General features: G+C 59.7%; 45 protein-coding genes and 1 pseudogene. 17 read left to right on the top strand and 29 right to left on the bottom strand.

Annotated elements, in window-relative coordinates; genetic code table 11:
- Nucleotides 1-154: 154 nt before the first annotated feature.
- Nucleotides 155-1,789 (bottom strand): methyl-accepting chemotaxis protein, encoded by a 1,635-nt coding sequence (locus OC445_RS20925; RefSeq protein WP_034127340.1) that lies wholly within the window; start codon nt 1,787-1,789, stop codon nt 155-157.
- 226 nt (nt 1,790-2,015) lie between these two features.
- Here OC445_RS20925 and OC445_RS20920 point away from each other — a divergent pair, with 226 nt between their 5' ends.
- Entirely contained in the window at nt 2,016-2,846 is an 831-nt protein-coding gene (locus OC445_RS20920; protein WP_044273643.1) for an undecaprenyl-diphosphate phosphatase, read from the top strand.
- Nucleotides 2,843-3,226 (top strand): DUF1294 domain-containing protein, encoded by a 384-nt coding sequence (locus tag OC445_RS20915; RefSeq protein WP_198791636.1) that lies wholly within the window; start codon nt 2,843-2,845, stop codon nt 3,224-3,226. Before OC445_RS20920 ends, OC445_RS20915 begins: the two co-directional genes overlap by 4 nt.
- On the opposite strand, the gene OC445_RS20910 is transcribed toward OC445_RS20915, so the two are convergent.
- Entirely contained in the window at nt 3,215-3,571 is a 357-nt protein-coding gene (locus tag OC445_RS20910; protein WP_054895937.1) for an MmcQ/YjbR family DNA-binding protein, read from the bottom strand. The two genes, OC445_RS20915 and OC445_RS20910, sit on opposite strands and share 12 nt — an antisense overlap.
- A complete protein-coding gene (locus OC445_RS20905; protein WP_014718355.1) occupies nt 3,568-4,476 on the bottom strand; it encodes a LysR substrate-binding domain-containing protein in 909 nt (302 codons plus the stop codon). Before OC445_RS20905 ends, OC445_RS20910 begins: the two co-directional genes overlap by 4 nt.
- 125 nt (nt 4,477-4,601) lie before the next feature.
- On the opposite strand from OC445_RS20905, the gene OC445_RS20900 reads away from it, so the two are divergent.
- Both OC445_RS20900 and OC445_RS20895 read left to right on the top strand, forming a co-directional pair.
- Nucleotides 4,602-5,213: an FMN-dependent NADH-azoreductase gene (locus OC445_RS20900; protein ID WP_034127345.1), complete on the top strand. Its 612-nt coding sequence runs from the start codon at nt 4,602-4,604 to the stop codon at nt 5,211-5,213.
- Between the two features lie 191 nt (nt 5,214-5,404).
- Complete coding sequence (locus OC445_RS20895) at nt 5,405-6,442, top strand: alpha/beta hydrolase family protein (RefSeq protein ID WP_198791635.1); 1,038 nt, start codon at nt 5,405-5,407, stop codon at nt 6,440-6,442.
- Here the strand turns inward: OC445_RS20895 and OC445_RS20890 are convergent.
- The 3 genes from OC445_RS20890 to OC445_RS20875 form a co-directional block, all read right to left on the bottom strand.
- Nucleotides 6,436-7,608: an MFS transporter gene (locus OC445_RS20890; RefSeq protein WP_054895935.1), complete on the bottom strand. Its 1,173-nt coding sequence runs from the start codon at nt 7,606-7,608 to the stop codon at nt 6,436-6,438. The genes OC445_RS20895 and OC445_RS20890 overlap by 7 nt on opposite strands.
- Before the next feature lie 220 nt (nt 7,609-7,828).
- Entirely contained in the window at nt 7,829-9,415 is a 1,587-nt protein-coding gene (locus OC445_RS20880; protein ID WP_003191057.1) for an ABC-F family ATPase, read from the bottom strand.
- Between the two features lie 142 nt (nt 9,416-9,557).
- Entirely contained in the window at nt 9,558-10,796 is a 1,239-nt protein-coding gene (locus OC445_RS20875; RefSeq protein WP_034127348.1) for an MFS transporter, read from the bottom strand.
- A gap of 154 nt (nt 10,797-10,950) precedes the next feature.
- Here OC445_RS20875 and OC445_RS20870 point away from each other — a divergent pair, with 154 nt between their 5' ends.
- Nucleotides 10,951-11,763, top strand: a complete 813-nt coding sequence (locus OC445_RS20870; RefSeq protein WP_127882273.1) for a class I SAM-dependent methyltransferase — start codon at nt 10,951-10,953, stop codon at nt 11,761-11,763.
- 318 nt (nt 11,764-12,081) lie between these two features.
- On the opposite strand, the gene OC445_RS20865 is transcribed toward OC445_RS20870, so the two are convergent.
- Complete coding sequence (locus OC445_RS20865) at nt 12,082-12,468, bottom strand: TIGR03067 domain-containing protein (protein WP_198791634.1); 387 nt, start codon at nt 12,466-12,468, stop codon at nt 12,082-12,084.
- A 340-nt stretch (nt 12,469-12,808) separates the two neighbouring features.
- On the opposite strand from OC445_RS20865, the gene OC445_RS20860 reads away from it, so the two are divergent.
- Entirely contained in the window at nt 12,809-14,134 is a 1,326-nt protein-coding gene (locus OC445_RS20860; protein WP_197880394.1) for a Wzz/FepE/Etk N-terminal domain-containing protein, read from the top strand.
- Between the two features lie 263 nt (nt 14,135-14,397).
- Nucleotides 14,398-15,297 carry a lipid A hydroxylase LpxO gene (gene lpxO, locus OC445_RS20855; protein WP_014718362.1) on the top strand — a complete coding sequence of 300 codons (900 nt, stop codon included), beginning with the start codon at nt 14,398-14,400 and terminating at the stop codon, nt 15,295-15,297.
- 18 nt (nt 15,298-15,315) lie between these two features.
- On the opposite strand, the gene ligD is transcribed toward lpxO, so the two are convergent.
- Nucleotides 15,316-17,835 (bottom strand): DNA ligase D, encoded by a 2,520-nt coding sequence (gene ligD, locus OC445_RS20850; protein ID WP_198791633.1) that lies wholly within the window; start codon nt 17,833-17,835, stop codon nt 15,316-15,318.
- A 24-nt stretch (nt 17,836-17,859) separates the two neighbouring features.
- Nucleotides 17,860-18,699 carry a Ku protein gene (locus OC445_RS20845; RefSeq protein ID WP_034127353.1) on the bottom strand — a complete coding sequence of 280 codons (840 nt, stop codon included), beginning with the start codon at nt 18,697-18,699 and terminating at the stop codon, nt 17,860-17,862.
- A 185-nt stretch (nt 18,700-18,884) separates the two neighbouring features.
- Here OC445_RS20845 and OC445_RS20840 point away from each other — a divergent pair, with 185 nt between their 5' ends.
- A complete protein-coding gene (locus tag OC445_RS20840) occupies nt 18,885-19,193 on the top strand; it encodes a hypothetical protein (RefSeq protein ID WP_089041607.1) in 309 nt (102 codons plus the stop codon).
- 12 nt (nt 19,194-19,205) lie between these two features.
- A complete protein-coding gene (locus OC445_RS20835) occupies nt 19,206-20,363 on the top strand; it encodes a PQQ-dependent sugar dehydrogenase (RefSeq protein ID WP_057977286.1) in 1,158 nt (385 codons plus the stop codon).
- A 171-nt stretch (nt 20,364-20,534) separates the two neighbouring features.
- Here OC445_RS20835 and OC445_RS20830 read toward each other — a convergent pair whose 3' ends face one another.
- Complete coding sequence (locus OC445_RS20830; protein WP_198791632.1) at nt 20,535-21,014, bottom strand: DUF1348 family protein; 480 nt, start codon at nt 21,012-21,014, stop codon at nt 20,535-20,537.
- A 54-nt stretch (nt 21,015-21,068) separates the two neighbouring features.
- Nucleotides 21,069-21,632, bottom strand: coding sequence for a TetR/AcrR family transcriptional regulator (locus tag OC445_RS20825; protein WP_054921956.1), 564 nt, complete (start codon nt 21,630-21,632; stop codon nt 21,069-21,071).
- Nucleotides 21,633-21,756: 124 nt separating this feature from the next.
- Between OC445_RS20825 and pssA the strand changes: the two genes are divergently transcribed.
- Both pssA and OC445_RS20815 read left to right on the top strand, forming a co-directional pair.
- Entirely contained in the window at nt 21,757-23,100 is a 1,344-nt protein-coding gene (gene pssA, locus OC445_RS20820) for a CDP-diacylglycerol--serine O-phosphatidyltransferase (RefSeq protein ID WP_072448600.1), read from the top strand.
- 120 nt (nt 23,101-23,220) lie between these two features.
- Nucleotides 23,221-26,652 carry a hypothetical protein gene (locus OC445_RS20815; protein WP_198791631.1) on the top strand — a complete coding sequence of 1,144 codons (3,432 nt, stop codon included), beginning with the start codon at nt 23,221-23,223 and terminating at the stop codon, nt 26,650-26,652.
- 56 nt (nt 26,653-26,708) lie between these two features.
- On the opposite strand, the gene efeO (OC445_RS20810) is transcribed toward OC445_RS20815, so the two are convergent.
- From efeO (OC445_RS20810) to efeU, 4 genes are read right to left on the bottom strand one after another with little or no spacing between them, the layout of a single operon-like run.
- A complete protein-coding gene (efeO, locus tag OC445_RS20810) occupies nt 26,709-27,524 on the bottom strand; it encodes an iron uptake system protein EfeO (protein WP_034127360.1) in 816 nt (271 codons plus the stop codon).
- 25 nt (nt 27,525-27,549) lie between these two features.
- Complete coding sequence (gene efeB / locus OC445_RS20805; protein ID WP_054921953.1) at nt 27,550-28,854, bottom strand: iron uptake transporter deferrochelatase/peroxidase subunit; 1,305 nt, start codon at nt 28,852-28,854, stop codon at nt 27,550-27,552.
- A gap of 14 nt (nt 28,855-28,868) precedes the next feature.
- Entirely contained in the window at nt 28,869-30,071 is a 1,203-nt protein-coding gene (efeO, locus tag OC445_RS20800; RefSeq protein WP_198791630.1) for an iron uptake system protein EfeO, read from the bottom strand.
- A 10-nt stretch (nt 30,072-30,081) separates the two neighbouring features.
- Nucleotides 30,082-30,927: an iron uptake transporter permease EfeU gene (gene efeU / locus OC445_RS20795; protein ID WP_034127362.1), complete on the bottom strand. Its 846-nt coding sequence runs from the start codon at nt 30,925-30,927 to the stop codon at nt 30,082-30,084.
- Between the two features lie 168 nt (nt 30,928-31,095).
- Between efeU and OC445_RS20790 the strand changes: the two genes are divergently transcribed.
- The 3 genes from OC445_RS20790 (at nt 31,096) to OC445_RS20780 (ending at nt 36,514) form a co-directional block, all read left to right on the top strand.
- Entirely contained in the window at nt 31,096-32,109 is a 1,014-nt protein-coding gene (locus tag OC445_RS20790; RefSeq protein ID WP_054895923.1) for an AraC family transcriptional regulator, read from the top strand.
- Nucleotides 32,110-32,412: 303 nt separating this feature from the next.
- Complete coding sequence (locus tag OC445_RS20785) at nt 32,413-35,808, top strand: hypothetical protein (protein WP_262020326.1); 3,396 nt, start codon at nt 32,413-32,415, stop codon at nt 35,806-35,808.
- 322 nt (nt 35,809-36,130) lie between these two features.
- On the top strand, nt 36,131-36,514 hold the full coding sequence (locus tag OC445_RS20780) for a hypothetical protein (protein WP_140915276.1): 384 nt from the start codon (nt 36,131-36,133) through the stop codon (nt 36,512-36,514).
- A gap of 64 nt (nt 36,515-36,578) precedes the next feature.
- On the opposite strand, the gene OC445_RS20775 is transcribed toward OC445_RS20780, so the two are convergent.
- From OC445_RS20775 to OC445_RS20755, 5 genes are all read right to left on the bottom strand, one after another.
- Nucleotides 36,579-37,103, bottom strand: coding sequence for a hypothetical protein (locus tag OC445_RS20775; protein WP_072448590.1), 525 nt, complete (start codon nt 37,101-37,103; stop codon nt 36,579-36,581).
- 218 nt (nt 37,104-37,321) lie between these two features.
- Nucleotides 37,322-38,737: an efflux transporter outer membrane subunit gene (locus tag OC445_RS20770; protein ID WP_034127366.1), complete on the bottom strand. Its 1,416-nt coding sequence runs from the start codon at nt 38,735-38,737 to the stop codon at nt 37,322-37,324.
- Nucleotides 38,734-41,913: an efflux RND transporter permease subunit gene (locus OC445_RS20765; RefSeq protein WP_034127367.1), complete on the bottom strand. Its 3,180-nt coding sequence runs from the start codon at nt 41,911-41,913 to the stop codon at nt 38,734-38,736. The genes OC445_RS20770 and OC445_RS20765 overlap by 4 nt, the downstream gene beginning before the upstream one ends.
- Nucleotides 41,914-41,928: 15 nt before the next feature.
- Nucleotides 41,929-43,170, bottom strand: a complete 1,242-nt coding sequence (gene mexE, locus OC445_RS20760) for a multidrug efflux RND transporter periplasmic adaptor subunit MexE (RefSeq protein WP_038452140.1) — start codon at nt 43,168-43,170, stop codon at nt 41,929-41,931.
- A 217-nt stretch (nt 43,171-43,387) separates the two neighbouring features.
- Nucleotides 43,388-44,284 (bottom strand): LysR substrate-binding domain-containing protein, encoded by an 897-nt coding sequence (locus OC445_RS20755; protein ID WP_054895919.1) that lies wholly within the window; start codon nt 44,282-44,284, stop codon nt 43,388-43,390.
- Between the two features lie 103 nt (nt 44,285-44,387).
- On the opposite strand from OC445_RS20755, the gene OC445_RS20750 reads away from it, so the two are divergent.
- Nucleotides 44,388-45,665 (top strand): DUF2254 domain-containing protein, encoded by a 1,278-nt coding sequence (locus tag OC445_RS20750; protein WP_072448588.1) that lies wholly within the window; start codon nt 44,388-44,390, stop codon nt 45,663-45,665.
- A 99-nt stretch (nt 45,666-45,764) separates the two neighbouring features.
- Here OC445_RS20750 and OC445_RS20745 read toward each other — a convergent pair whose 3' ends face one another.
- The 8 genes from OC445_RS20745 to OC445_RS20710 form a co-directional block, all read right to left on the bottom strand.
- Nucleotides 45,765-46,346: a TetR/AcrR family transcriptional regulator gene (locus OC445_RS20745; protein WP_034127369.1), complete on the bottom strand. Its 582-nt coding sequence runs from the start codon at nt 46,344-46,346 to the stop codon at nt 45,765-45,767.
- Complete coding sequence (locus OC445_RS20740) at nt 46,343-47,983, bottom strand: AMP-binding protein (protein ID WP_057977309.1); 1,641 nt, start codon at nt 47,981-47,983, stop codon at nt 46,343-46,345. Before OC445_RS20740 ends, OC445_RS20745 begins: the two co-directional genes overlap by 4 nt.
- Before the next feature lie 85 nt (nt 47,984-48,068).
- Nucleotides 48,069-49,298 (bottom strand): GTP-binding protein, encoded by a 1,230-nt coding sequence (locus OC445_RS20735; RefSeq protein ID WP_198791627.1) that lies wholly within the window; start codon nt 49,296-49,298, stop codon nt 48,069-48,071.
- Nucleotides 49,295-49,951, bottom strand: a complete 657-nt coding sequence (nthB, locus tag OC445_RS20730) for a nitrile hydratase subunit beta (RefSeq protein ID WP_072448584.1) — start codon at nt 49,949-49,951, stop codon at nt 49,295-49,297. The genes OC445_RS20735 and nthB overlap by 4 nt, the downstream gene beginning before the upstream one ends.
- Nucleotides 49,952-49,992: 41 nt before the next feature.
- Complete coding sequence (gene nthA, locus OC445_RS20725; protein ID WP_054895913.1) at nt 49,993-50,586, bottom strand: nitrile hydratase subunit alpha; 594 nt, start codon at nt 50,584-50,586, stop codon at nt 49,993-49,995.
- A 75-nt stretch (nt 50,587-50,661) separates the two neighbouring features.
- On the bottom strand, nt 50,662-52,176 hold the full coding sequence (locus OC445_RS20720) for an amidase (RefSeq protein WP_034127374.1): 1,515 nt from the start codon (nt 52,174-52,176) through the stop codon (nt 50,662-50,664).
- A gap of 170 nt (nt 52,177-52,346) precedes the next feature.
- Nucleotides 52,347-53,213, bottom strand: a complete 867-nt coding sequence (locus OC445_RS20715; protein WP_198791626.1) for a transporter — start codon at nt 53,211-53,213, stop codon at nt 52,347-52,349.
- 82 nt (nt 53,214-53,295) lie between these two features.
- The gene (locus OC445_RS20710) at nt 53,296-54,354 is read right to left on the bottom strand and encodes a phenylacetaldoxime dehydratase family protein (RefSeq protein ID WP_197880418.1); all 1,059 of its coding nucleotides are present in this window, start codon (nt 54,352-54,354) and stop codon (nt 53,296-53,298) included.
- Between the two features lie 586 nt (nt 54,355-54,940).
- On the opposite strand from OC445_RS20710, the gene OC445_RS20705 reads away from it, so the two are divergent.
- Nucleotides 54,941-55,876: a helix-turn-helix domain-containing protein gene (locus tag OC445_RS20705; RefSeq protein ID WP_003191111.1), complete on the top strand. Its 936-nt coding sequence runs from the start codon at nt 54,941-54,943 to the stop codon at nt 55,874-55,876.
- A 529-nt stretch (nt 55,877-56,405) separates the two neighbouring features.
- Nucleotides 56,406-57,311 (top strand): tetratricopeptide repeat protein, encoded by a 906-nt coding sequence (locus OC445_RS20700; protein ID WP_169918805.1) that lies wholly within the window; start codon nt 56,406-56,408, stop codon nt 57,309-57,311.
- 186 nt (nt 57,312-57,497) lie between these two features.
- Here the strand turns inward: OC445_RS20700 and OC445_RS20695 are convergent.
- A pseudogene (locus OC445_RS20695) lies at nt 57,498-57,671 on the bottom strand (LysR family transcriptional regulator); the annotation flags it as partial.

Raw genomic sequence — 57,671 nt, 5'->3', positions numbered from 1 at the left:
CTCACCGATCCTCAAACACAGCAATGCGTCATTGCCCTTTGTAGGAGCGAGCTTGCTCGCGAAGATCGTCAAGGTTACCGCGTATTGTCTGAATAACCGCGGTGCCTATGGGTTTTTCGCGAGCAAGCTCGCTCCTACAAAAGGCCAATCAGCGCTAGATTCGGAATTGGCGCAGCAACCCATCAAGCTGCTCACTCAAACCACGCAACTGCGCACTCGCCACGCTCGATTGCTCCGCCGCCAGCGCCGTGCTGTGGGACAGCCCGGCCGCTTGGGTGACGTTCTGGTTGATGTCTTCCACCACATGGGCCTGCTGCAGGGTGGCGCTGGCAATCGAGGCGTTCAGACCGTTGAGGTTGTGCAGTGCCTGGCCGATGGCGGTGAGGCTTGCACCGGCCTGGCCGGCTTGCTCGATGGTCAGTTGCGAGGCGCTGTGGCTGTCGCTGATGACCTTGACCGCCGCTTCCGAGTGACCTTGCAGGCGCTCGATCATTACCTGGATCTCGGCGGTGGATTTCTGCGTGCGCTGGGCCAGCAGTCGCACCTCATCGGCAACCACCGCAAACCCACGGCCTTGCTCCCCGGCGCGGGCGGCTTCGATGGCGGCGTTGAGGGCGAGCAGGTTGGTCTGGTCGGCGATGGAGCGGATCACCTCCAGTACCCCGCCGATCTGCGTGCTTTCGCTGGAGAGTGTGCGGATCACCTCCACAGCCTGGCTGATGGTGGTGGAGAGCTGGTCGATCTGCTGCAAGCTGCCGTCGATGTTGACCTGGCCCTGTTGTGCCTGGGCCTGGGCATCGCGCATTTCGCTGGCGGCGTGTTCGGCATTCTTCGCTACGTCCTGCACGCCGTAGGTGACTTCATTGATGGCGGTGGCCACCAGTTCCATCTGCTGCGATTGCTGCTGGCTGCGGTCATGGGCCTGGCTGGCGTTGTGGCCCAGCTCGGTGGACGACTGGCCCAGGGCGTTCGCGCACACCTGCAACTGGCCGACAACCTGGCGCAGCTTGGCGGTGAAGCTATTGAAGTGCTGGGCCAGTGCGGTCAGTTCGTCACGACCGTGGGTGTCGAGGCTGTGGGTCAGGTCGCTTTCGCCGCTGGCGATATTGCCCATGGCATTCACCGCCGCCTGCAACGGCTGCACGATGCTGCGAGCGATCAACACCACCAGCACGGCCATCATCAACGCAATGCCCAGGCCAATGGCCGAGGCTTTCCACACCTGGCCCCTGAATTCAGCCTGTACATCGTCGACGTAGACGCCGGAGCCGATAATCCAGCCCCAGGGTTCGAACAGTTGGATGTACGAGGTTTTCTCTACCGGCGCTTCGGCGCCGGGTTTCGGCCAGCGGTAGTTGACGATGCCGGCGCCCTTGGCCTTGGCCAGGCTCACGAATTCGTTGAACACGGCGAAACCGTCCGGGTCGCGAATTGCCGAGAGGTTCTGACCGTCGAGCTTGGGGTTGGCCGCGTGCATGATCATCACGGGGGTGAGGTCGTTGATCCAGAAGTAATCATCGTGGTCGTAACGCAGGCCGCGCACCGCGCTCAAGGCCTGTTGTTGCGCGGCGTCGCGGGTCAGTACGCCGGTTTTTTCCAGGTTCTGGTAATAGCTGAGTACGCCACTGGCGGTCTGTACCACGTGCTGGGTCTGCTGGCGCTTGGCCTGGTAGAGGTCGCCGTGGATCTGGTTGAGCATCAACAGCCCCAAGGCCAGCAGCATCAACACGGCGACTATCAGGATCAGCCAAAGGCGGCGGCTGATCGACATGCTGCGCAAACTGTTCATCGTCCTGTCACTCCCTGCTCTTTATAATTGTGGTGCTGCTTCGAGATTTCCGGCGTGTCTGATAGGCTTTCGGCCCGGAATCGAAAAACCTGAGTACTGCCTGATTTTTCACGGAATTTTTGCAGACCGGCGTTGAGAATCAACCGCGGGCGCTTGTGTGCGCTCGTCGTCAGTGAACTTAAAAAAGACTATGAGGCATGCCACGCGCATGACCTTTGGAGACAGCATGGATTTTTGGACCGCCATACAGGCATTGATTCTCGGCATCGTCGAGGGGCTTACGGAGTTCTTGCCGATCTCCAGCACTGGCCACCAGATCATCGTCGCCGACCTGATCAATTTTGGCGGCGAGCGTTTCGAAGCCTTCAATATCATCATCCAGCTGGGCGCGATCCTGGCGGTAGTCTGGGAGTTTCGGCGCAAGATCTTTGACGTGGTCATCGGCCTGCCGACCCAGCCCAAGGCCCGGCGCTTTACCGTCAACCTGATCATCGCCGTGTTGCCGGCGGTGGTATTGGGGGTGATTTTTGCCGACCTGATCAAGCACTATCTGTTTAACCCGATCACTGTAGCGACTGCCCTGGTAGTGGGTGGCGTGATCATGTTGTGGGCCGAGCGCCGCCAACATGCAGTGCGGGCTGAAACCGTCGACGACATCACCTGGAAAGACGCCCTCAAGGTCGGCCTGGCCCAGTGTCTGGCGATGATCCCGGGCACTTCGCGCTCCGGTGCAACGATCATCGGCGGCCTGTTGTTCGGCCTGTCGCGCAAGACAGCTACCGAGTTCTCGTTCTTCCTGGCGATGCCGACCATGGTCGGTGCGGCGGTGTACTCGGGCTATAAATACCGTGACCTGTTCCAGCCCGCGGACCTGCCGGTGTTCGCCATTGGCTTTGTCACCTCGTTCATCTTCGCCATGATTGCGGTCAAGGCCCTGCTCAAGTTCATCGCCAGCCACAGCTACGCGGCGTTTGCCTGGTACCGCATTGCGTTCGGCCTGGTGATCCTGGCGACCTGGCAGTTCGGCTGGATCGACTGGACTGCGGTCAAGCCATGACTATCCAGCACCCACGCCTGAAGGCGCTGATCTTTGTACTGCTGTGTGCCGCGCCGCTGCTGGGCTCGGCGTTGCTGTGGTATCGCGGCGAAACGGTGATCCCGTTGATGGCCTACGGCGCGGTCAGCGTGGTTGCGTTCTTCTTGTACTGGAGCGATAAGCGCAAGGCGCAGACCGAAGGCTGGCGCACCCCGGAAAACATCCTGCATGCGGTGGAGTTGGCGGGCGGTTGGCCGGGGGCGTTGATAGCCCAGCAGGTGTTCCGGCACAAGACGCGCAAGGTGTCTTACCAGGTGTTGTTCTGGGTGATTGTGCTGTTGCACCAGGTGTTCTGGCTGGACCAGCTGTTCCTCGACGGCACCTTGCTGTCAATCCTCTAGCCGCAAGCCAATCTGTGTGCGCTTGGGCAGCTTGCTCACCACCAACTGGTGGGAGCGCTGCAACAGGCCACGCAGTTCCTCTGCGCCCAAAGGGTAGGGCGTGTTCATGATGACCCACTGCGCCCTCGCCAGGTAAGGCGCCGGGTGAATGCCCGGGCGGTCGACGTGACCCAGGAACAGTTCTTTGTCGACCTTGAAGGCCAGCGACTCACCGCGCAGGTTCTGCAAGGCGAACATCTTGTTGCCAGCAACCGAGAACACCCGCACGCCACCCCATTTATAGTCTTCCCGTGCGCCTGGCAGGCTCAGGCAGAAACGTGCGACTTGTTCTTCCGTCATGCTCATAACAGCCGATCTCCACAGCCTTTGAAGCCTTCTTCCAGATAGTCGATCCAGGCCCGGATGGCCGGCAGCACGCCGCGCCGGTGCGGGTAGACCGCCTGCAGCCAGCCGCCTGGCAATGACCATTGCGGCAGCAGTTGCACCAGCCGGCCGCTGGCCAGTTCTTCTTCGCAGTACATCATTGGCAGCACCGTAAAGCCCACACCCATCATTGCGCTGGCCTTGCGCACGATAAAGTCTTCGATGCCCAGGCGCGCCTCCATCACTAGCTCGTGCATATTGCCCTGGGGGTCGATGATGCGTTGGTGCACCATTCGGTCCGCCTCGAGTGCGCCAAGGATTGGCAACTGCTTGAGGTCTTCCAGGGTTTCGACCCGCCGCTCACGCATGAAAACGGGGCTGGCCACCAGCACGGTATGCGCCTGGCGCAGGCGTTTGGTGACCAGCAACGGGTCTTCGTCGCCCAGTTCGCGTACGCGCAGCGCTACATCAATGCCTTCGGCCACCAGGTCGACGCGGCGATTCACCAGGGTCATGTCCAACTGCACCAACGGGTGCGCGGCCAAAAAACCGGCTACCAGCTCCGGCAGGATCTGCTGGGCCAGGCCCACCGGGCAACTGACCCGCAAGCGCCCCCGTGGTTCGCTGGACATACTGGCCACGGCCTCGTCGGCCATTTCCGCTTCAAGCAGCATGGCCTGGCAGTGGCGCAGGTAGCGTTCGCCGACGGCGGTGAGCGTCAGTTGCCGGGTGGTGCGTTGCAGCAAGCGTGCACCCAGGCGGTCTTCCAGTTCGGCAATGCGCCGTGAAAGCCTGGATTTGGGAATGCCGAGCAGCCGGCCAGCCGCAGCAAAACCGCCGGCTTCGACGACTTTGGCGAAATAGTAGAGGTCGTTGAGGTCTTGCATGGTGGGCCTATTGTCCTGTCAGTGGGACAAACTATCGCATTTCAGCTGGCTTATCGACCATTGGTTTCATGCGTAGCATCACCACCATCTGATCGCCACTGTCGATCCCACCTCGGAGATCCATCATGAAACTGTTGCACATCGATTCCAGCATCCTCGGCGACAACTCGGCCTCCCGTCAGCTCAGCGCCGGTGTGGTCAAGGCATGGCAAGCCGCGCAGCCGGGTGTGGAAGTGACCTACCGCGACCTCGCCAGCGAAGGCATCAACCATTTCTCCGGCGCTACCTTGGGCGCATTGGGCACTGCTGCGGAACTGCGCGATGCGGCGCAAAAGCACGAGGCTGAACTGAGTGCATCGTCGCTGGCTGAATTCCTCGCCGCCGATGCTGTGGTAGTCGGTGCGCCGATGTACAACTTCACCATCCCAACCCAATTGAAAGCCTGGATCGACCGCATCGCAGTGGCCGGCCAGACCTTCCGTTACTCCGAAGCCGGCCCTGAAGGCCTGTGCGGCAACAAGAAAGTCATTATTGTCTCCACCGCCGGCGGCCTGCATGCCGACCAAGCCTCGGGCGCTGCCCACGAAGGCTACTTGAAACTGCTGTTCGGCTTCCTGGGCATCACCGACATTGAGATCGTGCGCGCTGAAGGCCTGGCCTACGGTGATGAAGTGCGCAGCAAAGCCATGAGCGACGCCAACGTGCGCATCAACGAGCAACTGTTCGCCGCTGCGTAAGGCTTATGTAAATTTGCCCTGTCCTCGGTTTCATTCTGAAACCGAGCGCCTAAACTCTGTACTCTGATCGCCTGAACGCGAGCGGGGTACGGAGTTTTTTCGTTGTGGCCCAGGTTATGCACACATCCCTGCGATACCCTGGACTTTTTATTCGACAGGCCGGTTCTTGTGCAGCAAAGGTGGACGTCCCCATGATGCGTCTTTGTGCTGTTTTGGTACTTTCGCTGTTGGGCAGCCTGGTTTCAGTGCACGCCGCACCGGCACCGCACCCCCATTGGAGTGTGGGGTTTCATCGCATGAGTGTGCTCGACCCGCTGGATTCGCAGCCGATGAAGGCCATCGCGTTTTACCCTTCCACCGATACCGAACGCACCACGCCGCTGGGCGCCTATCAGGTCGCGGCCAGTGAAGATGCCAAGGTTGCTATCGGCCGTTTTCCGATGCTGATGCTGTCCCACGGCAACACCGGCACGCCCCTGGCCCTGCACGACCTGGCTACGTCACTGGTGCGTAAGGGGTTCGTAGTGGTGGCGGTCCTGCATCCCGGCGACAACTATAAGGACCACAGCCGCCTGGGCACCGTGAGTAATCTGTATGGCCGGCCGATCCAGATATCCCAGGCGATCACCGCCACCCTGGCCGATCCGATGCTGTCGCCCTTTGTCGATGTCGATCAGATTGGTGTCATCGGATATTCAGCCGGTGGCGAGACGGCATTGATTCTGGCAGGCGCCAAGCCTGATTTCGAGCGCCTGCGTCGCTACTGCCAGGAACGCCCCGAAGACCGCGACGCGTGCACTACCAAGGGCGAGTTGGTGGTTGATCGCGACGACTTGCAACCCCAGGCTGACCCGCGCATCCATGCGTTGATGCTGATGGCGCCGCTGAGCTTGATGTTTGGCCGCCATACCCTGGCGGACGTGCATGTGCCAGTGCTGCTCTACAGTGGCGATGGCGACCAGTTGGTGGCAGTGGACAAAAACGCCGCCGCCCTGGCGCGCAAACTGCCAGAGCCGCCGGACTTCAAGCTGTTGGCCGGGGCAGGGCACTTTGTATTCATGGCCCCGTGCGACAGTGATCAACTGGCGACAATGCCGGGCATCTGCACCGATGCCGATGGTGTCGACCGTGAAGGGATTCACCGCGATATGGTCTCCGAGGCCGGGCGCTTTTTCAGTCGCACCCTCGGTGAGGCAACGCGTGCCGGCCTGCAGACGGCTGATCAGTAGGCGCGGCGCCTGAGCAGTACGGTCAGGGCGAGCGCGCTGACCGACAGCAACGCGGCGCAGAAGAATATCCAGCCGTAGCCAAGATTCAACGCCACGGCGCCCATCAACGGCCCGGCGATCGCCAGGGCCAGGTCGAAAAATACCGCATACGCACTCAGCCCCGCGCCGCGGCTGCTGTCCGGCACTTGCTTGATAGCTTCCACGCCGAGCGCCGGGTAAACCAGTGACAAACCAAAACCGGTCAACCCTGCGCCGATCAAGGCCACGCTGGTAGACGGTGCCAGCCACAGCAGCGTCAGGCCCAGGGTTTCGATGAGCATGCAGGCGATGGCGGCGGTGAACCCGCCAAACCGGCTGATGGCTGAGATAAACACCAGGCGCGAGAGAATAAAGCACACACCAAATACCGTCAGGCAATACGCCGCACCGGCCCAGCCACGATTCAGGTAATACAGGGTGATAAAGGTCGTCAACGTGCCGTAGCCAATCGAAGCCAGGCACAGGCTGGCGCCGAATGGTGCGATACGCCCGAACACCGCCCAGAACGGCAGCCGCTCGCCACGTACCACCGGCACCGACGGTTTATTGCGGATCAGCACCAGGCCCAACGCCGCCAACACCGTCAGGGCAAGACCGAGGCTGGTGTAGCCGTAATCAGCCACCATCACCACGCCAAGTGGCGCACCAATCGCAATCGCGCCGTAGGAGGCGATGCCATTCCAGGAAATCGAGCGTGCGATGTGCTCGGCGCCCACCGCGCCCATGCACCAACTGATGGTCCCCACGCCAATCAGGCCCTGGGCCACGCCGAGTAACAGGCGACCGGCGATCAGAATACCCAGGCTCAAGCTCGGCAGACTTTCCAGCAGCGTGGCGATAAAGGTCAGTACACCGCTGATCAGAATGCCGGCCAGGCCCAGCACGATCGCGCGTTTGGTACCGACGTTATCCGACATCCGCCCGGCCATCGGACGGCTGAGCAGCGTGGCCAGGTACTGCGAACCGATGGTCACCCCGGCCACCACGGCGCTGAAACCCAGTTGCTCGTGCACATAGCCTGGAATCACCGCTATCGGCAGGCCGATGCAGATAAAGGCAATGAAAGTGTAGAAAACGATGGAAACGATCTGCAGGGTGATCGACAGGGAGGAGGGGGCGGCAGGCATGAGTACTCAATCGCTGGCGGGCGGTAAAGCATCATGGCATATCCCGCATTACTGTAGGAGCGAGCTTGCTCGCGAAGAACGTCAACGATAACGCGGGTTGCCTGATTCTGCGCGGCGTCCTCAGGTTTTTCGCGAGCAAGCTCGCTCCTACAGTAGTAGAGCGTATGCAAAAAAGCCCTGTCACAGGGACAGGGCTTTTGCTTGCAGCTAAGTGCTGTTCTTAGAACACCACACCCTGGCTACGCAGGTAGTCGTCATAGGTGCCGCTGAAGTCGATCACGCCGCTTGGGCTCAACTCGATGATGCGGGTGGCCAGGGACGATACGAACTCACGGTCGTGGCTGACGAAGATCAGCGTGCCCGGGTAGTTCTCCAGCGCCAGGTTCAGCGCCTCGATGGATTCCATGTCCAAGTGGTTGGTCGGTTCGTCCATGATCAGCACGTTGGGCTTTTGCAGGATCAGCTTGCCGAACAGCATGCGACCTTGTTCACCACCGGAGATCACTTTGACCGACTTCTGGATCTCGTCGTTGGAGAACAACATACGGCCCAGGGTGCCGCGAATCATTTGCTCGCCTTGGGTCCACTGGCCCATCCAGTCGAACAGGCTCACGTCGTCTTCGAAGTCGTGGGCGTGGTCCTGGGCGTAGTAGCCCAGTTCGGCGGCGTCGGTCCACTTGATGCTGCCGGCGTCCGGGGTCAGTTCGTTGACCAGGGTGCGCAGCAGGGTGGTCTTGCCGATACCGTTGGGGCCGATGATCGCCACGCGCTCGCCCGCTTCAACCTGGAAGCTGAAGTCCTTGAACAACGGCTTGCCGTCGAAACCTTTGGCCATTTTTTCGACCATGACCGCCTGGCGGTGCAGCTTTTTGTTCTGCTCGAAACGGATGAACGGGCTCACACGGCTCGACGGCTTGACTTCGGCCAGCTGGATCTTGTCGATCGCCTTGGCACGGGAGGTCGCCTGCTTGGCTTTCGAGGCGTTGGCCGAGAAGCGGCTGACGAAGGATTGCAGTTCGGAAATCTGCGCTTTCTTCTTGGCGTTGTCCGACAGCAATTGCTCGCGGGACTGGGTCGCCACGGTCATGTACTCGTCGTAGTTGCCCGGGAACAGGCGCAGCTCGCCGTAGTCCAGGTCAGCCATGTGGGTGCACACGCTGTTCAGGAAGTGACGGTCGTGAGAGATGATGATCATCAGGCTGGAGCGCTGGGTCAGGATGTTTTCCAGCCAGCGGATAGTGTTGATGTCCAAGTGGTTGGTCGGTTCGTCGAGCAACAGCACTTCCGGGTCGGAGAACAGCGCCTGGGCCAGCAGTACGCGCAGCTTCCAGCCGGGGGACACTTCGCTCATCGGGCCGAAATGCTGTTCCAGGGGAATACCCAGGCCCAGCAGCAGCTCGCCGGCGCGGGATTCGGCGGTGTAGCCGTCCATCTCGGCGAACTCGGTTTCCAGCTCGGCCACGGCCATGCCGTCTTCTTCGCTCATTTCCGGCAGCGAGTAGATGCGGTCGCGTTCGGCCTTGACCTTCCACAGCTCCTCGTGGCCCATGATCACGGTGTCGAGCACGGTGAATTCTTCGTAGGCGAACTGGTCCTGGCGCAGTTTACCCAAGCGCACATTCGGCTCCAGCATGACCTGGCCGCCGGACGGGTCGAGGTCGCCACCGAGGATTTTCATGAAGGTCGACTTGCCGCAACCGTTGGCACCGATCAGACCATAGCGGTTGCCGGCGCCGAACTTGACCGAGACGTTCTCGAAGAGCGGCTTGGCGCCGAACTGCATGGTGATGTTAGCTGTGGAGATCAATTACTTTACCTATCAATGGGTTGCGAGCGTGACGGCAGGTGCCTTCAGGCATGCGTCAACAGCGACATCAAGGCGCGAAACCCGGTCGCTGAACACAAAATTGGGGATGTGTGTTGGAATTTGGCGCGCATTGTCGCATATGTCAGGCGACAGTTGTATGGCGAGCGAAGGATGGTTTTGCCAATGTCTCAGGCATAGCCAGCCACAACAGCATCAAGGCAGCGGCTGCAACCGCTGCCAACGTCAGGAAGGCCGCGTTGTAGCCAGCCTGCTGTACCACGAAGCCGGCCAGGCTGTTGCTGAGTGCCGCGCCCAGGCCAAATACGGTGGAGAGGGCGCCCAGGCTGACGTTGAAGCGGCCGGTGCCTTGGGTCAGGTCCTTGACGATCACCGGGAACAGGGCGCCGAAAATACCGGCGCCGATACCGTCGAGCATCTGCACGGCCACCAGCCAGTAGGGGTCGCTGGATAAGGTATAGAGCACGCCACGCAACGGCAGTATCAGGAAACCTGCAAGCAGCAGTGGCTTGCGCCCCCAGATATCGGCCTTGAGCCCGACCAGCCAGGCCATCGGCACCATCACCAACTGTGCGGCGACAATGCAGGCTGACGTCAGCGGGGTGGCCATCTGCAGATTGATCTGCGCCAGTTTCTGGCTGACCAGCGGCAGCATCGCGGCATTGGCCAGGTGAAACAGTGCGCAGCAGATGGCAAACAGTAGCAGCGGTTGGTTGGCCAGCAATGCTTTCAGGCCCGAGGGCTGTTCGTGGTCGGTGTGATGGGCCGGATCAAAACCACGGGCGACCTCATGGTCAATCGCCTCGGCCGGCACGCAACTGACCGCAATGACACTGGCGACGGCCATAAACGCCATCAGGTAGAACACCACCACCGGCCCGAACAGGTAGGCCAGCCCGCCGGCCAGCAATGCGGCCACGGCATTGCCGGCATGGTTGAAAGTCTCGTTGCGCCCGGTACGCCGGGTGAAGGCACGCGGCCCGGTGATCCCCAGCGAAATGGCGGAAATTGCCGGAGCAAAGACAGAGGCAGCTACGGCGCTGGCAGCTTGGGTCAGCGCCACCCAGCCAAATGAACTGACGAAAGGCAGCATCAGGCAACTGCCCGTCACCAATAGCGCGGCAATGGCAACCACCGCGCGTTTGCTGCGAGTGCGGTCGATCAGCGCACCCGCGGGGCCTTGGGTCAGCAAGGCAGCGATGCCTGCGAGGGTCATGACCACGCCAATGCTGGCCGGCTCCCATTGATGGACGGCCAACAGATAGATCGCCAGGTACGGTCCGAGACCGTCGCGCACATCGGCAAGAAAGAAGTTCAGGCTGTCCAGGGATAAAGCGATGCGCAGGTCTGAATGACGGGCCACGGTGCGACCTTCAAGAGCGGCGTTCAGGGGCTGAGCGCGCGTTGGGATAATGACCGGTGGGCTGGGCGATAAGTTTCGCGGTGGGCCAGGGTTTCCTCCTGCGCGCATTTAATTTACTTTCCGAAGCCCACTGGAATGAATTTCTGGAGAAGCAATGGACATGCCCTCAGCGCAAGAGGCGATCGCCAGCAATAGAAATGCCTGGGACGAATCCGCCGGGTTGCATAAAGACACCGCGACCTGGGCGGCACTGCTGGACTCGGTAGCCGAGCCTGATTTTTCCTGCCTTGACCCGACCATCACCACCTTGCTGCAAGAGGTCGGCGTGGTGGGCAAGGACGTGGTGCAATTGTGCTGCAACAACGGACGCGAAAGCCTTTCGTTGTATGGCTTGGGCGCCCGTTCGGTGGTGGGGGTTGATCAATCCCGGGCGTTTCTTGAACAGGCGCGGGAGTTGGCCGAGGCCTCGCCACACAGCCCTGAGTTCATTGAGACCGATATCCACCATTTGCCCGAGCGTTTGCAGGCACGGTTCGATATTGCCCTGGTGACCATCGGCGTGCTGGGCTGGATGCCGGATGTGGCGTTGTTCATGCGCCAGGTTGCCAGTGTGCTGAAGCCCGGCGGTACGTTGGTCATGTACGAAACCCATCCCTTTCTTGAGATGTTTGACCCCTGTGGGGCCAACCCTATGCTGCCTGCCAGTTCTTACTTCCAGCGTGAACCCTTTGTGCTGCAGGAGGCAATTATCTATGAAGGGAAGGATGAGCGGCCCGGGCCGACCTCCTATTGGTATGTACATACCCTGGGCAGTGTCGTCAGCGGGGCTATCGCAGCGCAGTTGCAGATCGCTCATTTGCAGGAATACCCGCATTCCAACCGGGAAGAGCTCTACGATCAATATGAGCATCAGGCCGCGCAACTGCCCCTGTGCTTTACCATGACAGCGATCAGGCGTAATGGCTAATCAAGGTTTGCGCACGCAAAAAAAGGCCCGCGAGGAGAGGGCGGGCCAAGTGATTCACTGGAGTAGGTAGGCCTGACCTTATAGGTCGAAAAGTGAAGGCCTTGTGAAAATGCCGTGATCAAATCGGATAGCCACGTCTTATATGTCCACCTGTGGCGAGGGAGCTTGCTCCCGTAACGGCCTGCCAGCCACCGCCTATCTGCCTGACGCCCCGCGTTCCAACATGTGGGAGCTGGCTTGCCTGCGATAGCGGTGTATCAGTGACAGATTAGTTGACTGACCCACCGCTATCGCAGGCAAGCCAGCTCCCACATTTGATCAAGAGCGCCGCACGAAGGTGCGCATGGTTTGCCCCGGACCAGTGCTGAATACAGTGGGCCTGGGCATGCCCTCATCCGCTGCGATAAACACGAAATCATCGCCGTCGAGCCGGTAACTGGCGGGGAGTTGCTTGCCTGCATCTTCGCCGATGGCGTCCGTCCAGGTGATGCTTTTGGGCGTGGTACTGGCGTCCAGTACGAACCGTCCCGCCAATAATATTTCGCCACTGACCGTGGTCACTTCGAAGCGATCCCCCGCAATTGTCGTCATCGCTCCCGGTGCGCTGTGGGCATCCACGGGGTTGAGCACGCCACTGTCTTCAAGGGCTGTTTGTTCCCATGTGCCTTGCAGTGCGTGAAAGTCCGAGGCTGAAAGCGGTGACATGCAAACTCCTTATTGCTGTTCAAAAAAATGTCCAATTGTATTGAGACTGCCACTGTCCCCCATGAAGGCGAAATTTTTTTCTTTATAAGACAGGTATTTGACAGCTTTTTCATGTTGGATTGACTACGCTTGCAACGAGATCAGTCTGATATGGCTGTGTGATTTGGCTTACTCACCGAAATGAAACCGAAATAATCCCTAAGTTTGTGGGATATTTCAGGGGGCTGAGTGGTCACATCGCCATTGGTCTGCCGTATCCAGGGCGTTGTCCCTAATTTTTGAAGTCATTCAGACTTCTGAGAATGATGGCCTTTTAGTATTATTTTAAGGTGTTCTTATTTTGAATCGTACTTCCCCGCTTCCGCCTTCCGCAGCGTCTGATGAAATTGATTTATTTGAATTGTTTCACGCCATCTGGCGACAAAAAAAGCTGGTGGTTGGGTGTACGCTTCTGGCCGGGGTATTAGGCGCAGGTTATGCCTTCCTGGCACCCAAGACCTATGAGGTCAGCAGTGTGTTACGGCCTGCGGCTATCAACGAGCTGGACGCCTTGAACCGTTCGGAAGTGTATAAGTTGCCGCCTGCCGATGCGCTGCTCAAGGTGGGCGCACAGTTGGATTCCTATGATGCGCGCCTGGGGTTCTTCAAGGATCATGAGGAGTTGTTCAAGGCGTTCAAGAAACCGGGGCAAACCCTTGAGCAGAGCTTTGAGGCGTTCAACCGCAATTCCGTCAATCTGATTCTGCCCGACCCCAAGAAATCCGATTCGTTGAGCAGTTATATCCGTCTGGAGTTGCAATACCCGACCGACGTCGATGGTGTTGCGATCCTCAACGGTTTTGTGGACTACGCCATCGCCGCCGAGCGTCAGCAGGTGGGTGCCGACCTGAAGGTTATCGTCAATAACCGCTTGAGCGAGCTCAAGGGCAAGATCGACGCTGCCCGCGCCAATTACGATACCGATAAAGAATCGAAAATCGCCAAGCTGTTGGAAGCTGACCGGCTCAAGCGTGCCCAACTGCAGGATGAACTCAGCGCCCTGCGCCTGCAGATGAAGATGGAACGCACCAACCGCCTCGCCGAGTTGGCCGAAGCTATCAGCATTGCCAAGTCCATGGGCATTCGTACACCAACAACGCCGTCCTCTATGGCCGACTCCACCCGCACGGGTTCGAGCCAGGTCATGCGGACCGAGGTGAACAACCAGAAGATCCCGCTGTATTTCATGGGGACCGAGGCGCTGGAAGCCGAACGCGCTGCATTGCAGCAGCGTACCAGCGACGATTTCACCAACCCGCGCATTGCCGAGATCGGCAAAGACTTGCAACTGTTGGAAAGCAACCGCGAGGTTGAGGTGCTGCGCAAGCGTGGCAATGAAGACATCTTCTTGCAGGACGTCGAGCCGCTTCGCGCCGAAGTCGCCAGGTTGCGTGGTTTGAATATTGATATGAGCAACCTCAAGCTGGTGACGATTGACCGTCGAGCCCAGGAGCCTCTGTCACCGATAAAGCCGAAAAAGCCGCTGGTTATCGCGTTGAGCCTCGTTGGTGGCCTGTTGCTGGGCCTGATGATTGCGCTGATCCGCTACTTCGTTCGCAGCCGCACTCAGGCCGTGCCCTATACGGCATTAGGGGATCGCCGCGAGGATAAAGACACCCCGCTGTAACCCTTCAAACGCCCTCAAACAGGCAGGCTCAAGGGCCTGCCTGCTCCTACCCTCAGCACACTCAATAGACAGCTTTTCACAATTCTTAGTTAACCTTTGGTTACAAAGTGTGGCTAAATAACTGCCAATGGTGGCACGCAGGCGGTTATCCGCCGGCCGTGTCACCTGTATGTGAATTGTGATTTCAGGTGCTGCTTATCCATCCTCGGCCGTTGTGGGCTCGCAGGAGCAGCCTGTTCTCTCCCTGACGTGTGACGAATCCCTTGAAACTCATCATTGTTGCTCTCTACGTTGCTTCCATTGCGTATGTACACCTGCGTGGTCGGGTGCGACACAAGCTGGGTCGCCAGCTTAGTGATCACTCGACGTTCCTGGCGCCGATCAACTGTTTCCTGTACCTGTTCTCCAAGCAGCCCAGCCGTCCCTACCTTTCGCCCAGCGACTTTCCAGACCTGAGCCCATTGCAGGAGCACTGGGAAGAGATCCGCGAAGAAGGCCAGAATCTGATGCGGGCGGGTGAGATCAAACGCTCGGAGCAATACAACGACGTAGGGTTCAACTCGTTTTTCAAGACCGGCTGGAAGCGTTTCTACCTCAAGTGGTACGGCGACAGTCACCCCTCGGCGATGAAGCTGTGCCCACGCACCACCGAGCTGGTGCAAAGCATCGGCTCGATCAAGGCCGCGATGTTCGCTGAACTGCCACCGGGCTCCAAGCTGGTGCGTCACCGCGACCCGTATGCGGGCTCGTACCGCTATCACCTGGGGCTGGATACGCCTAACGATCCAGGCTGCTACATCAACGTGGACGGCGAAAGCTATTACTGGCGCGACGGCGAGCCGGTGATGTTCGACGAGACCTACATTCACTACGCGGAAAACACCACCCAACAGAACCGCATCATACTGTTCTGTGATATCGAACGGCCGATGAAGTACCGCTGGGCGGCTGCGTTCAATCGCTGGTTCAGCCGCAATGTGATGGCGGCCGCAGGTTCGCCCAACGATGAGGGTGACAAGACCGGCGGCCTCAACCGTGCCTTCACCCGGCTGTACAAGATTCGCCTGCGTGGCAAGGAGCTCAAAAAGCGCAACCGCACGCGCTACTACCTGGAAAAGTGGGCGATCTTTGCCGGTCTGGCGCTGATCTTCATTCTTATCTGACCTGGCTCAGGGCGCGGATCACCCAGGGGGTTGCGCGCCCAACTTGTCCCACATTTTTTTGCTGATCTTCTGCCGATTGGCATACCCCACCCACGGGTCGTCCTTCAAGGCCTGCAACCGTTGGTGCAGGTTCGCCACTGTCCACTGTTGGGCGCCGCGCAATCCTTTCAACTCCTCTCGACTCACCGGCACCGACACTGGCAAGCCCGGGCGTGCCCGCACTGAATACGCAGCCACGGTACTGGCGCCGCGGGCGTTACGCAGGTAATCGATAAAGATCTTGCCCACGCGGTTCTTGGGGCCACTGGTGGCGGTAAAGCGTTCGGGCAGTTGGCGGGTCATGAATTGGGCAATGGCTTTGGCGAATGCCTTGACGGTGTCCCAGTTATCGCGCCGGGCCAATGGCACGATCAAGTGCAGGCCCTTGCCGCCGCTGGTTTTGACGAAAGCCTGCAAGCCCAGCTCATCAAGTACCGACAGAGTCAGTTGGGCCGCTTCCAGCATGGCTTTCCAGGGCAAGGCCGGGTCCGGATCGAGATCGAGCACGAACAGGTCGGGCGTTTCAATCTTGTCTGCGGTAGCGCCCCAGGTGTGAAACTCGACCGTACCCATTTGCACCGCGCCGACCAGGGCTTCCACGCTGTCTATTTCCATCAGGCGCGCATGGCCTGGATCCAGCGCCGGGTCCAATTGCTTGATGTGGGGGATTGCCATGCGCTCTGAGTGTTTCTGGAAGAACTGCTCACCTTCGATCCCTTCCGGCGCGCGCAGCAGGGACACGGCACGTGCGCGCAGAAAGGGCAGGATCCATTCGCTGATATCGGTGTAGAACTGTGCCAATTGCTGTTTTTGCGTGTCGCTGTGCTTGTCGATAATGCGCTCGGGGTGAGTGATTTTCACGTTCTTCACCGTTGCCTGCGCTTTATCGGCTTTCGATGCTTGCGGTGCCTTGACCGACTTGGCCGCGCGCGGCTGTTCATGAATGATCTGCGAGGCTGGCTTGTCGGTGCGCAGGCTCACAAACGCGGCCTGGCGCACCACGCCTTCACGGGTCCATTCGGCAAATTGCACTTCGCCTACCAGGCTCGGCTCAACCCAATGCACGCCGCGGGCCTGGGCACTGGTCAATGGCTTTTGCAGTGGCGAGTCCTTGCGCTCGAGCGGCGTGAGCTTGGCATAGATGGTTTTCAGCGCCGCCTGATCAAAGCCCGTGCCCACGCGCCCGGCATATACCAGGCCGGTGTCATCGTTGACCGCCAGCAGCAGCGCCCCAAAGCCGCTGCGCGAACCTTGGGGGCGGGTGTAGCCGACAATCACGAACTCCTGGCGCAGGCGGCATTTGAGCTTGATCCAGTCGGCACTGCGCCGCGACACGTAGGGGCTGCCGGCGCGCTTGCCGATCACGCCTTCGAGCGACAGGTCACAGGCGCTCTCGAAAATATCGCGCTGGCTGGCGGCAAAGGCTTCGGAGAAGCGCAGCAGTTTGCTTCGGCTGGCGGACAGTGCGGATTTAAGCGCAGCCCGACGCTCCTCGACCGGGTCTTCGCGCTGGTCGCGGCCATTCAAAAAGGGTGCATCGAACAGGTAATAGACGATGTCCAGGCTGCGGCCGATATCGAATGCGTTTTGCAGCGCCTGGAAATCCGGCAGCCCGTCGCCATTGAGGCTGACCACTTCGCCATCCAGCCAACTGTCTTTGAGCTTGAGCGCTTGCAAGGCTTTGCACTGACGCGGCAGGCGCTCGGTCCAGTCGTGGCCGTTGCGGGTGAACAGGCGCACTTCACCGTCGCGAATGCGCGCCATGATGCGGTAGCCGTCGAACTTGATTTCGTAGCGCCAATCACCCTCGGGGGCGCGGTCGACCAAGGTTGCCAGTTGGGGGGCAAACTCGTCAGGCAGCGCAGCGTTGCGCTTGGGCGCTTTGGCTTTTGGCGCGGCCTTGGGTTTGGCCTTGGCCTTGGCTTTTGGCTTGCCCACGACCGCGTCGCTGAGCACGCTGGCGGGCTCGGCCTCGACAATATCGAACTCAGAGGCCGGGCGCGCCTGCTGATCGTTTTCCTTGATCAACAGCCACTGCTCCTTGTCACCGCTGCCCTTGAGGCGGGTACGTACCAGCGCCCAATCACCGGAGAGTTTCTCACCCACCAAGGTGAATTTGAGTTTACCCGCCGCGTAGGCTTTGCGCGGGTCATCGTGGGGTTGCCAGATGCCTCGGTCCCACACGATTACATCCCCCGCACCGTATTGGCCGGTGGGGATACTGCCCTCGAAACTGCCATAGCTCAGTGGGTGGTCTTCAACATGCACCGCCAGGCGTTTCTGGCTCGGGTCCAGGCTTGGGCCCTTGGGCACCGCCCAGCTCAACAGCACGCCATCCAGTTCCAGGCGAAAGTCGTAATGCAGGTTGCGCGCATCATGCTTTTGAATCACAAAGCTCAGGGCCGAAGCGTTACGTTTGCTGGCGGGTGAGCTGCCTGCAGGTTCGGCGGTGATCTTGAAATCGCGCTTGCGGTTGTACTCGCTCAGGGGCTTTGCCATGTCGTTCTCCCGTCAATGGCAGGCTCAAGAGGCCTTGTTATTGGACTTTTTCGCGGCGCTCTTTTTCGCCGCAGGTTTACCCGCCAGGCTGCGTTTGAGCAGTTCCGTCAGGTCGATGACATCCGCGGATTTTCGCTCTTCGCCGCCTTCGGCCGTTTCCACATCTTCGATCTTGCCGGCCTTGGCCTTCTTCGCCACCAGCGCCCTGATCTTGTCCTGGAAGCTGTCACGGTATTCATCGGGCTGCCAATCGGCGCTCATGTCTTCCACCAGGCGCTTGGCCATATCCAATTCACCTTTGGCCAGGGTCGGCTTTGTCACATCGCTGCCCAACTCCAACTCATCCAGGCTGCGCACTTCGGCGGGCCAGCGCAGCATGACCAGCACCAGGGCCGATTCCAGCGGCATCAACGCAGCCAGATGCTGCTTGGTGTGCAGCACCACATTGGCCAGGGCGACCTTGCCGGTTTTTTTCAGCGCTTCGCGCAGCAGTGCATAGACCTTGCCGCCGCGTTTATCCGGGGCGAGAAAGTAAGGCGTGTCGATGTTTTGCAGGGGGATCTGGTCGCTGGCGACGAAGGCGATGATTTCGATGGTCTGGGTGGACTTGGGGTGTGCCGAGCGAATTTCGTCTTCGCTGAGCACCACATAGCGTCCTTTTTCAAAGGCCACGCCCTTGACGATATTGTCTTTGGTGACTTCCTTGCCGGTGGTTTTGTTGATGCGCTTATAGCCCACCGGGTCCATGCTGCGCTTGTCCAGCCAGTCGAAGTCGACGCCTTGTGAAGAGGTCGCCGAGACCAGCGATACCGGGATGTGAACCAAGCCGAAACTGATGGCGCCTTTCCAGATTGCCCGTGGCATAGGTGTTATTCCTCAACGAAGAGCCTGTGTGCTGGTGACTCGCAGAGCACGGCAAAAGTTTCGGCGGATAGATGCTCGGACAGATCGTGTTACACCTGATGAGAAACTATTTAGTGTCACAACGCGAACCCACGGCGTAGCGTGTTATCGAAAGCACGTAGTACTTGGCATAGAGAGGTTTGGCCATGAACCGTTGTGTACGTCATCTTTCAGCATTGGCGCTGGGCCTGGCCCTTGCGCCATTGGCCCAGGCGCAAAATCTGCCAGGGCGTAGCGACTACGGCCCTATTCACCGGGCCAACCCCAATAGCATGCAGGGCACCCAGCCCAATGCACCGGCGGTTCGCAGTATCCAGCCTGTCCCGGCAAACCCGCGGCCGACGCTGGAAAACGGCGGCATCGGCAACCGCTATCCCAAGCAGGAGGCGGCCCCCAGCCGACCAGCCACCGCACCCAAAGCGCCCACCTATGATGCCAACGGCAATCGCCACTAAGGATTTCGCCTTATGTTTGTAAGTAAAACCCTGCTAGCCGCCCTGTGCGCCAGCGCGTTACTGCCGTTGAGCGCGGCGTATGCCGCCGATAGCCAACAGTTCCCCAGCGAGCAAGGCAGCATCACCGCCACGCCGGTTGCCAAGGGCCTTGACCATCCGTGGGCACTGGCGTTTTTGCCGGACCAGCAAGGTTTCCTGGTGACCGAACTGCCTGGAAACCTGCGTTTTGTGAGCCCGGACGGCAAGCTGTCTGCGCCCTTGAAGGGCGTGCCGCAGGTATGGGCCAAAGGGCAGGGTGGGTTGCTGGATGTGGTGCTGTCGCCAGACTTCAAGCAAGACCGCCTGGTTTACCTGTCGTACGCCGAAGGCGGTGGCGAGGGCGGCAAGGCCGGTACAGCCGTAGGGCGCGGGCGTTTGGCGGCCGACTTGAGCGGCTTGGAAGACTTCAAGGTGATACTGCGCCAGGAGCCCAAGCTGTCTACTGGCAACCACTTCGGCTCGCGCCTGGCCTTCGACCGTGATGGCTACCTGTTCGTGACTCTCGGGGAGAACAACGACCGCCCCACGGCCCAAGACCTGGACAAGCTGCAAGGTAAAGTGGTGCGCATCTACCCGGATGGGCGCGTGCCGGACGACAACCCTTTTGTCGGTCAACCCGGCGTGCGTCCGGAAATCTGGTCCTACGGGCAGCGTAACCCTCAGGGGCTGGCCCTGAACCCCTGGAGCGGCACGATCTGGGAACATGAACACGGGCCCCGTGGCGGCGACGAAGTCAATATCATCGAGCGCGGCAAGAACTACGGTTGGCCGTTGGCAACCCATGGCATCAACTATTCCCTGCTGCCGATTCCGGAAGCCAAGGGCAAAACGGCAGAGGGCACAGTGGCGCCCCATCATGTCTGGGAGAAATCGCCGGGCATCAGTGGCATGGCGTTCTACGACGCCGACCGATTCAAGGCATGGCAGCACAACCTGTTTATCGGCGCGCTGGCCAGCCAAGAGCTGATTCGGTTGCAGTTCGAGGGGGACAAGGTGATCCACGAAGAACGCTTGTTGGGCGAATTGAAAGCGCGAATTCGCGATGTGCGGCAGGGGCCGGATGGCTTTCTGTATGTGCTGACCGATGAGGATGACGGCGTGTTGTATCGGGTTGGGCTGAATCAGGACTAGAAATGTGGGGGCTGTAGCAGACGCTGATCCAATTGATGCCCCGCGATCCAAGTGTGGGAGCTGGCTTGCCTGCGAAGGCGGTGTGTCAGGCGCTGAATCTGTTACTGCACGACCGCTTTCGCAGGCAAGCCAGCTCCCACATTGGATCTCATTCGGTCTGCAGAGTCGGGGTTATAGCCCCAGCTCTGACAGGCCTGGATGGTCATCCGGGCGCCGCCCCAGCGGCCAATGGAACTTGCGCTCGCTCTCTTTGATCGGCATATCGTTGATGCAGGCAAAGCGGTTGGCCATCAAGCCGTTCTCATCGAACTCCCAGTTCTCATTGCCGTACGAGCGAAACCAGTTACCCGAATCATCGTGCCATTCATAGGCATAGCGCACGGCGATGCGGTTATCGGTGAAGGCCCACAATTCCTTGATCAGTCGATAATCCAGCTCCTTGGCCCATTTGCGGCTCAGGAACTGCTTGGCTTCTTCGCGGTTATGGGCAAATTCGGCGCGGTTACGCCAGTTCGTATCCAGGGTGTAGGCCAGAGACACGCGTTGTGGGTCGCGGGAGTTCCAGCCGTCTTCGGCCAGGCGGACTTTTTCGATGGCCGAATCGCGGGTAAACGGCGGCAGGGGTGGACGGACTTCTTCTTGGGCTGGCATGGGCGGCTCCTCAAAGTAATTAAGGTTGGGTCGAAAGTTGCCTGGTCTGTGAGTTCAAAGTTGCAGTAAGGTCCGCGCCATGCATTGCGCATTATCGGCAGCTGTTGAATCACCCATGACCAGGGCGACGGTAATGGCACCATCGATCAGGATCAGCAGTTGCGCGGCCTGCTGCTCCGGGTCGGGAGTGCCATGTGCTTGGCACAGTTCGAGTGCGTACTCGAACAGTTTGCGTTTATGGGCCTTGGCCAACAGGCGCACCGGGTCCTGGGCGTCGCCGGTTTCACCGCTAGTGTTAATAAAGGCGCAGCCGCGAAAGTCCGCCGAGCCGAACCAGCGCTTGAGCGCGCTGAACAGCTCCAGCAGGCGCTGGCCGCTGTCGTCGCTGTGTTCCACTTCGCTGCGCAGCCACTGCATCCAGCGCTCGTCGCGGCGTTGAAGGGCAGCAATCACCAACTCATCCTTGTTGGCGAAGTAGCGGTAGATACTCTTTCTCGACACCCCGGCGGTTTTCACCAGTAAGTCCATGCCGGTGGCAGCAATGCCGTGGCGATAGATCAATTTTTCGGTGACGTCGAGGATGATGTCGCGGGTTTCATTCTGAGTGATATCGTTCATGTTTCGCACAGTAGAACGATCGTTCTTCATGGTCAACAGGTTTTTTGAATTGCCCACTGCGAGACCTGAGCAGCCTCATGGTGTAAGCTTTGGGCCTCTTCGGATTCGACCCATTGCGAGCCCTATGCCGTCGTTCTTCAAACGCTCCCTGTTGCCCAAGCTGCGCGGTTTCCCGTTGTCCAACGAGGCCATTGAAGTGCTGCCCAGCGCCGACGCCTACCGTCGCTGCTTGTTGGAGAAAATCGCCCAGGCCACGCGGCGTATATACATCGTTGCCTTGTACTTGCAGCAGGATGAGGCGGGGCAGGAAATCTACGACGCGCTGCATGCCGCCAAGGCCGCACGGCCCGAACTGGACATCGTGGTGATGGTTGATTGGCTGCGCGCCCAGCGCGGGTTGATCGGCGCGGGCAAGCAACCGGGCAACAGCGCCTGGTACCAGGCGATGACTCAGCGCCACGCCACCGAAGTACCGGTGTACGGCGTGCCGGTGCAAACCCGCGAGCTGTTCGGCGTGTTGCACCTCAAGGGTTTCGTGATCGATGACAGCGTGCTGTACAGCGGCGCCAGCCTGAACAATGTGTACCTGCACAAGTTCGATAAATACCGCTTCGACCGTTACCATCTGATCCATAGCCAACCTTTGGCCGATTCGATGCAGCATCTGGTGGAACACGGCCTGGTGGCGTCCAAGGCCGTGCATCGCCTGGACCTGCCGAACCCGCCCACCACTCGCAGCCTGCGCAACGACATCGGCGACCTGCGCAGCCGTCTCAAGCATGCGGCCTACGACACCACGGCCGGCCAGTTTCCCAACGGTCATCTGTCGGTCAGCCCATTGCTGGGCGTCGGCAAGAACAACCCGTTGAGCCGGGTGATCCTCGAATTGATCGCCAGCGCCCAGCAGCAGCTGACTATTTGCACGCCGTATTTCAACCTCCCATTGCCGGTGACCCGTGAGATCAACCGCGCTCTGGCACGCGGTGTGAAGATCGACATCGTGGTGGGCGACAAGACCGCCAACGATTTCTACATTCCGCCCACCGAACCTTTCAAGGTGATTGCGGCGTTGCCGTACCTGTACGAGATCAGCCTGCGACGCTTTGCCAAGCGGCATCAGCCGATGATCAACAGCGGCCAGTTGAACCTGCACTTATGGCGCGACGGCGATAACACCTACCATCTAAAGGGCATGTGGGTGGATGAGCGCTACACCTTGCTCACCGGCAACAACCTCAACCCTCGGGCGTTTCGCCTCGATTTGGAAAACGGCTTGCTGATCGACGATCCACAAGGGCAGTGGCTAGCGCCGCGGCGTACCGAGTTGGCCCAGATCTTCCAGCACGTAACCCGTATCGAGGGCTACCAACAGTTGCAAACGCTGGTGGATTATCCACCCGCGGTGGGCAAGTTCCTGCGCCGGGTCAGTCGAGTGCGCATCGAGCGGTTGCTGTACCGTATTCTGTAGGACTGTTTTCACCGCCTTAGGAGTTTACCTACTCGCATAGCTTGTGTTGGTTGCTACGTTGTTTCTCGACGGTTCTTAGGGACGAGAACTCTGCCCTTGATTGGTTCAGAGGAAACAGACATGTCGAGTATCAGCCCTAGTCGCGACACCCTTGCGTTTACGCCGCCGCTACATTCTGTGAGCCCGGCGGCAAACGCCTTCCCCGACCCCGTTGTTCGCAGCAAGCGCGAAGCAGCCTCAAATCCTGCTGTAGATAGTCCCCGACGATGGACGCTGCAACCTGTGCCCTTGGCGTCGAGCGAGGGTGATCACCGCCTGCGTAACGAGCTGGCGACATCAGCCACGCGCCACGCGTGGGATTCCCTCGTCCAGATCCCCACCGACAGCACTTTCTACGCAGGCTTTGCCGCTTTGCGCAGTGCGTTCAATACTGATGAAGTCAAGGCGTGGATTATGAGCAAAGGCATGGCCCTGGATACCGTGGTGGTGAAACCGGATTCGATCACAGGGCTGGTCTTAAGCGGTCGCGTGGGAACGCGAAAGACGTTCACTCTGAACGACGATTCTGGCTGGTGGCAGGTCGGGGCCCGATTGCGCGCCGCTGCCACGGCGCTGGATAGGGCGGGTAATGGGGTGGCTTATGTGCCGGAACAGTCCGACCGGTTTTCTCGCAATGCTGTCTTGCAGTGGCATGACATCACCCCGCCAACGAATGCCGATGAGTTGGCGTTGGTGCGTGGACATCTGTTGGCGGAGGAATGGTCCGGTTGGTCAACCGAGACAAAAGGCCGGCTGCAGGGCAGCAGCCTTGCGGCAAGAAAAACCATCGACCGGCTGGACGAGCGTCAATACCTGGCAGGTTGCCTGGCTGATCTGGTTCGCAATCGACCCGACGACGAAGAGGTGTCGCTGGCCGATGCGCAGACGCCGATCGGCGCCACGTCGGTGCTTGCCACAGACGGTGCCGACAAGGCCGCCGTGCGTGATGTACTGATTTCTCACGGCTTCCTCGTACCCAAGACCGCGAAGGAAGTGCGCAATGTCATTCGCTGGTTGCAAGCTGCGGTGGCGCCTGCCCCCGCGCTGGGTAATTACGCGCAATTGCTTGCACGACCATGGGTACCGGGCATGTTGTCTGAAAATGACAAACGCTTGATAGCGCAACTCTTGAGCGACGATGCCATCGGTCGCAGCGAACCGAGTCTATTGCGCGCCTTGGATTTTCAAGGCGTACTCGATGAGCACACCCCGCAGGAGGTGCGTGCCAACGCCGACAAGATACTGGAGCGGATACTTGACCAACCGTTAGCTCTGGAATGGGGCAAGGCCGCTGCTCGCAGTCTGTATTTTCAGGGCACGTCCGGTACTTATGACTTATCAACCCTCGAAGCCAAGCAGTGGGAACTCACGGCGGTTCTGCTGCAGATCGACCCCGAGATGCCTCGGCGCCCTGGAAACGTTGCCGGTTATGACATCTATCAGCCCGCCAACAGTGGACGGACGATGGCATCGGTACGCGCTGAAATCGAGACCCAACTGGCTCAGAACACCTTGCTCGATCCAAAGACGGTACCGCTGGCCGCGCATCTGTTGTTGGCCAGTAGCGCGCCCGAGTTTCTGGTCCGGGATATCCCTTCCACGATGCGGATAGGCTCGGTGGAATGGGCCGACTTTCGCCTGGGGGTCACGTTTGCCGAGCGTCAAGGTGGGCCTGGTTGCTCGCGGCGCATGAGCTACACCGAAATTATGGGGCTCAGCCGGCTGAGCACCAGTACGCCGGGCGAAGCGGCGGTATTGGATAATTATGGGATCGACGTGTTACTCGATTGGGGCTTGATGCGCGGGCTTTATGAAAAGCCAGTGGATGGCCGCTACACACAGCAGCACCATCTGCAGGCCATCACGGCTTTCAATGAGGAGTGCGAGCAACTCGTTTATGCGTTGGAGCAGTTCAACCTGCCGCTGCCTATACGAGAAGACTCGGCGATCAGGAACTTGCAGACAGTATTTCCAGGCCTGAGCGCGGAACAGTTGAAAGCCATGCGGGTATACATCGCAGACCCGGATGAACGCCGCAACATGAAGCTGTCCGAGCCGAGAACGCGTACGCTGATCGAGACGTACATGACCGGCGACCTTACAAGGGACCGGTGGATGCTGCTGGCGCCCGGGGAGCAGCCGCCACAACCAGCCCGGCGCACCTCACCATTTGTCATACCGCGGCTGAGCGCATCCGACCAGGCAGCCGTTGATGCCAACGTGCAAGCGTTGAACGCCAGGATCGCCCATTTACCGGATGTGCAGGCCCAGTTGCCTGGTGAAGTCGATGCCTACCTGGACAAACTCAAGCAGGGTTTGAGCATCGCCACAAGACGCATGATCGCCCAACTGCCGTTGGCTGATCGCCAAGCCTTGGAGTGGGGGGACGTGGACCTGTTTGCCTTGCGCGAGGCAACCGATAGCGTGCCTGAGATAGATGTAACACCGGAGCAGGTGGAGGAGCGCAGAGGGCGAAAGGGCACGCTGATACGCTGTAATTACAACGGGGTAATCAGCTACTTCGAGGTGTTCCCGGACAAGCTGTTGATCGTCAAGCGCGAAGACCTGCCGCGTGATTTGGCCCTCGGGGGGACCTTTCAAACGGTGCCGAAGACGTATGGGCCTTGGGCGGTGTCAGAGCTCCCCGTGCGGCTGGGCGCGGTGGAACCATTTGATTTTGCCGCTTACAGCTCCAATGCCTTGCCCAGGCCCGGTGTGACCTCGCCAGGTGTCATTATTGATAAGCTGGGCGAGACCCTGCACGCTACGCCGGTCTCTGTACAGGGCGAGGCATCCAACCAGGTGCCTAACAGTTTTTCGTCGCCCCGCACCCAGTCAATTGTCGATCGGATCATGCAGGGCAATTTTATCCATCATCGTGCCAGCGTGCTGAAGGTCGCGCATGGCATGTTGCCGCTGGAACAAAAGCGCGAAATATTGCGACGCAACGACAGTATTTTGTTGAGCATGATCCCGTTTGTCGGGGCCGTCATTGACCTGACCAAAGGCAACATCGTTGAAGGGATGCGCGGGCTGATCATCGACACCGCCGGGGCATTCGCAGGTGGGGCATTTGGAACCTTGAAACCGCTCGTCAAGTCCACAAAAGCTGTGGCTCCCTTCGGCGTCAAGGCGTTTCGCGTACTGGAAAAGGGGGTTGAGGTGGTCAGTGGCTTCTTGAACCCACTGGATGGCGCGGCAGATTTGATGGCCGCTGGAGGGAAAGGGCTCGTCGCGCTGCCTAAAGCGTTAGGCAGGGCATCGAACCCCTCAGTGCTTTTAAAGCTTGGCGTGGTGGAAGAAAAACTGCGCACTTGCCTGGGTGTATCAAACCAGTTGCAGGCGCCGCACAATGTCCAGGAGCAGGCGGTTCAGCCTGGTGCTCATAACGGACACAATCATTCGATACCGGTGTACGCGGTACAGACCGATGGACGTTGGTACGCGACCCATCCAAAGACCGGGTTGCCGACCGGCACGCCGCTGGATGGGTTTGAAGCACTGCCCGCATGACGACCTGAAACACTTCAGGCAGCGCCCTCGCCGTGACGTACGGGGGGCGCTTTCGATCAGTTGAGTCCCAACTTCCCACGCAAAGTGGACAAATCTTCCGCCAGTGTATTGACCGGGCCCACTAAAGCCTTACGGTCGTTTTCCTTGACTTTGTCGTAGGTCTCGAAGCCGCCATCCGAGGTCTTGTATTTGGCCAGGATCTTGTCCACGGCGGCGAAGTTTTTATCGACCTTGGCCAAAAATGCCTTGTCTTGGTGGTCGATCTGGCCACGGAACAGGTCGACGATTTTCTTTGCACCGTCGATGTTGCCTTGAAAGTCGTACAGGTCGGTATGGCTGTAGCGGTCTTCCTCACCGGAAATCTTGGTGGCGGCGACTTCCTCAAGCAGCGCTGCGGCGCCGCCGACGACTTTTTCAGGCGGGAAGGTCAGGCCGTCAACCCGGGTTTTCAGGTCCAGCACGTCCTTGTTGAGTTTATCGGCCAGGGCGGCGAGACCCTGGGTGGTGTTCTCGGAGAACAGGCTGTACTCGATGCGGTGGAAACCGGTGAAGTCTTCGGCCTTGACGCCTTTCTCGTGATCGTCGACGCGTGAGTCGATGGACGCGTCGAGGTCGCTGAACAGCTCGGCGATCGGCTCGATGGACTCATAGTGCACGCGAGTCGGCGCGTAGAGCTTCTTGGCGGTGGCCAGGTCGCCTTTATTGATGGCGTCAGTAAACGCCTGGGTCTGGGTGACCAGCTCAGCGATTTCTTCGGTGACGTAGATTTTGTAATCCGACACCGGGCCCACCAGGTCCAACGGCGCAGTAGCGGCGAAGCTTGCCAGTGGCGAAAGGCTGAGTAACAACAACGCGATAGACGACTTCTTCATGGGATGCATTCCGCTGTGGGGTGTTTTAGGTCTTGGCAGGGGGGTGAGGGTGCGTTGCGGCGAGCAGCGTGCGTCCGATGAAATCCTTGGGCCCGGTGACACCCGGCAAGGTAAAGAAATACCCGCCACCCACTGGCTTGAGGTACTCCTCCAGCGGTTCGCCGTTGAGCCGGGTTTGCACGCTGATAAAGCCTTTCTCCAGGTCAGCCTGGTAGCAGATGAACAACAAGCCCATGTCCAGTTGACCGTTTTTGTTGACGCCGTTGGAGTAGTTGAACGGCCGCCGCAGGATCAGGTTGGCCTGGGTCTGCGGGGTGCGCGGGTTGGCCAGGCGGATGTGGGCATCAAGCTTGGTCAACTTGCCTTGCGGGTCCTTGCGGTAGTCCGGGACCTGGGTTTCGTGCTGGCCGTCCATGGGCGCGCCCGTGGGTTTGATACGGCCGATGATGCTTTCCTGTTCTTGCAGCGGAGTGCGATCCCAGCGCTCGACAAAGTTACGGATGATGCGCACGGCCTGGTAACTGCCATGGGCGGCCCAGGCCGGCTCGTCGCTGGTGGGCTGTACCCAGACGATCTGGTCCATGGCCTTGTCATCGTTGGAGTTGGGGTTGGCCGAGCCATCGCGAAAGCCCAGGAAGTTGCGCGCACTCTGTGCCGGTTCGCCGGGCTTGGCCGGTGCCTGGGGCGGCACGCTGCCTTCTTGCTTCCAGCGCACCAGCAGCAGGTCGGGCAGGGTTTTGACGATGTCGCGCAGCGCGTGGATATTGGTGTCTGGGGTGTTGGAGCTGAACTGCAGGCTCAGGTCGCCGTGACACTGCGCCGGTTCCAGTGCATCGTTGGGAAAGCCGACCATGCGACTCAGGCGCTTGGGCTTGGCGGCGGCAAGGCCGAAGCGTTCGTCGAACAACGACTCACCGACCGATACTGTAATGGTCAGGTTATCCGGTGTGACCACAGGGCCAAGGATGCCGGAATCGGTGGGCGGCAATTTCGGGTCGACCTGGGGCACGGTGCCGCCGGTCATCAGGAATGCGATGCGCTCGTTGAGGGTGCGGAACAGACGTTCCAGGTCTTGGCGGTCGCTGGCCAGTACATCGAACGCCACGACCATGCCGCAGGCCGGGCGCGGGGTGACGATGCCGCTTTGGTGCTTGCCGAAAAACGCCTGGTGGTCCTGGGTCTTGTCACTGCGCGGTGCGGTGGTGACTTGCTCAGCCGCTGCCGCCATCGCCGGGCAGGTCAGGCTGCTGCCGGCAATCGCAGCGCCGGTGGCCGCCATGCCCAACAGGACGCGGCGACGTTGGAGGTCAAACTGTTCTGTATCACTCATGTATGCGGTCGTCTTCACTGCAGGCCGGAAAGGCCAAGGGCGGGGTCGATTCCATCGAGTGCAACGGCCAGTGCCTTGGCCTTGTCGCCGATCTGCTTGCGCTGATCGGCTGTAACCTTGTCGTAGCTGGGGTAGCGGTCATTCACCTTGAGCCCGTCGAGTTCGCTGTCGAAGGCGTTGAGCGCGCTGTCGATAGCGGGCAACAGGTCGGCGGCGGACTTGACCAGCAACGGGCGCATCAGGTCGACCACCTTGCGCGCGACCTGCAGATTGGCGGCAAAGCCGTTCAAGTCGATGTGGCTGTAGCGTTCCTCTTCACCGCTCGCCGCCCGCACGTCCGCCAGGCTGTTGAGGTTGCGGACCACGATGCTCACCAGTTGCTCCGGGGGCAGGGACTGGGCCAGTAATTGCTGCTTGAGCGTGGTGACGTCGGTAACCAGGCGTTGGGCGACCGGCGCGAGGCCATCAAGGCTGTGTTGCTGGAACAGGCTGTATTCGAGGCGGTGGAAGCCGCTGAAGGCAGGGTCCTGCTCGCGCTGTTCAAAATAATCTGCGCGGGCATTGATCGCGTTATCCAATTCGGCCAGACGCTGAGACGCCGGCGCCAGGCGCTGATACGCCTCGCGCGCCGGTGCATACAGCGCCTGGGCCTGGGCCAGGTCGCCGGCGGCGATGGCCTGTTGCAGGACCGTTACGGCCTTGACCAGCGCACCGCCTTGGCTGCTCAGGTACACGCGAAACTCCGACAACGGGCCGATAAAGGCCACCATCGACGGCTTGGCCTTGGCCTGGGCGTCAGACTCTGCCGTGGGCGTGACATGCAAGGTGCCGCGAGGGTTGCTCAGCAGGCCACAGGTAATGGCGTAGTCGCCGGGCAGCAGGTTGGCGTTGATCACTTGGCTCAGGCCTGGGGCGATGTTTTCCCGCTCTTCGACCACCAGCACGCCGTCGAGGATTTCCCACTCCACCGCGCGGTCGGAGCGGTTGATGATGCGAAAGCTGGCATGTCCTGCTGGTACCGTCAGGGCGTTGGGTTCGCAGGCGTGGCCGTGGATGGTCACCGCGATTTCATTGTGGTTGGTCTGGCGCTTGCCGGCGGCCAATTGCGAGGCGTAGTAGAACAGGCCTCCGGCGGCGATCATCACCACCACCGAGCCGGCCACGCCCCAGCGCAGGGCGCGGGACGGCGGGGCCGATTGAGGGGTTGGGTTGGACAAGAGACGGTCCTTACTGGCTGGAAACGGAAGAGGTATTGGCAACGGGCTGGGTAGGGGCCGCGGGCAGGAAGAACATCACCAGGGCCACCACCAGGTAAATCAGATAGGCGCCCAGGGTGCTCACGGTCGGCGCCTCCTGGTAACCGAACATACCGGCCAGTACCGAACCGAGCGGGCTGTCCATGGGCAACGCAGCGCTGAAGTCGAATAGCACGGTCTGCCAGTGATTCCACACGCCGGCTTCATGCAGGGCTTGCACCGAATTGGCGAGAATGCCGGCCGCGACCACCAGGATGAACAGGCCGGTCCAGCGGAAAAACGCACTGAGGTTCAGGCGCATGCTGCCGGAATAAATCAGCAAACCCACAACAATGGCCAGCGCCAGGCCAAGCAGGGCGCCCACCGGAGCGCCCGGACCTTCGCTTTGCTGGAACACGGCCAACAGGAAGAACACCGTCTCCAGCCCTTCGCGGGCCACGGCGAAGAACACCATGGCGATCAAGGCGAACACCTGATGCCTGGAGCCGGCCAGCGCATGATCGAGGGATTCATGCAGCGAGTGTTTAATCGAGCGCGCCACTTTGCGCATCCAGAACACCATGGAACTGAGGATGCCCACGGCCACCAGACCGACGACACCTTCAAACAATTCCTGCTGCTTTTGCGGGAATTCCGCACTGACCAACTCCAGGCCGCCGCCCACCAGCAGCGCCAGCGCTGCCGCCAGGAACACGCCGATCCACACTGCAGGCATCCACTGGCCACGCCCGGTCTGTTGCAGGTAACTGGCGATAATGCCAACGATTAATGCCGCTTCAATGCCTTCGCGCAGCATGATTAAAAAAGGAACGAGCATCGGGCACCCGGGCACAACTAGTTAGGGAGCTAAGTTGTAACATAATGATACTCATTGCTAAACAAGAAATATTGACCTTTGCTGAACGTGGGCTGAACGGTGGTGGCGAAGCGCAACCGCCTTTATGATGCAGACCACCCAGACTGCAGCCGGACAGTTCAACGCCCCATGTCGGAAAAAGACACTATCTCCATCCACCTTGTGCGCGAAGCGCTGTTGCACAGTTGCGCGCCGGGAGCGGCCACCGTTGAGGCATTGAGCAAAGTCGGGATTGACCCGGCGTTGCTTGAGCAGCCCGACGCTCGCGTGGCGGCCACGGCCTATGCACGTCTGTGGCGCTTGCTGGCGCGGCGCAGGGACGATGAGTTTTTTGGCATGGACCCACGCACACTCAAGTCCGGTAGCCTGGCGTTCCTGTGTCGCGCCTCCATGGCGCAACCCAGCCTGGCGGCCGGCCTGGAAACCGGCTTGGGGTTTCTCTCGTTGATGCTTGAGCATCTTCCGGCCCAACTGGTTCGCCAGCAGAGTCTGGCGGAGATTGTCCTGCTCGAACCTGATGAGCCAAAACGCGCTTTTACCTATTTCACCTATTGGATGATCGTCCACGGCGTCGCCTGCTGGCTGGCGGGGCGGCGCATCCCGATCCTCGCCATTGAACTGCGTTGCGCGCAGCCGGACTTCTGTGACGATTACCGGGTGATGTTTTCTGACAACCTGCGCTTTGACCGACCACGCACACGCATGATTTTTTCAGCCGATTGTCTCGACCTGCCGATCAAGCGCAGTCCGGAAGAACTCAAGCGCTTCCTTGCCCGTGCGCCGGCCAACATCCTGGTCAAATACCGCGATCCCGAAAGCCTCGCCACCCGCATCAAGCACGACCTGCGCCAGATGCCGCCCCATACCTGGCCTGAAACCGAGGGCCTTGCGGCCAGCTTGTGCATTTCCGCTTCCACCCTGCGCCGCCGCCTGGCAGAGGAGGGGCAGACTTATCAGGGGCTCAAAGACGGTGTACGCAAGGAGCTGGCGATTGTGTGGCTGGCTGAACCGCAGATCAGTTTTGCCGAGATTGCGTCGCGGTTGGGGTTTGCCGATACCAGTTCGTTCTACAAGGCGTTCCGCAAGTGGTCCGGGTCCAATCCGGGGCACTTGCGCAGCCTGATTCTGCGCGACGCGAGTTGAGTCGGCGGCATTTAGCGTAGCGAAAGGTCTGGCTTGCGCCTCGTCTTTTTCCTATGGAGCCAGCGCAGACCTTCTCTCAGTCTGGAAACCCTTATTGAACGCTGGGTCATGGACGTGTTATCAAAAGTTCCTGCAGCAATACCTCTTCTCTCTTCAGCGCGTTTCGGTCCCCCACCTTTTGTTACCCCCCCTGAGGTCTCGTCATCGTGGGTTGCCGGGTCGGTTCCCGCGCAACACAGATTCACTCAAGGCGAGGCGGACGCGATTGACCGGCAAGCCTGGTTGACCGTCTTGGAGCGCAGTGTGCTCGATAAGGCTGACTATGCCTTCGTCGACCTGGCGAACCTGCGGTTTAACCTGGCACCCCGTCCTGGCGCCGTCGACAAAGACACCACCGCGCTGGCGTTTCTGCAACAAAGTTTTCCAGGGCTGAGTGGTGAAAACCTGCCGCGAACGGCCGCGCAGGTGCGTAACCTGATCAATTGGCAGCGTCTTGGGCTACCATCGAGTCCTGCCTTGGGCAACTACACCTGGGCATCTGCGCAGGCACCGGAGCCAGGCCACCCAAGCCTGAGCCTTGACGAACGCCAACGCTTGGTCGAGGCGTTAAGAACCTATGTCGGCGACGGCATCCTCACCAGCATGAACGTGACCACGCAAAACATGGATGATCAGATCACTCGGCATCTGAGTAGCCATGCACCGCTCAATCGCTATCGGCAGAACACATTGCTGGCTGCGATTGGGCGTGATCCTGCCGGGTTTTCAAACGACCAGCGCAACCAATTGCTGCTGACTGCCCTGATGTTGAGCATTGACCCCGAGCTGGGGCAGCGTAGAAACCATATCGCAGGTTATGACCTGTACTCACCGGCTAACGCCGGGCGTACCCTGGCAGAAGTCAAGGGCGACTTGAAGGCGCATCTGGTGCGCAATGGGCGCGTGCGGCCCGAGGCGGTGGATGCCACTGTGCATATCATGCTGGCCAGTGTCGCTCCAGAGTTTGTGCTGCCAGACACGCCGGATACGTTGCGCATCGGCTCTCCTGCCTGGGTGGTACTCAGGAAAACTGTCGCGTTGCTGGAGGAGTCAGCAGAGGGCTCCAGCCGCACCCTCACCTATGACCAGGTGCTGGAGCGCGCCATCCTCCAGGCCCAGACGCCGGAGCAAGTGGTGTTGTTTCATGCCATCGAAACAGAACCGCTGCTTGATTGGGCAACGATGCACGGGGTAATTGCTCGGCGAGCGGACGATCAGTACACCACCCAAGACCTGCAAGTCGCTGCGACAAAATACAACGACTATATCGAGAGCTCTCATCAGGCCCTTGTAACATTGAGCACCCCGATAAAAGACCGGCGAGCGCAGGCTGACCTCGAACGCGTGCTTCCCGGGCACGATCTGAACGAACCGATGCATACCGTGGCGTACCGGTTTCCCCAGTTGCTGTCTAATATGGTGCCCGGGTTACCCTGGTTGCAGCGCAGTCTCGGCTTTAAGGAAAGCCTGGTTGACCTGCACATGAGCGGCAATCTCAAGTACGGTGAATTTGCCTCGACCAGGCTTGTGGATATGACTGGCGCCACGTTGTTCAAAGATGAATATGACCCCAGGCTGGCTTCCCTGCGGGTGCACTTCACGAGGTTGAAACATTCCGGGCAGTCCCTTGCCGAGGCTGTCAAGGGTGATACCGAGCGTTTTCAAAAGGCCGTCTCCACGGGCCTGAAAGACATTCTCAGCAAAATGCCCTACGCGGACCGGCAGGCACTGGCCACTCAGGAACTGACCTTTTATCGAGTCGAGGCCGAGTCCATTAATGGCGCAGGTACTTCCATAACAGATGCCGATGAGCAACTCCAGGCGGTGAGGGGGCGCTATGGCTTCCTGATCGGCGTCGGGCAGGGCAAAGATGCCAAGTGTTATGAGTTTTTTCCCATGAGCGGGACCTATGTCGAACGGCACGACTTCAAGGCGATGTTGGACAAAGGCGAGGCAATCGTCCCGCGGTTGTGGGTGACCCGTATGAAGTCCCACGTGGACGGTCCACGGGCGGGGGCATCCGAGGTGCAGATCAGGGCATTGCGCGAAACACTGCCGGCGGCGACATCTTCACAAACGCTGGCACCGCTTGGTTTTTTTTCGGAGCGGGCCAATGCGATTGCTGACTACGTAGCCCAACGCAATCTGGTGCTGGATCCCGAACAACTCCTCACTACCGCAATGGGGCAAACGGCCTCGGAGCGTTTCCAGGATCGGGTCAAACGGGTCAGTAAAACACTTGTAAATACATTGATTCCCTTCAAGGCTTGCTACGACGACATTGTCTCCGGGCACGTCAAAAAAGATCTGAGAGCGTTGACAGGGTGCGCCACCGACGTTGCGGTAGCCATTACTGTCGTCGCAGGAGGTGCAGCGGAGGGGGCTGCAGCGTTCGATAAGGCGCAAACCGGCTTTTCCAGGCTGGCGGCGGCTACCCGGGCGGTGGGGACAGTCACCAACGGTTTGCTCAATCCATTCGCCGGCCTCTCTGAACCTCTGCTCAAAGCCGCCAAGTGGGTAGGAAGCCGCCTGTATCGGCTTGGAGAGAAGTCCCAGAGCGTGGTGCGCGCCGCTTGGAAAGCGCAACTCGAAGAACAACGGGTCGGGCGCGTTCGGCAAATGCGCCGCGACTCGCTCAAAAGTACAGAAAGGCCGCAGGAAGAGCGCCCGGTGGCGACGCAACCGAACGAAGGCAAGGTCAAGCCAGGGCCGATAGCCACACGCGCAGAGGTCAAGGAGCTCATCGAGCGTTCGCAGCCGCTGATGGTGTCCAAGGTGGACGATGCACTTAAAGCGCTAGCAGACCCTGCGCTGACTGAAGACGTGGACTTTGTGCTCAAGAGCTTCCAGGGCATTAGACCTGATCACGCACGAAAACTGATGACCTCTCGCCTTACACGGCTCAAGACCAACGCTCAAGCGCTGACCACCAGAAACATAAAGTTCATGCGCTCCCGGGACCAACGATGGGTGGCGCAGGTCATCCCGGAAGATTTCAAGGTCGATAAGACGGGGAAATTCATGGAGGTCAACATCGATGGTGCCAAGCGCTATTACCAGCATTTCGGCTCCCACGAAGGCGCTATGAGCAACGCGTTGATTCATGAATTGGACCACCTGCCAGGCCCTGTGAGCCGAGGTACGCTTGATCTCGCCTACCTCACGCGGTTGAGAACAGATGAAGAAAATGCGGCAGGTTTGCTCAACCTGGCCAACGGGCATACCGACCCTGCAGTGTTGGTCCTGCCAGGTGAAGATGCACCAGTCCTTGTGGGCAAGACGGGCGTCAACATGTATGGCTCCCGCGCCGGCAATCTCAACGCGGAGTCCACGATGACCAGTGTTGCCCTGCTGTCTCAGCTCAAGACAGACCCCAACTTGTTCAAGCAGAACCGCGCGATAATTGAAGCCGCGCAGGCGGCTTTTGGGGAATTACCGATCACCGATCAGGTACCCATAAGAATCGTCAGCAAACGCTCTGCGCGCGCCCCCGCGCCAGGGTTGATCTACGCGATGGAGCAGGGCTCCAGGAAGCTGATCGGAGTTTACCGATTAATGCAGCAGCCTCCCGGTACAGTGCTTCCCGAGCGCCCGCCCACGCATCAGCCGGCACGTGACCAGGCGTTCAAGGCCTATGTGCAAGAGCACTTGGTATTTTAAAAAAGGTTCTTTTTAGAATGGGCGGCCAGGACGGCACCTGACTTGCGTGAAAGTGGCGTTACAGGCGGGATTAGGAAATAACTGACAGCGCCCTTCGCTTGAGTATGACAGACCCTGCCTTATTGTTTTTAGGAAGTGGCTGGCATATCCGGAACAAAAAATCGTGCACAGTTTTAATGGTGATCCTACGCGGCCGCTACAGACGCTTTTGGGTAGAGGGGTCACAGTACTTAACTGTGAGGGCGTTGCTATAGCTGAATGAGCACGTGGCGTGATGACCTTCATGCGTTAAGTTTTCAATCCATAATGTGATGGTGAACTTATGAAGCGTTTAATTGCGTTACCCTTTAGTGCGTTGATGGTGGTGTCTGTTCAGGTGTCTGCGCTTTGCTTGAATATTTCAGAGAGCTTCACCGGGATAATCGGGCCTGGAGGTGATAGTGTCGCCCATGGTCCCTTCACGATAAGTGGTGCGAACGGTTGCTCCGGCGCAAATATAAATGCCATGGTTTCCGCTGGCGGTGCAGGGAGAAGTCCTCAGATTTATATTGATCAAGAGGTCGGCAGTTCCTGGAAAGCCGTCGCCGGTAACGCGCTTTCAGCCAATACTTCCTGGGTAGGAACCTTAGGTACCTATCGAGTGAGGCTTCACAACCCGGATGGGGAATCAAAGTCCTATTCGGGTACCGTTAGATACGGCCGCTGACCCATAGATAAATAAGGTGTGCCAGAGGTTCTGGCACACTTCGATTTGGGTTTCTGCGTCGGGATCAAGCATGCTCTTCGACTGACAGATCATTTTTCGAAGAGTTCGAGAAGTACGCCAACGCATTAATAGCGCGATTAGCATCCACCATCCCTTTTATGTATTCAGGAATGCCTTGCGATCGCCCCACGCTTGGGTTGCTTTTAACAAAGTCAAGGTAATCATCCAGCTTTTCGTTGAATAGGGCGATTGCGTTGAATTTTACCTGTGTGTTTGTTTGTTTTCCGTTGGCATCAAATGCACCATCTCCAAATGTGAATACGCCGAAAGCGTTTGCATCAATGATATTGCTCTCGTACAACCGCCTTCCGACCACTTTTAGCTCGTCAGTGCTAATAGATGTCATGTCATAGCTCTTTAAAAACTGCTTCAGGTCAGCAAGATGCGTTTGCTGCCACACTCGCAGTTCATCAACGGCTTTGGACTCTTCAGTAAAAGTAAACGTGTTCGTCGTTTTCTCTGGGTTTTTGATGACAAAAGCATCTGCCTGCTTAGAAAGCGCATTGGGCATTACCACTCTCATATCCATGCTCGTCTCCTTATAGGATGAAAGGTTCACCCTGCTATCGACCCCTTGCGACAGATATTTAACCTGTTTGAATATTTGGGAAGCTTCTTTCAGATAAGTATTACACGTAGGCCAAATTGATTGATCCGCTAATGCCAGGCTAAAAAAAAGCCCCGCGACCGAATGGATCGCAGGGCTAAAAATTGGCTGGATGCGACCAACCAAAGGAGCTCTTTACATCACTTGCTGCTAGCCACCACTGTATCCGGCTGCCAACCACCCCCAAGGGCCTTGTAGATTGCGACGATGCCGCGATACAGGTCGACTTCGGCCTGGGCCTGGGCGTCTTCGGCGGCCAGGCGTTCGCGCTGGGCGTCGAGCAGGACCAGGAAGTCCACGGTGCCTTCGCGGTAGCGGATCGCCGCAAGGTCGGCGGCGGCGCGGCTGGATTCGCTTTGGCGGATCAGCGAGACCAAACGTTGCTGGCGCTTGCCGTAGTCGCTGAAGGCGTTTTCAGACTCTTCCAATGCCAGCAACACTTGCTGTTCATAGGTCGCCAGTGCGCCATCGGCTTCGGCATTCGCGCCACGCAAACGCGCGCGTACGCTGCCCAGGTCAAACGCGGCCCAAGTGATGCTCGGCCCTAGAGACCAGGCATTCGCGGCGGCCGAGCCGATCTGCGAACCGCGCCCGGCGGTGAATCCGAGGAAACCGCTGAGGCTCACCCGTGGGAACAGGTCGGCCTTGGCCACGCCGATACGTGCGGTGGCGGCGGCCAGTTTGCGTTCGGCGCTGAGGATGTCCGGGCGCCGTTGCAGCAGTTGCCCTGGGTCGCCAATCGGCAACGCCTTGGCAATCGCTGGCAAGTCTTTCGGGCTCAGGTCCACGCTCAGCTTGTCGGGGCGCTGGCCGAGGAGGGTGGCGATGCGGTTGCGCTCGCGCACTTGTTCGGCCTGCAGTTGCGGCACGCTGGCTTCCACCGCCGCCAGGCGCGCATCGGCACGTTCCACGTCGAGCTGATCACCCACGCCAGCATCACGCAGGCTGACGGTGATGGCACGCGACTCCTGCTGGTTCTTCAGGTTGTCCAGGGCAATACGTTCGCGCAGTTGCGCACCGCGCAGTTGGCCGTAGGCATCCACCAGCTCGGCAATCATGGTGACTTGCAGCTGGTACAGGTCGGCTTCGGCCACCTGTTGGTCGGCGTCACTGGCTTCCAGGTTGCGGCGGATACGTCCGAACAAATCCACTTCCCAGGCCATGTCCAGGCCCAGGTCGTAGCGCTCGCTGTTGACGCGTTTGGTGGTCTGGCCAGGAATCTGGCCCTTGCCCACATCGCTGCTGGCGCGGGAGGTGACCACCGGCATGATGTCGTTGGCCGCATCATCACGGATGGCCCGTGCCGCCCGCAGACGGGCGAAGGCCACGCGCAGGTCGCGGTTGCCGCTCAGGGACTGGGTCACCAGTTGGTTGAGGGTCGGGTCGTCGAACTGCTGCCACCAGATGCCTTCGTATTTGGCGTGGTCGTAGCTCTTGGTGTCGGCGGCGGCCGTGATATTGGCCGCCTCCAGTTGCTGGGTCTTGTAGTCCGGGCCTACGGCACAGGCGGCGAGCGCCAGCACCAACAGGCTCGGCAGGAATACTTTCACACTCATTGCTGTGTCTCCAGCTTCAAGGCCTTGGCCGCTTTGCGCGCTTCACTGCGCTCGACATAGCGACGGATCAGTACGTAGAACACTGGTGTCAGCAACAGACCGAAGAAGGTCACACCGATCATCCCGGAGAACACCGCCACGCCCATGGCATGGCGCATCTCGGCGCCGGCACCGCTGGAGAGCACCAACGGCACCACACCCATGATGAACGCGAACGAGGTCATCAGGATCGGCCGCAGACGCAGGCGGCAGGCTTCCAGTACCGCGGCGAGCGGATCGAGGCCTTCCTGCTGTTTATCCTTGGCAAATTCGACGATCAGAATCGCGTTCTTGCACGCCAGGCCCACCAGTACGATCAGGCCGATCTGGGTGAAGATGTTGTTGTCGCCGCCCGAGATGATTACCCCGGTAATGGCCGACAGCAGCGTCATCGGTACGATCAGGATCACCGCCAGCGGCAGGCTCCAGCTTTCGTATTGGGCGGCGAGCACCAGGAACGCCAGCAGTACGCAGAGCGGGAACACGAACAGCGCAGTATTGCCCGAGAGGATTTGCTGATAGGTCAGGTCGGTCCACTCGTAGGTCATGCCGTTGGGCAGTTCATCTTTGAGCAGTTTTTCAATCGCGGCCTGGGCCTGGCCGGAGCTGTAGCCCGGCGCGGCGTTGCCGTTGATTTCTGCGGTGATGAAGCCGTTGTAGTGCATGACGCGGTCCGGGCCCGAGGTGTCGCTGACCTTGATAAAGGTCGCCAGCGGGATCATCTCGCCTTTGTTGTTACGCACTTTCAGTTGGCCGATCTGGTCAGAGTCCTGGCGGAACTGTTGCTCGGCCTGCACGTTGACCTGGTAGGTACGCCCGAAGCGGTTGAAGTCGTTGGCATACAACGAGCCCAGGTAGACCTGCAGCGTGTCGAAGATGTCGCTGATCGCCACGCCGTGGGTCTTGGCCTTTTCGCGGTCAATGGCGGCGTCGACTTGCGGCACGTTCACTGTGTAGCTGGTGAACAGGCCGAACAGTTCAGGCACGCCGTGGCTCTTGGCGATCACGTTCTGCACTTCTTTGTACAGCTCGTCATAGCCGAGGTTGCCACGGTCTTCGATCTGCAGACGGAACCCGCCGATGGTGCCCAGGCCTTGTACCGGCGGCGGCGGGAAGATCGCCATGTAGGCTTCTTCGATATTGGCGTATTGGCCGTTCAGTGCACCGGCAATCGCACCGGCAGACATGCTTGGGTCTTTGCGCTCATCAAAGGGCTTCAAGGTTACGAACACGATGCCGCTGTTCGGGCTGTTGGTGAACCCGTTGATCGACAGGCCCGGGAAGGCAATTGCGGCTTCCACGCCGGGTTGTTTAAGGGCGATCTCCGACATGCGCTTCATCACGTTTTCGGTGCGGTCCAGGCTCGCAGCGTCGGGCAGTTGGGCGAAGGCCACCAGGTATTGCTTGTCCTGGGCCGGTACGAAACCGGTCGGCGTGTGGGCAAAGCCGAAGAACGTCAGCACCATCAAACCCGCGTAGACGAACAAGGCAATACCGCTGCCGCGAATCACACGGCGCACGGTGCCTACATAGCCATGGCTGGCCTTTTCGAAAAAGCGGTTGAAGGGACGGAACAGCCATCCCCCGAAGACCTTGTCGAGGAACTTGGAGAAGCGGTCCTTCGGCGCGTCGTGACCGCGCAGCAGCACAGCGGCCAGGGCAGGGGACAGGGTCAGGGAGTTGAACGCCGAGATCACGGTTGAGATCGCGATGGTCAAGGCGAACTGCTTGTAGAACTGCCCGGTCAAGCCACTGATAAAGGCGGCTGGAATGAACACCGCACACAGCACCAGCGCCGTGGCGATGATCGGGCCGGTAACCTCGCTCATGGCTTTTTCGGTCGCCGGGAACGGCTCCAGGCCCAGTTCGATATTACGCTCGACGTTCTCCACCACCACGATGGCGTCGTCCACCACGATACCGATGGCCAGCACCAGGCCAAACAATGACAGGGCGTTGAGCGAGAACCCGAACAGGTGCATCACCGCAAAGGTACCGATCAAGGATACCGGCACCGCCACCAATGGAATGATCGAGGCGCGCCAGGTCTGCAGGAACAGAATCACCACCAGCACCACGAGGATCAGTGCTTCAAACAGGGTATGCACCACCGCTTCGATGGAACCGCGCACAAAGATAGTCGGGTCATAGGCGATGCGGTAATCCATGCCCGCCGGGAAGCTCTTTTTCAGCTCGGCCATTTTGCTGCGTACATCGTTGGAGATGTCGATGGCATTGGAGCCTGGACGCTGGAAAATCGGAATCGCAACGGCGGGCTGGTTATCAATCAACGAGCGTAGCGCGTATTGGCTGGAGCCCAGTTCGACCCTGGCGATGTCCTTGAGGCGGGTGATTTCACCGTTGGCGCCGGCACGAATCACAATGTTCTCGAACTCTTCCTCGGTGACCAGGCGGCCCTGGGTATTGACCGACAACTGGAAGCTTGTGTCACTCGGCGCAGGCTGGGCGCCCAGGGCACCGGCTGCCACCTGGCGGTTCTGCTCGCGGATCGCCGTAACCACATCGGTGGCGGTCAGGTTGCGTGAGGCGGTCTTGTTCGGGTCCAGCCACACGCGCAGGGAGTAGTCGCCCATGCCGAACAACTGCACGTCACCGACGCCGCCCAGGCGGGCCAGTTCGTCCTTGATATTGAGGATCGCGTAGTTGGACAGGTACAACATGTCATAACGCTGATCCGGGGAGGTCAAGTGCACCACCATGGTCAGGTCGGGGGAGGCCTTGTCCACGGTAATACCGATGCGCGTCACTTCCTCCGGCAGCTTGGGCTGGGTGCGCGTCACACGGTTTTGCACCTGCACCTGCGCGTTGTCCAGGTCGGTGCCCAGGGCGAAGGTGATGGTCAGGGTCAGCTTGCCGTCGGCGGTGGACTGCGAGGACATGTACAGCATGTTCTCGACACCAGTGATGGCTTGCTCCAACGGCGCGGCCACGGTTTCACCGATGACTTTAGGGTTGGCACCCGGGAAGTTGGCGCGCACTACCACGGTCGGCGGCACCACCTCCGGGTATTCGCTGATCGGCAGTTGGAACAGCGAGATTGCGCCGGCGATCAGGATCAACAGCGACAGCACCGCTGCAAAGATCGGCCGTGAAATGAAGAACTTGGAAAAATTCATCTTGAGTTGTATCCCTTAACCGCGTGGAGTCGCGACGCTTGCGAGCTTGGGCGCGGGTTTTTCCGGCGCCACTTGCTCCAGGTTGCTGGCTTCAAGCGCTTGTCGTTGTTGGGCCAAGGCGGCGAGGGTTTCCTTGCTGGCCATCGGGATGGTTTCCGGTGCGACCGGCGAGCCTGGGCGTACACGCTGCAGGCCCTTGACGATCACGGTGTCGTCCTTGGTCAGGCCGCTGCGCACGATGCGCAAACCTTCGATTTTCGGCCCCAGTTCCACCGCGCGATAAGCCGGCTTGTCGCCGTCCATCACCAGCACGAATTTCTTGCCCAGGTCAGTGCCGACGGCTTCGTCATTGATCAACACCGCCGAATAGGTGCCGCTGCCGACCAGCTTCAAGCGCGCATACAAGCCAGGGGTGTATTCGCCCTTGCTGTTGTCGAACACCGCACGGCCACGGATGGTGCCGGTGGCCGGGTTGACCTGGTTGTCGACGAAGTTCATCTGGCCCAGGTGCGGGTTGCCGGTTTCGTTGGACAGGCCCAGGTACACAGGGGTGGTTGCGCCGCGCCGGCCTTCACGGGCCAGTTCGGTGTACTTGAGGAACACGCGCTCATCGGCATCGAAGTAGGCGTAGACCTTGTCGGTGGAGACCACGCTGGTGAGCGCAGTGGTATCGGCAGTCACCAGGTTGCCGGCGGTGATTTCGGCACGGCTGACGCGGCCACTGATGGGCGAGGTCACGCGGGTGAAGCTCAGGTTCAGCTTGGCCAGGTCCAACTGCGCCTGGATCCCGGCCATCGCGGCACGGGCTTCCTGGGCGGCGGTGGTGCGCGAGTCGGCCAGTTCGGCGGAGATCGCATTGCTCTGGCGCAGGCGTTCGCCGCGTTGTGCTTCGTTTTCGCTGCGGGTGGCGGCGGCTTTGGTCTGAGCCAGTTGGGCCTCCAGGCGGCGTACTTCGGCCTGGAACGGGCGCGGGTCGATCTGGAACAGCAGGTCGCCTTTCTTGACCAAAGCGCCTTCAGTAAAAGCGACTTGGTCAATCTGGCCGGACACCCGAGGACGAATCTGCACGGTTTCCGGCGCTTCAAGGCGCCCGGTGAACTCGTCCCACTCGTTGACCGGCTGTTCCAGCACCTTGGCTACGCTGACCTTGGCTGGGGGCATGGCGGCCGCTTGTTCGGGAGACTTGCCGCACGCGCTCATCACCACCACGGCCAAGATCGCCAAGGGGAAGCGCAAAAGTTTGAGTGACTGTTCCATGAGGTGCATCCGCCAATGTATTTGAGATGGGCGGATCATGCGCGGGGAGGTGCTAGGTCACGAATCGAATGAAGCAAAGGTAACTATCATTCGGAATGATATAAGCGCGGAGTCAGCCCTCTAGCATGGGGGTTTTGTTAGGGAGCTATCAATGTGATTGATGACAAAAGACTGTTGCTGAGGGTGCAAGGAACTTTCCCAGCAATCCATGGGAGCATCACGGCGCCTCAAACGCGTCGCCCAGAAAGTCGATCAAGGACCGCACCGACGGCATCAGCCCACGCCTGGAGGGGAACACGGCGGTGATCACGCCTTCAGCGGGTTGCCATTCAGGCAATACGGCAATCAAGCGGCCATCGGCCAGTTCGTCTTTCACGACTACCTGCGGCAGGTTGGCGATGCCCACGCCCGCCAGTGCTGCGTTTTTCAGGGTCGACATATCATCACTGACCAGGCGTGGCGTGTGCGCGACCTGGGCCGTCGCGCCGTCCGGCCCGGTCAGGTCCCACAGGTACGCAAGCAACGGGTTGCCCCAATGGATCGTCGCCAGCCCGGCAAGGTCAGCCGGTAGCGAGGGCAGGGGAGCGTCCTGCAGAAAAGTCGCGCTCGCCACCAGTACCTGAGGACTTTTAGCCAGTACCTTCATGACCAGCTCACTGCTTTCCAGCGGCGGGAAACACAGGTTCAAGGCCATGTCATAGCCTTCGCTGATGATGTCGACCTTGCGGTTGAAGCTTTTCACGTTCAGTTCGACGCTGGCGCATTGGGCCATGAATTGGGCAAGCATCGGCGCCACCCAGTAGTTGAGCAGCGCAGTGGTGCAACTCAAGCGGATCACGCCCCGCGGCTCTGATTTGTTGAAGGCAATCACATCTTCGGCCGACTCGGCTTCGGCAATCATCGCCACGCAATGGCGGTAATAGGCCTGGCCGATATCGGTGACCTGGAACTGGCGCGTCGAACGCTGTATCAGCCGCGCCCCCAGCCTGGCTTCAAGCTGGCTGACTCTGCGGCTCAAGGTCGATTTGGGCAGGTTCAGCGCACGGCCCGCCGCCGCAAAGCCGCCGTGCTCGACCACCTTGGCGTAGAGGAAGAGTTCGTTGAGGTCGAACATGGGCAGTGTTCCATTTTTGAGATGGCCAAGATTAATTCAACTTAGCCAGTATCGACAGCCATGTACACTCCGTTCAAATCAACGCAGTCACCGAGGGCACCACATGATCGACCGTTTGCGCTGGGCAACCCATCGTCTCACCAAGCGATTGTGGTTCAGAGCCTCCTTGTTCTCGCTTCTAGGGGTCGCTACGGCACTGCTTGCCGTTGTGTTCAAAGACTTCGTTCCCGAGTCCCTGCCCACGCGCATCGGTGCAGATGCGGTGGACAAGATTCTGGGCATCATTGCGTCCAGCATGCTGGCCGTCACGACCTTTTCGTTGAGCACGATGGTCACCGCGTACGGTGCCGCAAGTAGTGGTGTGACCCCGCGAGCCACCACTTTGGTGATGGAAGACACTACGACGCAAAACGCCCTCGCTACGTTTATTGGCTCATTTCTTTTCAGCCTGGTAGGCATCATTGCCCTGAGCACCGGCGCCTACGGCGCGCAGGGTCGCGTGCTGCTGTTCGCGGTGACCATCGCCGTGGTTGTACTGGTGGTCTACACCCTGCTGCGGTGGATCGACCATTTGTCCAAGCTCGGCAGGGTAGGAGAAACCATCGACCGCGTCGAAAAAGCGGCCATGGCGGCCATCAGCCAACGCGCCCAATGGCCCTGCCTCGGCGCTGCAGCCTACCCGACCGATCACGCTCTGGCCCCCGGCGCAATGACCATCGAAAGTGAGCAGACGGGCTATGTGCAGCATATCGACGTGTTGGCCTTGGGCGCTATCGCGCAGCATGACTGCACGCATATTTACCTGGAGGTGGTGCCGGGAACCTTCGTACACGAAGGCATGCCACTGTTGCACGTGGTCAGCCTGGGCACCAGGCAAGACGATGGCACACAGGCCACCAGGGAAAAGATCCTGTCTACGCTGACCATCGGTAACCGTCGCACATTCGAACACGATCCCCGTTTCGGGCTCTGCGTCCTCTCTGAAATCGCTTCGCGCGCGTTGTCACCTGCCGTCAACGATCCAGGTACCGCTATTGATGTGATTGGCCGGGGAGTGAGAACGTTGACATGCTGGGGTAAGCCCGGCGGGTCTGGCCGGCAGACAGATCAGCAGTGTGAGCAGGTATTTGTTCGAGGGCTGAACGTCGATGATCTGTTTGAGGATTTCTTCGCCCCGATCAGCAGAGACGGTGCAGGTGTGTTCGAAGTGGATGCTCGCCTGTTGAAAGCCCTTATCAGCCTTGCCGAAATAAACCCTGTTCTGTTCAAAACGGCGTGCCTTAGGCAGGCGGACCAACTCATCACACGCGCGCATGCAACACTGACACTGCAGCATGAGAAGGAGCGACTAAGCGCCTTGGCCAAGGCGATAGGCGTGTAGGAGGCTATTGGGCCTGCAAGGGCCGTTTAGAGGCTATATGGATCCCCAAAATACCTGGCTTTGCATTGCTGTTGCCATTTCAGAGCTGGGCAGCGGCACTCAAGGTAGGGAATTAATGGCCTTTATGACCGCATCGGCGATGGTCTTTGTAATAAGCCGACGCTGACAGTTATCAATCGTCGGGCTCAGCCATGTGGGCAGGCTGTTCAGTACGGGCAAAATCGCCGTGAGCGCCCCCTCACGCAACGGCCCGCCGGGCTGATGGCCCTGCTGGCCGATCACCTTCATGAGTTGCGACTCATAGGCTCGCCTCAATCGCTCAACGCTCGCCTGCATCGGAGCGCCCAGGCAATTGGCGTCCATGACCGCTAACTTGAAGTGCCCGGTCATCTGTTCATGCAATTGAAGATGGCCTTCGATCAGTGTTGTCAGACGTTGTGCCGGCGTCAATCTACGGGTGTTGATCCGGTCGACGTGCGACAAGAGCGCCTGATACAGCTCTATCAGCCACTCATACAACATGGCTTCCTTGCTCTCTACATGGTGATAAATCGCTCCCGGGCTGATGCCAACATGCGCTGCCAATTCGCGCATGCTGACCTGGCTGAAACTACGCTCCTTGAACAGCTCCAGGGCTCTGCGCTGAAACTCCGAGCGGCTGAGCGCGAGAGCCGTCCTCATGTGTCGAGTGCCTGCTGCTTGGCAATTTCCTGGTTGCGCAGTATGAACCGCTGCAACTTACCACTGGGGGTCTTGGGCAGTTGCTCGACGAACTCGATTTCCCGTGGGTACGCATGCGCAGCCAGGCGCTGTCGGACATGCAGGCGCAAGACTTCTGCCAACTCGACACTGGGCAGGTACTCACGATTGAGCACGACAAACGCCTTGATCAGTTCGGTGCGTTGCGGGTCGGGCTTGCCGATCACCGCGGTTTCGACGACTGCCGGATGTTCGACGAGCGCGCTCTCCACATCGAAAGGCCCCACGCGGTAGCCGGACGTGGTGATCACATCGTCGTTACGGCCGACAAAGCTGATACTGGCGTCTTCATTGAGCTCCACGATATCGCCGCTCAAGTAGTAACGGCCCACAAACGCCTTGGTGGGCATGTGAAGGTAGCCATTGAACCAGCACAGGGGCGAGCGCTCGCGATCCACCGCCAGTACGCCCGGCTGGCCTGTCGGCAACTCCCTGTGCGCATCGTCCAGCACGACAATCCGGTACCCCGGCACCGCATAACCGGCAGAACCCTCGCGGACCCGATGGCGTAACCCATGGTGATTGCACAGCACCATGCCGATTTCGGTTTGGCCGTAATGATCGTGAATGACCACGCCTAGCTGTTCGGCGAACCAACGGATGACTTGTGGGTTGAGCGGTTCGCCGGCGCTGCTGACGACACGCAGTTGGCCACGTACGGCGTCGGCGAACTCGGCCCCGGCGTCAATCAGCAGGCGAAAGGCCGTAGGCGAGCCGGCCAGGTTGCTGATCCCGTACTTGGCGATAATCCGGCTGGTGCTTTGCGTGGTGAAAGGGCCGTCATGGAACAGCGTGGCCCGGCCGCACGCCAGTGGCCCGGTCACTGCGTAATACAAGCCATAGGCCCAGCCGGGGTCGGCGAGGTTCCAGAAACGGTCGTCTTCGCGCAGGTCGATTGAATCGCGCATATAACTTTTGAAGGCAAGGATGGCGCTCAAAGGCACCTCCAGCGGCTTGGCCGGCCCTGTGGTGCCCGAGGTGCACATCAGCAGGAACGGCGCACGGGCGTCCAGCAGCTCAGGTGTGCAGTCGGGTTGTTGATGTTCCAGCACATCCCAAAACGCGTAGTCGCTGGGACGCCGTGAGGTGGCGTCGGTCACGATGACGTGGGGGCAGTCGAAGAGCTCGTCCAGCTTGGGACGATTGTGGGCGTCGGTCACGATCCAGCGCGCGTTGGAACAGTCCAGTCGCTGTTCAATGGCCTTGGGGCCGAACGCGGTAAAGAGTGGTTGGTAAACCGCCCCGATGCGCCAGGTTCCCAAGATGGCAATCACCAGTTCAACCGTGCGTGGCATCAGGCCGGCAACCCGATCCCCCGGCTGCACGCCATGGGCTCGCAGGAAGTTGCCGAAGCGCGCCGCGTGCGCCTGCAGTTCGCTGAAGGTGTGCTGCGTGGCGTGGCCATCGCGCGTTTCACAATACAACGCCACGCCATTGCCATGGGCATGCCGGTCGCAGCATTCAATGCAGGCATTCAAGGCGCCGGGTTCGCCGTGCAAGTCCCGGGCAGCCAGCTGTAGATAATCGAAGGATGAGACTGCTGAGTCGTAATCGCGCATAACGTACCTGGTTATTATTGTTGGAATATGTGCTTTGCCCACGCGGGCTGCGCGGCCACCTCTACCTCGGTCAAATGGGGTCAGCCTACAAGGACGGCGTCGGCGCCGATAAGGCCAGGGAGTCAAAGGTTGTCGCCCCCGGCAGGGCTTGCCAGGCCGAGGGGCCAGCGGCGATTTCCTGAGCGCTCAGCAGGCAATTGTCGAGTGCGTGCTGCAGTGCCTGGGTGTCCAGGCCCTGGCCGATAAAGACCAGCTCTTGCCGGCAATCGCCGACAATGCTGTCCCACTTGGCCATGATGTTCTGCAACCGATATTCATCCAGCGGCCATTGCGCCTGCTCGATGAAGTTCCACCAGTGCCCGACGTAGTCCCATTGGAATTGCCTGCCGCTTTGCACCAGCAGGCCGGTTTCCAAGTGCCTGCTGGCGAGCCAGAAGTAACCTTTGCTGCGCAACAGTCGCCCGTTTCGCCAGGGCTGCTGGAGAAAATCGAGTAATCGCTGTGGGTGAAAGGGGGCACGCTCGCGGTACACCCAGGAGGTCACGCCATAGGTGTCCGATTCAGAGGCCGGTGCGTCGTCGGCCTGCATTTTTTTCATCCAGCCGGGCGAGGCCACAAGGCTGGGCAAATCAAACAGGTGAGTACCGAGGACGGCGGATAACTCCACGTTACCCTGAGTCATCGGTATGATCCGCGCGCTCGGGTTAAGGCCGGCGAGGATCGCGTGCACGGCCTGGTAGCCGGGCTCGTCGATCAGGTCCAGTTTGTTGACGAGAATGACGTTGGCGTATTCCACTTGCTCGATCAGCAGGTCGGTCAGGTGGCGCGTGGGTGCGTCGTCGCGGTCCACGATGTCCGGCGATTCGAGCAATGCCTCAAAGCGACTGCCATCGACCACCGTCACCAAAGTATCGAGCCGCGCCAGTTCGCTTAGGCTGAAGCCCTGCGCGTCGAGGAAGGCGAACGTCTCGGCAACCGGCATCGGCTCGGAAATCCCCGTGGACTCGATCAACAAGTAGTCGAAACGTTGCTGGCGTGCCAGGGCGCTGATCTGCTCGAGCAAATCGGCGCGCAGCGTGCAGCAGATGCAGCCATTGCTCATCTCGATCAACTCATCGCGGCCCCGGTGCAGCGCTACGTCGCGCCGCACCTGCTCGGCATCGATGTTGACCTCGCTCATATCATTGACGATGACCGCAACGCGCAGGCCGTCGCGATTGCGCAGGATATGGTTGAGGAGGGTGGTTTTGCCGGCGCCGAGGAAGCCGGAAAGCACCGTCACCGGCAGTCGGCCTGCCAAGGCACCGTCCATCATGCGTTCACCGTGCCATCGGCGTGGTCCAGGTAGCTTTCGAACAGGTCGACCACCACGAACCCCTCATCTGCTGCATCGCCCCAGAGATCTTTCACGCGAAACTCGACGTGGTAGGTCGGCTGATGCGCCGCGCTCAGATCGCCGTGGCCGATAGCGTCAGGGAAGGGCCACTTTTGCACGGTGCGGTGCACAACCACGCCTTCTTTGCCGCGCACGTAGGCCGGCATGCGGGTATGCCCGGCCACATACTCGTTGCGCACCACCACCCGGTCGCCCACTTCAAAGGGCGGGCGGCCGCTGATCGCCGGGCGCCCGCTGGCATGCGCGGGGTTCGCCAGCTTGAAGTGCGAACCCAGGGCCTGGTCGAGTTCCGCCTGGGTGATCACACCGGTTTCGACCAACAGGGTGGCGGTCGCGATGACATAGCGTTCGTAGTATTGGGTGCCGACATGTTGGCGCACGTCGAGGCGCTCCACGGCATGGCGAACTTCGTCCACGCTGAACTTTTTCAAGTGATCGGCACCGACAAACATCAGGCTGTAGGCCAGGTGTTCCCAGTCCTGCTTGAACACGGGTTGGTAGCTCAGGCTGTTGATGGTGTGAGGGATTTTGCCAAAGCCTTGAAACCCACCGAGATCGTGAAAGCCATCCATTGTGAATACCTCTGAAAAATGCAAAAAACAAAGGGCACCGTTTACGCCACGTAAGGCAGCGCCACGCCGATAAGGACATCCTTGGTGATCAGTTTTCGCAGGGCCTCTTCATCCATGGATTCGCTGCCCTTGGGCCGTACAGGCAGCACCAGATAGCGGGTTTCGGCGCTGGTGTCCCATACCTTGACGATGACGTCGGCCGGCAGCTCGGTGCCCAGCTCCCGCAGGACGGTGCGCCCTTCGCGCACCAGTCGGGCGCGGAACTCGAAGCCCTTGTACCACTCCGGCGGCAAACCCAGGACAGGCCAGTTGGTGCAGGAGCACAGGCTGCACACAATCACGTTTTTCACGCTGGGCGTGTCTGGCAGCGCAACAATGTATTCACCCTGCGGGCCGGTATAGCCAAATTGGGCGCACGCCGCGGTGCCGTCTTTGAGCAGCAGTTCGCGAAACTGCGGGTCCACCCAGGCTCTGGCGACCACTTGAGCCCCGTTCTCCGGGCTCCATTGGTGTGCCATCAGCTGTGTCATGTGGTCGATGTAACCGTCGGGGATCAGATCCTTCTGTTTGAGCACTTGCAGTAGCGCTTGCGCGCGTTCTCCCGGTGTTGATGTGGTTGCTTCATGTGCGCTCATAAGTTGACTCCTCATCGTTGAGCTTCTGGGCAGCGCCTGGCGGCTTGTTCTTTTTGCGCTGCGCGGGATTACCGGCTAACAGTTTTTCCAGTCAACCGACGCCTCGAACGCTGCGCCAGCCTGGTAAATCGTGCCTTCGGCATAGTGCTTGCTGACCAGCATCATCCCGACAGGTAAACCGTCTACCAGACCACAGGGAATCGACATGGCCGGATGCCCGGTGATGTCCTGGGCAGAGGCATTGCCGATCATTTCCAGTGCACGGGCCACGTACTCGGTAATCGAGCAACCCGGCTGCGGGTGGGGTTGGGCGATGATCGGGACGGTGGGCATCACCAGCAGGTCATACCGCGCCAACGCGGCGTCATACCCGGCACGTGCCACGCGCCTGAGGTTTTGTGCCTTGGCGTAGAAACGTCCGTTGTAGCGTTCCAGACCGTATTGCCCGACGAACATGCACAGCTTGAGAGAGGCGGACAGGTCATTGGCCTGATCGCGCCATCCGGCTTGCTGGTCCAGCAACCCGAGGTCATACAGCCCTTGCCAGTTAAAACCGGCCCCATTGCCGTGCATCATCTGCATCATCAAGCCTTCACAGCCGATGGGGTGCCATAGCGAACCGGCAATGCTGTGCTCAGGCACCGACACCTCCTCGACCTGCGCGCCCAGCCGCGAAAACGCTGCAATGGCTTGACGTACGCAAGAGGCCACACGTGGGTCCTGGTTGGCCAGTTCAAAACCTTCGCGCAGGATGCCGATCCTCAGCCCGCTGACACCGCGTTCCAGGTAATCGCTGTAAGCGTCGACCTGCGGCGCGGCTTGTCGCGGATCGAGCCCATCGGCGCCGGCCATCACTTCCAGCATCAAGGCGTTGTCGCGCACGTTTGCGGTAATGGGGCCGGCGTGATCGATAGTCGCTTCGATGGCCATGATGCCGGTGTAGGGCACCAGTCCGTGGGTCGGCTTCATGCCGTAAGTGCCGCAGAAGGCGGAAGGGATGCGGATTGACCCGCCCTGGTCACCGCCAACTGCCAGGTCGACCTCGCCGGCGGCAACCAGTGCTGCGCTGCCGGAAGACGAGCCTCCCGAGGCAAAGCCCTGGCGAAAGGGGTTGTGCACCGGTGCAGGATCGGAGGTGTGGCTGCCGCCGGACAGGCAGTAGTGTTCGCACGTTGCCTTGCCGAGGATGGTCGCGCCGGCATCCAGCAAGCGCGTGACAACCGTGGCATCGAAGGCGGGAACGAAGCCTTCAAGCGGCTTGGCACCATTCATCATGGGGACACCAGCCAGTGAAATATTGTCCTTGAGGGCGACCGTTTTACCCGCCAGCTTGCCTTCGCGCGCACCGTTGACTTCGGTGCGGAAGTACCAGGCGTTGAGCGGGTTGTGTGCGGCCGAGGGACGATAGCCCGAGCTGCGTTCATAACGGACCGGCGGGATGAAGTCCGGCAGCTCGTCAACCAGGTCATATGCGTCGAAGCTTGCCTGCATAAGCGCCAGGTATTCATCGGCTTGCTTTGCACTGAGTTGCATGTGCAGGCTGCTCGAAATATCCAATAGCTGTTCAAGGGTGGGGCGAGCGATTGCCATGGTTGGGCTGTCCTTATCGTAAGTGGCCGAAGAGCACTGCGTGCTCAATATCAGCGAGCCTGGGGCTCAAGATAGTCCGCGCATCCAGCCGGCGGCTTGGTTGAGAAAGACATCGACTTGGTTGAGCCGGACACCCAGGCGCCAAGGGCGCGCGGTCGCAGTTTCTGGCGTTAAAAAATGTGCGCGTAGCGCAGGTTCATGCGGAAGTCTTCGCGGGTGCCGTTGTCCACCGAGAGGTCTTTGCCCAATTGCAGTTGCACCTGGTCGGTGGGGGTGACGAACTTGGTGGCGGTGAGACGCAAGTTGGTGGTGCCTAGTTCGTTGTCCTGATTGACATGCTCGATGTTTGTCTCGCCACCCCAGGTACGCCCCAAGCCAATACCAAAGGTGGTGGTGGCGTCCGGCATGTAACGCCCCATGATCTGCGCTGCGTAGGACACGTCCTGCTTCATGCGGTCGGCATTTGCACCGTAATCCGTATTGTCGCCATACCAGGTCGCGCCGCCGACCAGGTCCATCGCCCATTTCTCTGTGAAGTGCTTGACGTAGGCGCTCTGCAGTTCGAATTTCCAGCGGTTCTCCCCTAGGTTAAGCGCGTCGTCCTTGTCATACGTCCCCGAAGGCACATACACATAGGGGGCGATACTGAGGGTGTCGCGGGCTTCGTTGAACCGCCATTTCACCGGCGCGGTGAGGATCAAGTCGCCCACGCCTCGAGTACTGCCCAGTGCTGAGGCGTCACCTGCGCCGGAGACGTGCCCGAAAGGCAAGAGGAATTGCGGGTCGATAGTGACTGTGTCGCTGAGCGCATACACATGGAGCAGACGCAGGATGCCAACGTCGGAGGTCACCCTGAAGTCAGAGCTGACCTTGTGTCCGTTGGCGTAAGCCGAGTCCGTAGTGGCGTGCTGATAATAAATCGCACCGATAGTGGCGCCGACCGGATATTGCTCGTAATCGCCAGGCGCGACTTCACCCGCGTTGGCGTGGAGGGCGGGCAACAGGGTTGAGAGAGTCAGCAGGTGGATCTTGTTCATTGTTTATTCCTCGCACAGGGGACCGGGCCACCCGTGAAGGGTGGCAGGCGGTAGAAGCCGGGTTGTTAAACGCCGCGGGCGCTCAGGCTGTGGGCGGCAAGGCGTCGCGCAACATGCCGGTTTGCGAGTGACAGTTGATGTACTCGAAGACCTGGCTCTTGGCGTCGGACACGGACACCTCGTGGTACAGCCTCAACTTCTTCAAACCCGCGGCCACGCGAAAGAACGTCACGAAAATACGCAGGTGGGTAGGGTGGGATTCAGCCCAGCGTTCGAGTTTCTCCACCGAGCGCCAGTGACCGATGTTGTAGCTCAGGTCGAGAACATTGCCGTCCAGGTCAATATTGCGCACGAACCTGTTGCTGTAGCAGCCCAGCGGCTGACCGTTGTCACGCAGGAAGTCCATGCCGTCCTGCAACGTCGGTAAAATTTCGTCGAGGTAGAGGGAGCGCTCGTCTGCCTCGGCATCCGCCCAGTCCTGGCCTGAACGAATCAGTGTGAGGTTGTCGTGCCCCAGCACCACGACGCGTCCGCCCTTGGCGGGGTCGCCCGCGACCACTTGCAGCTCGCTCGTGGGCTTCATCCAGTCGGTCTGGGAGATCGGGAAACGGTCGCGCATCGAGCCCCAATAGCCGTGCTCTTCGATCTCGCCACTGGTGGCATCCATGACTGCGCCGACACCGGGCAGGTTTTCCTGGAAGGCGTATAGCGTCTCGAACTGCTCGGCGCGTGGCGCGGTGATTTCGCGGAAGTAACCCAGGCCTTCACCCAGGCGATCCGGTGAACTCCACCAGTCATTCACCTGGGGTGAGCGCAACCAGCGGCAATGGGCGGCAGGGTCTTTCCAGTACCCGACCACAATCAGATTATCAAAGCCGCTGCTGTCGGTGTGCTGGGTCAAATCGTAGTTCTGCGGGCCCTCTGCCAGGCTGAAACTGCCGACGATGTGGCGCATAGCCTGCAAGGCCGCCTCGCGCTGGGCATCTCCTTGATATTGCACGCCCAGATAAGCCATCACCACTTGTTGCAGTTGCTCATCGGCGCGCGCCACCCACATCGGGAACGGCGGTTGATACTCTTCGGGTACACGGCGGGACAGGGTGCGTGGGCATTTCAGATGTGTGTCGATTGCAGATTCCATCTTGAGCTCCTCGTTATCTTCGTTCAGGCCTACGGGTGGGCGTCATCGCGTCGGCGGCAGGGGGCGCTTGGCGACCTGCCGTCGGTGCAGTAGCTGCATGGCCCCCCATTCAATCAACCAATAAGCCGACTCCTCAGGCGCGAGGTCGCGCCGTTGCAGAAGCCAGGAGGAATCAGCCAGTCGTGGTGCAGAGTGTCGATGCATGGCGTGCCTCATCAGCGGGGTATGAGCTGCTGCGAGGTGGAAATTAGGCCGGCAGAGAAGGCCGCGCTTTGTTAGGCGAGACAACCGCTTGGTTGGCAAAGACAGTCCTGCTACGGAGGTTCACCTGTGGTCTGCGCTGGTGCACACGGGCTGATGGCGTGATGTGATGTGCCCTTAAACGGGCATAGACGCGAGACCTGTGGCGAGGGAGCTTGCTCCCGTGACGGCCTGACAGCCGCCTCCCTCTATCTGACACCCGTCGGTGCAAATGTGGAAGCTGGCTTGCCACTGCATTTGGCGTGTTAATTGCTTCGATGGCTGACAATCGGCCGCACGTTACAACTTCTCGAGCGCCTATTGCATCGTTGTCGAGGTCAGCGTCATGAACCCGAACACTCAGTATTCGACCCTTGCCGTCCCTGCAACACGTCGGTTTGATTATTGGAAAGAAGTGGTCTGTCGTCATTGCCTGGCGGCCGATAGCAAACCCTTGTCCCAGAGCCGCTTTGATGGCTCGCTCACCCTTAATACAGTCGGCGCGCTGGACATCTGTACGCTGTCTTCGCCGCTGCATTACTGGGAGCGTTCCGAGCAGCACCTGCGCAGCGGTCCGGCCGAAGATTTATGGTTGGGTTTCGCTCGAAAGGGCCATGGGCAAATCGAACAAGGCTCAAGAAAAGCCAACCTGGCGACGGGCAACTTGTTTCTTTATGACGCAACCCAGGCGTTTCGCTTCAGCCTGGGTGGTACCGAAAACCACTTGATCCGTATTCCCAGAGCGTTGCTCACCGAACGCCTGCCGCGTATTGCCGAGTACACCGCGATGGTCCTCGACGACCGGCGCCCAGGCGTCGTGCCCTTGCGTGAAATGCTGCACCAGGCCGCGAGCACGCCTGCGTCGCTGCAGGATGAGCGCATCTCGAATCGTTACTCAAGTGCTGTGCTTGATCTGCTTGTAATCAGCCTGGAACTCCAGGACCTGAAAACCAGCCATCAGGAAATGGACCTCTACGGCCGCATCATGCAGTACATCCAACGCCACCTGACCGAGCCGGACCTGTCGATTGAAGCCATCGCCAAAGCCCACAATGTGTCCACCCGCACCGTTACACGGGCCTTCGCACGCTACCAGAAAACCCCCGTTGCAGAGATCTGGAAAGAGCGCTTGAATGCCAGCCGAGAAGCAATCGAGCGTGGCCAGGTACGCAGTGTGTCCGAAGCGGCGCTGGACTTTGGGTTTTCTGATTTCTCGCATTTCAGCCATGCGTTTCGCAAGGCGTTTGGCGTGGCACCGAATACGCTTTTACGCCGCGATTGAATTGCAAGAAGGAGCGCTTGTGCCGGGTAGCGAGCCTCTGAAAAGCCAGGAATGAAAGAGGCTATCCGGATCCCCGCAAAGCATTTTGATTGGGCTCCAGGACAATGTTTTCAGGTTGATAACGCTTTTGTTTGCCCTCATTCGCATCGAGTGTGCGATTGATCGCCAATGGCGATTTCCGAAGGACTCCAGTCTGGCAGGCGCTGGTACTCAGTGTTTTTCTCTCGCAGGGATCGTTTTTGTGGTTTGGCCGAGATTCTTGAGCTTATCGGTCAGCATCATTCGTTCAGTGCAGCACCGAGTGCAGCCAGCGCTACGGCATTGCGATTCGATATAGCGGGACGAGGTTGCTTCGGCGTGATCGCCAACGTGAGCGCCCCTTCTACGGCAGCTGTAACCGCGTGCGCCTGAGTGCCAGTGGGTGGTTGCACGGGTGTCTTTCCTCCAGCAAAAGCCACTATTTGGGCGATATCCTCTGCTCAAAGGCTGGCATAATGCCTTGCTTTTACCGCAAGGACGCATGGACGCCATGTTAAAACCAGCCTACCTTCTTTTGTTTTTCTTCACCCTCGCGGGCTGTCAAAGCCTGCTTCGACCTGCTGATTACGATTCCCTCCACGTTGGTTTTCGCTGCATGGGCCTTGCCGGTATAGAGCCCTTCAACCGAGACAACTTGCGTTATATCGAACGCTTCGCCGGTTACGGCAACGCCACCTGCATGGCCATGCTGGGCAAGCTGTATCAGGAAGGCGGGCACGGCGTCGATCAGGATTTTCGCAAGGCCCGTGCCTTGTTCGTAGAGTCCGCCAAGATTAAACCGGCCACCAATGTGCTGTTGGGTCAGATGGCCGAACGCGGCGAGGGTGAGCCCGTGGACTATGCCAAGGCGCGCCAGTTCTATCGCCTGTCTGGCAACAATGCCGTGCTGGCGCTGGGGCGTTTAATGGAGGAAGGCAAGGGTGGCCCGCAGGATTTGCCTGGCGCCTTGGCACTCTATCTGGGCGCAATCCGTTACTGTGGCGACGAAGAGTGGCAAGCCATGAATCGTCTGCGTCTGGCAGGACAACCGCTGACTGAAGACCAAATGAAACGTTATCAGCAAATCTGGCTGACGAGTTTTCTCAAACTGCAGACTCGGCGGCTGGCTGTCCGGGAAGTGTTTGAAGCGGTCAATGCCACGGGCGAGAAGAAGAGCGTGCGGCTGTCCTATCGCTTCACGTCAGACAGCGGTACGCCGAAAGTAACGATGCTCACAGGTTCGGGCGACGCGAATGTCGACGCATGGGTCATGAAGGCCGCGTCGCAAATCACAATGGGCAACGCCGCGCCGCTGACCGACAGTTCGGGCGTGCGGGAGATCGTGGCGCCGCTGGTCTTCGTGCCTCAAGACACCCAGCGCATGATGGGGTTGTGCGGGAGAAAGCCCTGCGGTTGACGGGTTTCTCGCGATTTGTAGCGCTCATGAATATCTGCACGCTGAGAGTCCAACATGGAGAAGGCCAGGACGCGGTCAACTGCTTCCAAGAGGTCTCGGTGCACCGCGTCGTCGAATGGAGTGGATGAGTTTCCCAGGGATGAGAAGGGGCAGAAATGATCAGCTAAACAGCCTGCCACATGGTCCCTATAAACTTTCGGGATCCCCAAAAAACATCTGAATCCGCGACCTCAACCACCGCTCCCCCGGATCATTATCCTGCGACCCCCGCCACGCCATGTGCAGCTCAAACGAGCGCACCGGCAACGGCGGGTCCTCGGCACGCAAACCACCCGCTGACGTCAGCGCTTCCGCCGCATA

It is taken from the genome of Pseudomonas sp. Pse35 (assembly GCF_024519715.1).
In the GTDB taxonomy this organism is placed as follows: domain Bacteria; phylum Pseudomonadota; class Gammaproteobacteria; order Pseudomonadales; family Pseudomonadaceae; genus Aquipseudomonas; species Aquipseudomonas paracarnis.
This window is presented reverse-complemented; position numbering and strand designations above follow the sequence as displayed.

Excerpts from the sequence above, each read along its gene's own strand:
- OC445_RS20890 (WP_054895935.1), bottom strand. The coding sequence starts at position 7,608 with ATGCCTGCCGCCCCCTCCTCCCTGTCGATCACCCTGCAGATCGTTTCC.
- OC445_RS20745 (WP_034127369.1), bottom strand. The coding sequence starts at position 46,346 with ATGAGGACGGCTCTCGCGCTCAGCCGCTCGGAGTTTCAGCGCAGAGCC.
- ligD (WP_198791633.1), bottom strand. The coding sequence starts at position 17,835 with ATGGCAAAGCCCCTGAGCGAGTACAACCGCAAGCGCGATTTCAAGATC.
- OC445_RS20705 (WP_003191111.1), top strand. The coding sequence starts at position 54,941 with ATGAACCCGAACACTCAGTATTCGACCCTTGCCGTCCCTGCAACACGT.
- OC445_RS20755 (WP_054895919.1), bottom strand. The coding sequence starts at position 44,284 with ATGTTCGACCTCAACGAACTCTTCCTCTACGCCAAGGTGGTCGAGCAC.
- OC445_RS20825 (WP_054921956.1), bottom strand. The coding sequence starts at position 21,632 with ATGAACGATATCACTCAGAATGAAACCCGCGACATCATCCTCGACGTC.
- efeO (WP_034127360.1), bottom strand. The coding sequence starts at position 27,524 with ATGAAGAAGTCGTCTATCGCGTTGTTGTTACTCAGCCTTTCGCCACTG.
- OC445_RS20840 (WP_089041607.1), top strand. The coding sequence starts at position 18,885 with ATGAACCGTTGTGTACGTCATCTTTCAGCATTGGCGCTGGGCCTGGCC.
- OC445_RS20925 (WP_034127340.1), bottom strand. The coding sequence starts at position 1,789 with ATGAACAGTTTGCGCAGCATGTCGATCAGCCGCCGCCTTTGGCTGATC.
- OC445_RS20830 (WP_198791632.1), bottom strand. The coding sequence starts at position 21,014 with ATGCCAGCCCAAGAAGAAGTCCGTCCACCCCTGCCGCCGTTTACCCGC.
- OC445_RS20845 (WP_034127353.1), bottom strand. The coding sequence starts at position 18,699 with ATGCCACGGGCAATCTGGAAAGGCGCCATCAGTTTCGGCTTGGTTCAC.
- OC445_RS20700 (WP_169918805.1), top strand. The coding sequence starts at position 56,406 with ATGTTAAAACCAGCCTACCTTCTTTTGTTTTTCTTCACCCTCGCGGGC.
- OC445_RS20915 (WP_198791636.1), top strand. The coding sequence starts at position 2,843 with ATGACTATCCAGCACCCACGCCTGAAGGCGCTGATCTTTGTACTGCTG.
- OC445_RS20780 (WP_140915276.1), top strand. The coding sequence starts at position 36,131 with ATGAAGCGTTTAATTGCGTTACCCTTTAGTGCGTTGATGGTGGTGTCT.
- OC445_RS20895 (WP_198791635.1), top strand. The coding sequence starts at position 5,405 with ATGATGCGTCTTTGTGCTGTTTTGGTACTTTCGCTGTTGGGCAGCCTG.
- OC445_RS20910 (WP_054895937.1), bottom strand. The coding sequence starts at position 3,571 with ATGAGCATGACGGAAGAACAAGTCGCACGTTTCTGCCTGAGCCTGCCA.
- OC445_RS20790 (WP_054895923.1), top strand. The coding sequence starts at position 31,096 with ATGTCGGAAAAAGACACTATCTCCATCCACCTTGTGCGCGAAGCGCTG.
- OC445_RS20715 (WP_198791626.1), bottom strand. The coding sequence starts at position 53,213 with ATGAACAAGATCCACCTGCTGACTCTCTCAACCCTGTTGCCCGCCCTC.
- nthB (WP_072448584.1), bottom strand. The coding sequence starts at position 49,951 with ATGGATGGCTTTCACGATCTCGGTGGGTTTCAAGGCTTTGGCAAAATC.
- OC445_RS20740 (WP_057977309.1), bottom strand. The coding sequence starts at position 47,983 with ATGCGCGATTACGACTCAGCAGTCTCATCCTTCGATTATCTACAGCTG.
- OC445_RS20865 (WP_198791634.1), bottom strand. The coding sequence starts at position 12,468 with ATGTCACCGCTTTCAGCCTCGGACTTTCACGCACTGCAAGGCACATGG.
- efeB (WP_054921953.1), bottom strand. The coding sequence starts at position 28,854 with ATGAGTGATACAGAACAGTTTGACCTCCAACGTCGCCGCGTCCTGTTG.
- OC445_RS20720 (WP_034127374.1), bottom strand. The coding sequence starts at position 52,176 with ATGGCAATCGCTCGCCCCACCCTTGAACAGCTATTGGATATTTCGAGC.
- OC445_RS20775 (WP_072448590.1), bottom strand. The coding sequence starts at position 37,103 with ATGGATATGAGAGTGGTAATGCCCAATGCGCTTTCTAAGCAGGCAGAT.
- nthA (WP_054895913.1), bottom strand. The coding sequence starts at position 50,586 with ATGAGCGCACATGAAGCAACCACATCAACACCGGGAGAACGCGCGCAA.
- OC445_RS20815 (WP_198791631.1), top strand. The coding sequence starts at position 23,221 with ATGTCGAGTATCAGCCCTAGTCGCGACACCCTTGCGTTTACGCCGCCG.
- OC445_RS20770 (WP_034127366.1), bottom strand. The coding sequence starts at position 38,737 with ATGAGTGTGAAAGTATTCCTGCCGAGCCTGTTGGTGCTGGCGCTCGCC.
- mexE (WP_038452140.1), bottom strand. The coding sequence starts at position 43,170 with ATGGAACAGTCACTCAAACTTTTGCGCTTCCCCTTGGCGATCTTGGCC.
- efeU (WP_034127362.1), bottom strand. The coding sequence starts at position 30,927 with ATGCTCGTTCCTTTTTTAATCATGCTGCGCGAAGGCATTGAAGCGGCA.
- pssA (WP_072448600.1), top strand. The coding sequence starts at position 21,757 with ATGCCGTCGTTCTTCAAACGCTCCCTGTTGCCCAAGCTGCGCGGTTTC.
- OC445_RS20750 (WP_072448588.1), top strand. The coding sequence starts at position 44,388 with ATGATCGACCGTTTGCGCTGGGCAACCCATCGTCTCACCAAGCGATTG.
- OC445_RS20710 (WP_197880418.1), bottom strand. The coding sequence starts at position 54,354 with ATGGAATCTGCAATCGACACACATCTGAAATGCCCACGCACCCTGTCC.
- OC445_RS20870 (WP_127882273.1), top strand. The coding sequence starts at position 10,951 with ATGGACATGCCCTCAGCGCAAGAGGCGATCGCCAGCAATAGAAATGCC.
- OC445_RS20735 (WP_198791627.1), bottom strand. The coding sequence starts at position 49,298 with ATGATGGACGGTGCCTTGGCAGGCCGACTGCCGGTGACGGTGCTTTCC.
- OC445_RS20900 (WP_034127345.1), top strand. The coding sequence starts at position 4,602 with ATGAAACTGTTGCACATCGATTCCAGCATCCTCGGCGACAACTCGGCC.
- OC445_RS20920 (WP_044273643.1), top strand. The coding sequence starts at position 2,016 with ATGGATTTTTGGACCGCCATACAGGCATTGATTCTCGGCATCGTCGAG.
- OC445_RS20765 (WP_034127367.1), bottom strand. The coding sequence starts at position 41,913 with ATGAATTTTTCCAAGTTCTTCATTTCACGGCCGATCTTTGCAGCGGTG.
- OC445_RS20835 (WP_057977286.1), top strand. The coding sequence starts at position 19,206 with ATGTTTGTAAGTAAAACCCTGCTAGCCGCCCTGTGCGCCAGCGCGTTA.
- OC445_RS20905 (WP_014718355.1), bottom strand. The coding sequence starts at position 4,476 with ATGCAAGACCTCAACGACCTCTACTATTTCGCCAAAGTCGTCGAAGCC.